This window comes from Bacillota bacterium (genome assembly GCA_013314855.1).
Taxonomy (GTDB): Bacteria; Bacillota; Clostridia; order Acetivibrionales; family DUMC01; genus Ch48.
The window spans coordinates 1-43,357 of the sequence record JABUEW010000024.1 but is presented as its reverse complement, the minus strand read 5'-3'; the positions used below and the strand labels follow the sequence as shown (position 1 = coordinate 43,357).

Annotated in this window: 58 protein-coding genes, 3 other RNA genes and 1 pseudogene; 58 read left to right on the top strand and 4 right to left on the bottom strand. The window is 42.2% G+C overall.

What is annotated here, in order from left to right; genetic code table 11:
- Positions 1 to 513 precede the first annotated feature (513 nt).
- Positions 514 to 1,713, bottom strand: coding sequence for a helix-turn-helix domain-containing protein (locus HPY74_06170; GenBank protein NSW90252.1), 1,200 nt, complete (start codon positions 1,711 to 1,713; stop codon positions 514 to 516).
- Positions 1,714 to 1,889: 176 nt separating this feature from the next.
- Between HPY74_06170 and HPY74_06165 the strand changes: the two genes are divergently transcribed.
- The 22 genes from HPY74_06165 to HPY74_06060 all read left to right on the top strand — a co-directional run bounded on the left by HPY74_06165 (position 1,890) and on the right by HPY74_06060 (position 14,536).
- Positions 1,890 to 2,126 carry a helix-turn-helix transcriptional regulator gene (locus HPY74_06165; GenBank protein ID NSW90251.1) on the top strand — a complete coding sequence of 79 codons (237 nt, stop codon included), beginning with the start codon at positions 1,890 to 1,892 and terminating at the stop codon, positions 2,124 to 2,126.
- 77 nt (positions 2,127 to 2,203) lie between these two features.
- Positions 2,204 to 2,268, top strand: an RNA gene (locus HPY74_06160) — hammerhead ribozyme type II.
- Between the two features lie 14 nt (positions 2,269 to 2,282).
- Positions 2,283 to 2,969, top strand: coding sequence for an ORF6N domain-containing protein (locus HPY74_06155; protein ID NSW90250.1), 687 nt, complete (start codon positions 2,283 to 2,285; stop codon positions 2,967 to 2,969).
- A gap of 2 nt (positions 2,970 to 2,971) precedes the next feature.
- Positions 2,972 to 3,035, top strand: an RNA gene (locus tag HPY74_06150) — hammerhead ribozyme type II.
- Positions 3,036 to 3,071: 36 nt separating this feature from the next.
- Positions 3,072 to 3,401: a hypothetical protein gene (locus HPY74_06145; GenBank protein ID NSW90249.1), complete on the top strand. Its 330-nt coding sequence runs from the start codon at positions 3,072 to 3,074 to the stop codon at positions 3,399 to 3,401.
- A 238-nt stretch (positions 3,402 to 3,639) separates the two neighbouring features.
- Positions 3,640 to 3,707: hammerhead ribozyme type II (locus tag HPY74_06140), an RNA gene on the top strand.
- Between the two features lie 24 nt (positions 3,708 to 3,731).
- Entirely contained in the window at positions 3,732 to 4,031 is a 300-nt protein-coding gene (locus HPY74_06135) for a hypothetical protein (GenBank protein ID NSW90248.1), read from the top strand.
- A 40-nt stretch (positions 4,032 to 4,071) separates the two neighbouring features.
- A complete protein-coding gene (locus HPY74_06130; protein ID NSW90247.1) occupies positions 4,072 to 6,057 on the top strand; it encodes a Mu transposase C-terminal domain-containing protein in 1,986 nt (661 codons plus the stop codon).
- Positions 6,058 to 6,091: 34 nt separating this feature from the next.
- The gene (locus tag HPY74_06125) at positions 6,092 to 7,063 is read left to right on the top strand and encodes an AAA family ATPase (GenBank protein ID NSW90246.1); all 972 of its coding nucleotides are present in this window, start codon (positions 6,092 to 6,094) and stop codon (positions 7,061 to 7,063) included.
- A 78-nt stretch (positions 7,064 to 7,141) separates the two neighbouring features.
- Positions 7,142 to 7,453 (top strand): hypothetical protein, encoded by a 312-nt coding sequence (locus HPY74_06120; protein NSW90245.1) that lies wholly within the window; start codon positions 7,142 to 7,144, stop codon positions 7,451 to 7,453.
- A gap of 13 nt (positions 7,454 to 7,466) precedes the next feature.
- On the top strand, positions 7,467 to 7,781 hold the full coding sequence (locus HPY74_06115; GenBank protein NSW90244.1) for an AbrB/MazE/SpoVT family DNA-binding domain-containing protein: 315 nt from the start codon (positions 7,467 to 7,469) through the stop codon (positions 7,779 to 7,781).
- Entirely contained in the window at positions 7,774 to 8,445 is a 672-nt protein-coding gene (locus HPY74_06110) for a hypothetical protein (protein ID NSW90243.1), read from the top strand. Before HPY74_06115 ends, HPY74_06110 begins: the two co-directional genes overlap by 8 nt.
- 35 nt (positions 8,446 to 8,480) lie before the next feature.
- Complete coding sequence (locus HPY74_06105; protein NSW90242.1) at positions 8,481 to 8,975, top strand: regulatory protein GemA; 495 nt, start codon at positions 8,481 to 8,483, stop codon at positions 8,973 to 8,975.
- Between the two features lie 165 nt (positions 8,976 to 9,140).
- On the top strand, positions 9,141 to 9,689 hold the full coding sequence (locus tag HPY74_06100) for a hypothetical protein (protein ID NSW90241.1): 549 nt from the start codon (positions 9,141 to 9,143) through the stop codon (positions 9,687 to 9,689).
- Between the two features lie 51 nt (positions 9,690 to 9,740).
- Positions 9,741 to 10,100 (top strand): hypothetical protein, encoded by a 360-nt coding sequence (locus HPY74_06095; GenBank protein NSW90240.1) that lies wholly within the window; start codon positions 9,741 to 9,743, stop codon positions 10,098 to 10,100.
- Between the two features lie 59 nt (positions 10,101 to 10,159).
- Positions 10,160 to 10,483 carry a DNA-binding protein gene (locus HPY74_06090; protein ID NSW90239.1) on the top strand — a complete coding sequence of 108 codons (324 nt, stop codon included), beginning with the start codon at positions 10,160 to 10,162 and terminating at the stop codon, positions 10,481 to 10,483.
- 120 nt (positions 10,484 to 10,603) lie between these two features.
- Positions 10,604 to 10,933, top strand: coding sequence for a hypothetical protein (locus tag HPY74_06085; GenBank protein ID NSW90238.1), 330 nt, complete (start codon positions 10,604 to 10,606; stop codon positions 10,931 to 10,933).
- Positions 10,930 to 11,265: a hypothetical protein gene (locus tag HPY74_06080; protein ID NSW90237.1), complete on the top strand. Its 336-nt coding sequence runs from the start codon at positions 10,930 to 10,932 to the stop codon at positions 11,263 to 11,265. Before HPY74_06085 ends, HPY74_06080 begins: the two co-directional genes overlap by 4 nt.
- A 12-nt stretch (positions 11,266 to 11,277) precedes the next feature.
- On the top strand, positions 11,278 to 11,838 hold the full coding sequence (locus HPY74_06075) for a DUF3486 family protein (protein ID NSW90236.1): 561 nt from the start codon (positions 11,278 to 11,280) through the stop codon (positions 11,836 to 11,838).
- 26 nt (positions 11,839 to 11,864) lie between these two features.
- On the top strand, positions 11,865 to 12,371 hold the full coding sequence (gene loaP, locus HPY74_06070; GenBank protein NSW90235.1) for an antiterminator LoaP: 507 nt from the start codon (positions 11,865 to 11,867) through the stop codon (positions 12,369 to 12,371).
- A 260-nt stretch (positions 12,372 to 12,631) separates the two neighbouring features.
- The gene (locus HPY74_06065) at positions 12,632 to 14,308 is read left to right on the top strand and encodes a phage terminase large subunit family protein (GenBank protein ID NSW90234.1); all 1,677 of its coding nucleotides are present in this window, start codon (positions 12,632 to 12,634) and stop codon (positions 14,306 to 14,308) included.
- Positions 14,309 to 14,329: 21 nt separating this feature from the next.
- Complete coding sequence (locus HPY74_06060; protein ID NSW90233.1) at positions 14,330 to 14,536, top strand: hypothetical protein; 207 nt, start codon at positions 14,330 to 14,332, stop codon at positions 14,534 to 14,536.
- On the opposite strand, the gene HPY74_06055 is transcribed toward HPY74_06060, so the two are convergent.
- Positions 14,533 to 14,991: a hypothetical protein gene (locus HPY74_06055; GenBank protein NSW90232.1), complete on the bottom strand. Its 459-nt coding sequence runs from the start codon at positions 14,989 to 14,991 to the stop codon at positions 14,533 to 14,535. The genes HPY74_06060 and HPY74_06055 overlap by 4 nt on opposite strands.
- A gap of 286 nt (positions 14,992 to 15,277) precedes the next feature.
- On the opposite strand from HPY74_06055, the gene HPY74_06050 reads away from it, so the two are divergent.
- On the top strand, positions 15,278 to 15,871 hold the full coding sequence (locus HPY74_06050) for a hypothetical protein (GenBank protein ID NSW90231.1): 594 nt from the start codon (positions 15,278 to 15,280) through the stop codon (positions 15,869 to 15,871).
- Here the strand turns inward: HPY74_06050 and HPY74_06045 are convergent.
- Positions 15,843 to 16,088, bottom strand: a complete 246-nt coding sequence (locus tag HPY74_06045; GenBank protein ID NSW90230.1) for a hypothetical protein — start codon at positions 16,086 to 16,088, stop codon at positions 15,843 to 15,845. The two genes, HPY74_06050 and HPY74_06045, sit on opposite strands and share 29 nt — an antisense overlap.
- Before the next feature lie 95 nt (positions 16,089 to 16,183).
- Between HPY74_06045 and HPY74_06040 the strand changes: the two genes are divergently transcribed.
- Entirely contained in the window at positions 16,184 to 16,357 is a 174-nt protein-coding gene (locus HPY74_06040; GenBank protein ID NSW90229.1) for a hypothetical protein, read from the top strand.
- A 221-nt stretch (positions 16,358 to 16,578) separates the two neighbouring features.
- Complete coding sequence (locus HPY74_06035) at positions 16,579 to 16,905, top strand: hypothetical protein (GenBank protein NSW90228.1); 327 nt, start codon at positions 16,579 to 16,581, stop codon at positions 16,903 to 16,905.
- On the opposite strand, the gene HPY74_06030 is transcribed toward HPY74_06035, so the two are convergent.
- Positions 16,864 to 17,037: a hypothetical protein gene (locus HPY74_06030; GenBank protein ID NSW90227.1), complete on the bottom strand. Its 174-nt coding sequence runs from the start codon at positions 17,035 to 17,037 to the stop codon at positions 16,864 to 16,866. The genes HPY74_06035 and HPY74_06030 overlap by 42 nt on opposite strands.
- Before the next feature lie 149 nt (positions 17,038 to 17,186).
- Here HPY74_06030 and HPY74_06025 point away from each other — a divergent pair, with 149 nt between their 5' ends.
- From HPY74_06025 to HPY74_05865, 33 genes and pseudogenes are all read left to right on the top strand, one after another.
- Positions 17,187 to 18,638, top strand: a complete 1,452-nt coding sequence (locus HPY74_06025) for a phage portal protein (protein ID NSW90226.1) — start codon at positions 17,187 to 17,189, stop codon at positions 18,636 to 18,638.
- Between the two features lie 3 nt (positions 18,639 to 18,641).
- Positions 18,642 to 20,231 (top strand): hypothetical protein, encoded by a 1,590-nt coding sequence (locus HPY74_06020; GenBank protein NSW90225.1) that lies wholly within the window; start codon positions 18,642 to 18,644, stop codon positions 20,229 to 20,231.
- Positions 20,228 to 20,425, top strand: a complete 198-nt coding sequence (locus tag HPY74_06015; GenBank protein ID NSW90224.1) for a hypothetical protein — start codon at positions 20,228 to 20,230, stop codon at positions 20,423 to 20,425. The genes HPY74_06020 and HPY74_06015 overlap by 4 nt, the downstream gene beginning before the upstream one ends.
- Before the next feature lie 22 nt (positions 20,426 to 20,447).
- Complete coding sequence (locus HPY74_06010) at positions 20,448 to 20,699, top strand: hypothetical protein (GenBank protein NSW90223.1); 252 nt, start codon at positions 20,448 to 20,450, stop codon at positions 20,697 to 20,699.
- A 221-nt stretch (positions 20,700 to 20,920) separates the two neighbouring features.
- On the top strand, positions 20,921 to 22,012 hold the full coding sequence (locus HPY74_06005; protein NSW90222.1) for a transcriptional regulator: 1,092 nt from the start codon (positions 20,921 to 20,923) through the stop codon (positions 22,010 to 22,012).
- Positions 22,009 to 22,197, top strand: coding sequence for a hypothetical protein (locus HPY74_06000; protein NSW90221.1), 189 nt, complete (start codon positions 22,009 to 22,011; stop codon positions 22,195 to 22,197). The genes HPY74_06005 and HPY74_06000 overlap by 4 nt, the downstream gene beginning before the upstream one ends.
- A gap of 13 nt (positions 22,198 to 22,210) precedes the next feature.
- On the top strand, positions 22,211 to 22,591 hold the full coding sequence (locus HPY74_05995; GenBank protein NSW90220.1) for a DUF2190 family protein: 381 nt from the start codon (positions 22,211 to 22,213) through the stop codon (positions 22,589 to 22,591).
- 17 nt (positions 22,592 to 22,608) lie between these two features.
- Complete coding sequence (locus tag HPY74_05990) at positions 22,609 to 23,652, top strand: hypothetical protein (protein ID NSW90219.1); 1,044 nt, start codon at positions 22,609 to 22,611, stop codon at positions 23,650 to 23,652.
- 177 nt (positions 23,653 to 23,829) lie between these two features.
- A complete protein-coding gene (locus HPY74_05985) occupies positions 23,830 to 24,174 on the top strand; it encodes a hypothetical protein (protein ID NSW90218.1) in 345 nt (114 codons plus the stop codon).
- Position 24,175: 1 nt separating this feature from the next.
- A complete protein-coding gene (locus HPY74_05980; protein ID NSW90217.1) occupies positions 24,176 to 24,559 on the top strand; it encodes a hypothetical protein in 384 nt (127 codons plus the stop codon).
- Positions 24,559 to 24,966 (top strand): hypothetical protein, encoded by a 408-nt coding sequence (locus HPY74_05975; protein NSW90216.1) that lies wholly within the window; start codon positions 24,559 to 24,561, stop codon positions 24,964 to 24,966. The genes HPY74_05980 and HPY74_05975 overlap by 1 nt, the downstream gene beginning before the upstream one ends.
- Positions 24,967 to 24,968: 2 nt before the next feature.
- Positions 24,969 to 25,787: a hypothetical protein gene (locus HPY74_05970; GenBank protein ID NSW90215.1), complete on the top strand. Its 819-nt coding sequence runs from the start codon at positions 24,969 to 24,971 to the stop codon at positions 25,785 to 25,787.
- A gap of 16 nt (positions 25,788 to 25,803) precedes the next feature.
- A complete protein-coding gene (locus HPY74_05965) occupies positions 25,804 to 26,001 on the top strand; it encodes an oligoribonuclease (GenBank protein ID NSW90214.1) in 198 nt (65 codons plus the stop codon).
- 3 nt (positions 26,002 to 26,004) lie between these two features.
- On the top strand, positions 26,005 to 27,426 hold the full coding sequence (locus HPY74_05960) for a phage tail sheath subtilisin-like domain-containing protein (GenBank protein NSW90213.1): 1,422 nt from the start codon (positions 26,005 to 26,007) through the stop codon (positions 27,424 to 27,426).
- A 16-nt stretch (positions 27,427 to 27,442) separates the two neighbouring features.
- On the top strand, positions 27,443 to 27,895 hold the full coding sequence (locus tag HPY74_05955; protein ID NSW90212.1) for a hypothetical protein: 453 nt from the start codon (positions 27,443 to 27,445) through the stop codon (positions 27,893 to 27,895).
- Positions 27,896 to 27,918: 23 nt separating this feature from the next.
- Positions 27,919 to 28,398 (top strand): hypothetical protein, encoded by a 480-nt coding sequence (locus HPY74_05950; protein NSW90211.1) that lies wholly within the window; start codon positions 27,919 to 27,921, stop codon positions 28,396 to 28,398.
- Between the two features lie 23 nt (positions 28,399 to 28,421).
- Positions 28,422 to 28,571, top strand: a complete 150-nt coding sequence (locus tag HPY74_05945; GenBank protein ID NSW90210.1) for a hypothetical protein — start codon at positions 28,422 to 28,424, stop codon at positions 28,569 to 28,571.
- Positions 28,571 to 31,981: a tape measure protein gene (locus tag HPY74_05940; protein NSW90209.1), complete on the top strand. Its 3,411-nt coding sequence runs from the start codon at positions 28,571 to 28,573 to the stop codon at positions 31,979 to 31,981. The genes HPY74_05945 and HPY74_05940 overlap by 1 nt, the downstream gene beginning before the upstream one ends.
- An 11-nt stretch (positions 31,982 to 31,992) precedes the next feature.
- Positions 31,993 to 32,640: a LysM peptidoglycan-binding domain-containing protein gene (locus tag HPY74_05935; protein NSW90208.1), complete on the top strand. Its 648-nt coding sequence runs from the start codon at positions 31,993 to 31,995 to the stop codon at positions 32,638 to 32,640.
- Between the two features lie 12 nt (positions 32,641 to 32,652).
- Positions 32,653 to 33,645 (top strand): hypothetical protein, encoded by a 993-nt coding sequence (locus tag HPY74_05930; GenBank protein NSW90207.1) that lies wholly within the window; start codon positions 32,653 to 32,655, stop codon positions 33,643 to 33,645.
- Positions 33,645 to 34,076 carry a hypothetical protein gene (locus tag HPY74_05925; GenBank protein ID NSW90206.1) on the top strand — a complete coding sequence of 144 codons (432 nt, stop codon included), beginning with the start codon at positions 33,645 to 33,647 and terminating at the stop codon, positions 34,074 to 34,076. The genes HPY74_05930 and HPY74_05925 overlap by 1 nt, the downstream gene beginning before the upstream one ends.
- Before the next feature lie 10 nt (positions 34,077 to 34,086).
- Positions 34,087 to 34,539, top strand: a complete 453-nt coding sequence (locus HPY74_05920; GenBank protein ID NSW90205.1) for a DUF2634 domain-containing protein — start codon at positions 34,087 to 34,089, stop codon at positions 34,537 to 34,539.
- A gap of 13 nt (positions 34,540 to 34,552) precedes the next feature.
- Positions 34,553 to 35,668 carry a baseplate J/gp47 family protein gene (locus HPY74_05915; GenBank protein ID NSW90204.1) on the top strand — a complete coding sequence of 372 codons (1,116 nt, stop codon included), beginning with the start codon at positions 34,553 to 34,555 and terminating at the stop codon, positions 35,666 to 35,668.
- The gene (locus HPY74_05910; protein ID NSW90203.1) at positions 35,661 to 36,461 is read left to right on the top strand and encodes a YmfQ family protein; all 801 of its coding nucleotides are present in this window, start codon (positions 35,661 to 35,663) and stop codon (positions 36,459 to 36,461) included. The genes HPY74_05915 and HPY74_05910 overlap by 8 nt, the downstream gene beginning before the upstream one ends.
- Positions 36,458 to 36,751 (top strand): hypothetical protein, encoded by a 294-nt coding sequence (locus tag HPY74_05905; protein ID NSW90202.1) that lies wholly within the window; start codon positions 36,458 to 36,460, stop codon positions 36,749 to 36,751. The genes HPY74_05910 and HPY74_05905 overlap by 4 nt, the downstream gene beginning before the upstream one ends.
- Positions 36,752 to 36,754: 3 nt before the next feature.
- A complete protein-coding gene (locus HPY74_05900; protein ID NSW90201.1) occupies positions 36,755 to 37,183 on the top strand; it encodes a hypothetical protein in 429 nt (142 codons plus the stop codon).
- Entirely contained in the window at positions 37,183 to 37,506 is a 324-nt protein-coding gene (locus tag HPY74_05895) for a hypothetical protein (protein NSW90200.1), read from the top strand. Before HPY74_05900 ends, HPY74_05895 begins: the two co-directional genes overlap by 1 nt.
- 4 nt (positions 37,507 to 37,510) lie before the next feature.
- The gene (locus HPY74_05890; GenBank protein NSW90199.1) at positions 37,511 to 38,620 is read left to right on the top strand and encodes an SUMF1/EgtB/PvdO family nonheme iron enzyme; all 1,110 of its coding nucleotides are present in this window, start codon (positions 37,511 to 37,513) and stop codon (positions 38,618 to 38,620) included.
- Between the two features lie 78 nt (positions 38,621 to 38,698).
- On the top strand, positions 38,699 to 39,037 hold the full coding sequence (avd, locus tag HPY74_05885; GenBank protein ID NSW90198.1) for a diversity-generating retroelement protein Avd: 339 nt from the start codon (positions 38,699 to 38,701) through the stop codon (positions 39,035 to 39,037).
- Positions 39,038 to 39,359: 322 nt separating this feature from the next.
- Positions 39,360 to 40,490: an RNA-dependent DNA polymerase gene (locus HPY74_05880; protein ID NSW90197.1), complete on the top strand. Its 1,131-nt coding sequence runs from the start codon at positions 39,360 to 39,362 to the stop codon at positions 40,488 to 40,490.
- The gene (locus HPY74_05875; protein NSW90196.1) at positions 40,490 to 41,119 is read left to right on the top strand and encodes an N-acetylmuramoyl-L-alanine amidase; all 630 of its coding nucleotides are present in this window, start codon (positions 40,490 to 40,492) and stop codon (positions 41,117 to 41,119) included. Before HPY74_05880 ends, HPY74_05875 begins: the two co-directional genes overlap by 1 nt.
- A gap of 1 nt (position 41,120) precedes the next feature.
- On the top strand, positions 41,121 to 41,519 hold the full coding sequence (locus HPY74_05870) for a hypothetical protein (protein NSW90195.1): 399 nt from the start codon (positions 41,121 to 41,123) through the stop codon (positions 41,517 to 41,519).
- A 315-nt stretch (positions 41,520 to 41,834) separates the two neighbouring features.
- Positions 41,835 to 43,357, top strand: a pseudogene (locus HPY74_05865) (IS1634 family transposase).

Here is a 43,357-nt window from a genome sequence, read left to right as displayed (position 1 = left end):
GGTTATAGTGTTATCCGATGACTTAAACGTATGGTTAAATTTATGTAATATTATTATATAATTGGATAAAATTACTAACGCAGCCACTATTAATGGATAAGAATAAAATTTTCATGCTTCAGCTCTGCAAAATAACACCTCTCCTTTACATTTTTCTATAAAGTAGATTATAATAATTTCTTATTTATGTCAAGTTTATTATTAAATTTGTTTTAAAGTGTAAATTAAACATAAAAGATCTCAAAGGGGTCTTATAGGCAGAGTATTATAAAGCAACTTTTTAGACTGGGCGTTTAATCCACTAAGGATTTAAACGACTAATTAAAAAATATACGCTGCACCTGCCAGTCAAGATCATCTATTAGAGATTTGGCCAACATTAAATAACCGGATTCAATGATGAGCGTCAAACCTTTTGGACTGCTGTAATCACGAATTTCGTCCTTTGAATTTCAGTCCGTGTTAGAATGAAAGAAAATAGGTACGTACCTTATTAATTATTATATGTAATAATTAATAAGGTTTTATCACATCAACGACTTTACCGATGATATTGATATTATCTTGTGCAGTATAAAACATAGGCGCATAGTTTGAATTGGCTGAACGTAACTCATAACCACTATTAGTTTTATAAAAATACTTTATTGTGGCTTCTCCATCCACATTTACCAAGGCTATTTCTCCATTTTCAACTGTTGGCTGAGGGCGGATGACAGCAAAATCACCATCGTTTATATCGGCTTCAATCATGCTATCACCACGGACGCGAATAATAAACGAGTTATAGCGAGCATGTTTCTTGTCGATCATAAGAGTACCTTGGTCATATTCAAATATTTCTATAGGTTTTCCGGCTGCGGCTTCACCTTTTATGGATGCCGGGATGAGTTCATCAGTGGAAATATGTCTGTTAATTCTTCCGACACTTTGTTTAATGTCATCTAGCATTCTCATGTTTAAAACAGGTATATAAATTGGCTCATCTTCCTTAACTGCTGAAATTGGCGGTTCTGCAAGTTCGGAATAAATGTCATTAAATAATTCGGCAAACCTTCTTGAATTTTTCGTATGAAGCTTAAATAGCTCCCAAAAGTTCTTTAATAGCCTTTTTTGATGTTCTGAAAGCGAGTTAATATAATTATCCTTATCAAAAGGCTCTGCTGAATGCTCAGCAAGCAAAATATCATCTAGAAGCATATTATAAGTACATAAATTAGAAATGATCTCATGAATATACTTGTTAAATCCACTTTGAAGCTCCATATCTGGTTTGTAGGAGGATAATAATTCAAAAAACAGCTTTAATGAAAGCACCAGTATTCCTATATCCACATTACTTAAGGTTTTAGCCTTGTTTGTCAATTTCTCAAGGCTTTCATTCAATACTGAGCCATAGAGTTTAAATTGATCAATATCAAATCTATTTTTCAATTCATGACTAAACTGTTCAAATGTGGAGACTAAATTATTAGCAGCTTTTTCAGTAATCCTGGAGGATGCATCTTTCATGTTTCCAATTCCATCCCGAAGCCACTGCTCATTAATGTCAAATTCCATGCATATAACCTTAATTAAACTGTCTGATGGATTGTCTTTATTCGATTCTATTTTGGATATATGAGCATCAGATACTCCTATTCTTTCACCAAACTGTTTTTGTGTAAGTTTAGCTTCTTTTCTAATTAATTTAATTCTGTCTGCTATCATCATAACATCTCCTAAGAACTTAATATTCCCAACTAAAAATTTAATAATATTAGATTTAACCCTTGACATCTAATAATCCCAAGTTTATAATCTAAGTAAGTTAATATTGTTTACATTTAGTATATCGCAATCGAAGAAGCTGTCAAGGTATTTCCATTTTTGAAAGGAGGTTAGGGGCAATGGCAAGGATGAATGACTCGGTAAGAAGTCTACTTGGAGCAGAGATTAAGAAAGCCCTTTTTATTGCAAACAAAAGGCAGGGGGACTTTGCTAGAGAAGCTGGTATAACTAAAACACATCTCTCACTCATTATTAATGGAAAAAGGCTTCCCGGAAAGAAAATAACTCCTGCAATTGCGAATTTATTAGGTGTTAGCGAAGATGAAGTACGGCAAATGGCTTTAAAAATAGCTTAATTATATGAGGATTATTTTGAATTAAATCAGCCCGACGAATTTCGTCGAGCTGGTTTTGAAAGACCATAAGTGAGAAAAGCTGAAACGGGCACAGGCCCGTCTGCCGGAGATGGCCTACCGGCACTGAAGATAGCAGGCCGGAAAGGAGAGTATAAAATGCTAGCAGTAAGGATTAATGATGATGTAATAGATATTAAGGAATACAACGGGCAAAGGGTTATTACTTTTGCGGACATTGACAGGGTTCACAAGAGACCAGAAGGAACAGCAGGACGAAACTTCAGAGAAAACAGAAACCGTTTTATCCAAAATGAAGATTTTTTTTGTATCAAACTAACTAACGACGAAATTCGTCGGCAGTTCGGAACAGGCAAGAATGCAAGTGAAGTTATTCTTATCACTGAGTCCGGCTATCTTATGTTAGCTAAGTCTTTAACAGACGATCTTGCCTGGCAGGTGCAGCGGCAATTGGTCAAAGTATATTTCAGGGCAAAAGAATTAAATAGCCGGCAACATGAATTAAAGGAGCTTGTTGATAGTGTCAGGGAGCTTGAGCGGAATTTCGCTTTTATAGTGCAAAAAATTTCTGCCATGGTAGATAGCTCGGTGACCGGAACAAAGGTAATTTATTTGCCGAAAAGAACTAACCATTTTAAGGCTGGAAACGAAGCTATGGAGGTTTTCTTTGATATGGTCCGCCAGAATACGGGTCAGAAGATTTCGGTTATTATTCGTAACTGGAAGCAGATAGCTGCAGCAAACGGATGGCAAATACCACATGACAGCAGTTTGTATCGAGCACTGAAATGGGCACGTAACGACCAAAAACTATTAGCAGATTAGATATCCGAAACGGGCACAGGCCCGTCTGCCGGGGATGGCCTACCGGCACTGATGAGGCAGGCCATGATCCTTGAAAAAATAATATAGAAAGGGTGTATGTTTATGAATAAAAAAATGACCTCCAATAATGAGCAGGTCAAAGAAAAAGAAGCAGCTATGATCAACTCAAAGGCTTTTAACAAGCGCTGTGTGGTAGTTAAGGACGACTGCACCAATTTTGCAGAAGTTGACATTGGTATAATGACCGAAAGTACCAATGCAGTATATTCAAAATCTGCCAATGTCAATACCTTTTTAGTATACGGAGGAGCTCCAGAAGACGTTAAAAGCACAATTGCTGCGTTAAGAAATGAAAAAGCTAAGCGTCAATGTCTCCAATATCAATGCCCTGTTCAAGAAGAATTTTGCGAAGTTCTTGATGGTAGGACATGATGGATCCTATAACAACATTAGCGACAAAATCTGTCCCTAAGTCAGTTTGAAGGATTTTTTTAGATTTTAGAGCTTCAAGACCTCTTACACCTGATTTAAGGGCCATAGTATTAGCAAACTTAAATCCATCGTTAATTATATCAGTAAGACTTATAGACATGAATTTACCTCCTTCCTGGTTTGAATTTTGGTTTTTGGATAATTCCATTTTACACCAGAATGGAGGAAATAACAATAAGGTCGAAACGGGGATTAAGTTCCCCGTCTGCCGGGGATGGCCTCCCGGCACCGATGAGACAGGCCAGAGATAATACAAAGGGGTGAAGTATTATGTATGCAGGTCAAGGACTTGTGTTCGTTATCGATGCTGATATATTGAAAATTGTAGATGAAGTGATAATAGCATCTGTAATTAAAATTAAAAGCCTCAAATGCTTTGAGGAAGTCAACCGAATGTTTCACGATTTATTATTTCCCTTTGAAGAAATACAAGAATATGTAAAAAAGCATGAAAATATAGAACTGACATATTACGATGTGGCATTTTACGAGGCTTATCTTGAAATTATAGAAGGCAAAGAATATAGAAAAAGAAAAATCAGAAAAGAGCTAAATATTTCGCCTGCTTAAGGCACTTATAGATAAAATATTTAGGAAATGGAGTGATTAAATGGGCCAGTTAAACTCTTGGGAACAGGAACAATATTTAACAACTAAAGAATTTGCAAAGCTAAAAGGGAAACATGAGAGCACTATCAGAAGAATGATTCAGAGCGGCAAGATTGTTGCTGTTCGGATTAAAAACGAGAGCGGCGGAGGTAAGGATGGTTTTTTCTACCTTATTCCATTTGATTCCCTCACGGAAAAGGAAAAACGTAAGTACCTTAAAAATAAAAGGATAACATTATTGCCAAGTACGCAAGTTCCTGAAGATGCTCGTACACCCAAGCGCATTGACGAGTATAGCCAAGACGAACGCAAGGTAATACAGCAGTGGATTGATGCGATACAAGATTGGCAGAGGTACCGCACAAATTATCGTGGACAGTTATCTGATGCCGATGAGATGTGGGTAAAGACAAATATCAGTAAGTATAAGGATATAAACCTATCCGTACCAAACCTTTATCGCAAATGGAAAGCATTGCGTGAAAACGATTATGACGGTTTAATCGACAAGCGCGGCAAGTGGGCCAAAGGCATAAGTAAAATCCCTGATGTCATGTGGGAACTGTTCAAATATTATTACCTTGACGAAGCACGGCATCCTATAACACAGTGTTATAACTTAGTTAAGTGGTACCTGGAAAAGGAAATGCCGGAGCTGCTGCCGGAGCTCCCGGCCTATGACAGCTTTTATAGAGCAGTTAAAACAATTCCATTTGCAGTGGTAAAGCTTTTCCGCGAAGGCAATAAAGCTTTTGAAGACCAGGCATCGCCATATATCACCCGCATGTATGAGGAATTGGAGGTTAATGAGGTATGGGTGGCTGACGCGCATACTTTTGATGTTATGACTATTGAGATCGGAACCGAAAAAGTTCATCGCCTCACTGTTGTTGCCTTCGCAGACGTAAGAAGCAGACTGATCGTCGGATGGCACATCACCAATAACACTTCCAGCGAAGCGGTTCTTATGGCTCTTCGTAAAGGCATTAAGGAATTCGGAATTCCTAAATACATATATGTGGACAACGGTACTGAATTTCTGTGTTTTGATATTGGCGGCAGAGGTCACAGGAGCAGGAAAAAGGATGAAGGGGACCATATTCCTCCTGGAGTATTCGCCAGGCTCGGTATAAAGATGTGGAACGCCCAGGTGCGAAATGCGAAAGCCAAGGTTATCGAGCGCATCTTCCGGGAATTTAAGGAAAACTTTAGCCGTCTGGTCTTGGGTTTCTGCGGAGGCAATCCTCTGGAAAAGCCCGAAAAGCTTAAAAAGATATTAAAAACACGAAAAGGGATGATCCTGGACAGCAGTTTCAAAGATGCCTTTGGTACATATATAAAAGGTATGTATAATGAAACTCCCAGCAATGGCCTTGGAATGTATGGGCGATGCCCTATTGAAGTCTATGAACAGGAATTGGTAGAAAAGAGAGTGGCGAAGGCAGATGACCTGAACCTGATGTTGATGCGTTCAACCAGGATGCAGAAAGTTGGGCGGAAAGGTGTATATATCGAAATTTGCGGAGAAAAATTGTACTACTGGACGCCTGAATTTGTATTTAATTACTCTGGCCGAAAGGAAGTTTATGTGCGTTATGACCCTGACGATCTATCAGAAGTGCGTGTCTATAATGAGCATGATGAATACATGTGTAATCTTCCCGTGGATAGAGCACAATTACCGTATGGTGCCTCCAAGGAAGATGTAAAAGCCGCAATACATGAAACCCGCAAAGTCAAGAAACTTGCCAAAGAATATATGGAAAACAGCCTCATAGATAAATTATCAAAATTTAGCGATATGGACATCATGCTCTGGAAAGCTCGCAAGAATATTGAAGAACGTCAAAACAAGAAAGTGCCCGAAGCCAAGGTGCTGAAAGTGGTCAGGGCAAACGAACCGATATCGTCAGATATTGAGAAAAAGCAAGAAGTAGAGATTGATCTTCAGAGGATGATACAAAATTCGATAAGGAATGTAATGTAGAGGGAATCCTTCCCTCCTGTAATGCGGCCCGGCAATGCCGGAAGCGTTCCAAGCCGCTATAACGCAGAGGACAGGAGGTAATATTATGAACACAAATATTAAGGACAGGATTCTACAATACATCAAGGAAAGTGGAAAAAGTCAGAGTAAGACCGCACAGGAAATTGGAGTATCAGCTCCAATGTTAAACCAATATTTAAGCGGTAAATATCCAAATCCGGAGGCCGTTGAAAGTAAAGCCGAAGAATTCTTTACCCTATTAAAGAAAGCGTCTGCATTCGCAAAGGCGCCTAGTTATGTTGATACATCCATTTCAACGGAAATATACAACATGATTTCGTATTGTCATGTAAACAGGTACATGGGAATCGTTATCGGGCATGCAGGGGTTGGGAAGTCAAAGGGCGGACTGAAATACGCTTCCGATTTCAGCGAAGCTATTTTCATAACTGCCACAAAAGCATGCAAAAGCCAAAAGATCATATACAAGATGATAGCAAGAAAGCTCCGCATCAGCGAAAACCATAATATTGCGGATCTTGAAATGGATATTCGAGAAAAACTGGATGGGTCCAACAAAATCTTAATTATTGACGAGGCGCAACATCTTCCGGTATCCGCCATCGATGGCATACGCTGCCTGAATGATGAAAATCCGGAAAGCGATCTTCCACCGATCGGGATCGTTCTTATGGGGAACTTCGATTTATGGTTCAAGATGAACGGGAAATTTGAGCAGCAGTATGACCAGGTGCGGAATCGCTTTAGAATTAAAAGATTTTTTACTACAGGCGATGTGAAAATGGAGGACATTGAGAAGCTTTTTCCGATTTACGTGGAACGGGGCATGAAGAAAGAACTAGAATTTCTCCATGGAGTGGCCCAGAGCAGATGGGCCATAAGAGGAGCAATGACGGTATTTGTCAACGCATCCAACAACGGCGACATCACGCTCAAGGGCCTTGAGTCCATGGCACACTATTTGGGCATCGGCCTCGACAGTTGACGCCCAAATAAATTATAACGCAATTTAAATTGGATTTAAAGAGCATTTAAAAATATAAAGAAAGGAGGTCTAGTGAAAATGGCAGTTATATTTAGTGATATTGTAAGTATTGCAATTAACAGTGTGATGGAAGGTGTTATCGACAAGAAAGAAGCAGTTTCCATGATTATCGAAGCGTCATGCAAGCGGTGCGAAGACTGTAGGGATGAAACCGGAAAAGATTTAAAACTTGCAATGATGACACTTGAAAGGGCTATTGTTGAGGAAGCTATGAATAGTAATGACGAAATGACTCTTGGGGATGCGGAAATAATACATTCTATAGGTGGTATGGCGCTTCTTTGCGAAGATGGCCGTATAAAAAACATTTACAAAGATTCTCAAATATAAAGGAGGGTTTGAAATGTACGAAGTGAAGCATAAGGTAATATCAAAGAATGGTAGTCTGACAATACCTGCCGCCATAAGAAGGGAGTATAACAACTACCTTGGAGGCGAAGCCGTAGACATTAAAGTTGAGGACGGGAATTTGGTAATAACTCCACATACGCCAAGATGCGTATTTTGCGGTAAGACAGGCGATACAAAGCATGAGGGGAAATACATATGCAAAATATGCATCTCAACCTTGTTTAAAAAACAATATAACATTATGCTCGTTACCAGTGAAGGCTATGCGGGAAAGCAAAGATTGAAAGAAGGTGAATCTCGTGGATAATGCAGCTGTTATAAAGAATAAGGTTGACGAATTGGCAAAATGGTCCAAGCTTTATTCCGACTGCAAAGCGGAGATAGAAAAATTGAAAGGCGAACTTGGGCAAGTTGGCCTTGATGAAATGCGCAACAAGAAAATCAAACAAGTAGAGTTTTGGGGCAATGACAAAGCGAAAGCGGTTGTAACCCAAAGCGAGATGCTAAATGTCCAGTTCCCAGAGATATTGAAGCACACATTGGGGGATATAATAAAAGATCACATGAGCGAAGAGATAAGATATAAGTACTCTAAACCCTTTGAAAGGATTTTAATATCCGTATTTCAGGAAGCATATGTAAGGCAGACATTGGACAGCGTGATAAAAGAAATTACGGATGATGCCAAGATCCGGGCGGCTCTTGGCAAAAAACTCAAGGGCAATTGGAAAAAGGACGTTGAGACGTTAAAGAACATTGCCGGTTTAAGCCAAACGAATGCAGAATATTATGCCTATTTTGTTCAGGATGCAATAAATTACGAGAAAATAGTACAATTGCTTAAAGCGGCAGGATATAACCCTGATACCCAATCATTTGAGGAAGCGCTGCAGGCCATTGGCAGAGCTATTGTTGTTGAGGAAGGCATCAAGGTTGGCATTGAATACAGTGATGGAGACGGCAGCAATTAAATATTGCTGCCGTCTTAGGAAAGGAGGTACTGCAATTGTCAAAAATGACAAACGAGCAAAGACGGACAATATATGGCATGGCTACGCAGCTTGGAATATACGAGAAGAACAATCCAAATGATAATCTGCACGCTCTGGTATATGGATTAACCGGAAAAGAATCCATAAGCGAGCTTACCATATCCGATGCAGGGACTGTAATTTCCGAACTTATAAGGTTAAAAGAGGGACAAAACCTTCCAAGAAAATCAAAAGCAACAAGCAACCAGGCACACAGACCGGGCATGATAACACCGGACCAGGTCAAGAAGGTATGGTATTTTATGTATAGACTTGCGGAACTGGATGTGGAACCTTCAAAGGCAAGACTTTCAAAAAGGTTGTGCGGCATAATCGAAAAAAACCTTCATATATCAGCATTTGAAAAGGATCCGTTCAGGTTTGTTACTTTTGACCAGGGCATTAAACTGATAGAGATAGTTAAAAAGCTGGTGCAAAATGAAAAGCGGAAAAGGAAGATTTCTATATGAGGGACAAATAGGCTCTGCTAAAAAGGGTTGAAGTATAGCCGGTAATTGGTAGGTGCAAGGTGGTCGTAAACGCCAATGTAATTTTCCCGGGGCCGCGATAAGGGGGCGGGGTATCGCCAGAGCCAAGTTCATTATTTGGACTTTAAAGGAGGAGGAAGATGGTTTATGAATGGAGATGCGTTGGATTATTGGTCTATCGACAAAGAACTTACAAAAATCATGGAGTATCAGTGGAATTATAGGGGCGGTAGCCAATACTATGATTTTTACGAAGAGCAAATCAATGAAATGGCGAATATTGCTGGTGATATGTACAATGAGTTAATGGAGGCTATACGCCAGCTCGACAGGAATTTGCCTTGGAAGGACGTAGATTTTTACGTTGATGATGAATATAGAAAATCAGGGGTTGCTTGGTTTAACACTGCTTTAGCTCTCATAGATGACATTGATATGGTGATGTTACTTGCAAATGAAGGTGTTTGGTCTGATGAGATTAAGGAAAAAGAAAAGCGACTAAAAGTAATCGATAAGCTCACAAAACTTCAGATAAAAATATTGCTCGGCATAACATTTAACTATTTGCACCGCTTTCTTAAGCTTAAGTCCGCTTTTGATACTATCGTCGCGGTAATCAATGAGCTGGACTATCATCAATCGATATTGCAGGGTAAGGGTATTGATATTATATTTCATGATGCGGCTTATTTGTGATGCTCATTCATAACGATATTATGCAATAGAAATGTAAAGGAGATGTTAAATATGTTTGAAGTTCAAGAAGTTACTGATATGGACTTAGTTTTAGGTGGAAAATTGTCAGAATTATTGCCGCCAATGCAATCTATACCTAATGAATTCGGTATTGGGAAAAGAAATAAATGGAGTAAACTCATTAGTGATTGGTTCTTTTATGGTATTGAAATATTAAGATGGGCCCCAAAAGAAGGCATAGATCCATATAAAGCACTAAGGCATATTAAGGCAATAATGTCCTCATTTGAACTAGGGCATGAATATAAGGAAGCCGCGTGCGCTTATCTTTTAAGCATTTGGTTTAATGATATCCAATATGAGGTTTCAGCGCATGATCATATGGTTATAGGGCATACTCAGCGGCGTTAGCAAAGCTCTGCGTATGATTGACAAAACACGGGTTTTGATGTATAAAGGTGGTGAAGTTAATGAGGCAGGAGAAATTAAATGATATTAGCAAAAATAAAGTTTCAAGGACGTTCGCACAGATTATCGATGAAATAGGCATGGAAAATGCTAAAAAGATCGCCAGAATAGCAGGCGGGGATAATCTGTATATCCCAATGGTTGCAACAATAGAGCGGCCTTTGGTGATAAATAAAATTCGAGAGGAATTTACCGGGTATAATTTTCGGGAACTTGCTTCGAAATATAATAAAAGCGTATCCACCATACGTTATATATGCAAGGATATTATAAAAGAAAAGCGTAAGCAACCCATGAATGGACAAATAAATTTATTCGGAAATTAAGTTCAGAAAATCGACGTAAAAATACAAGTGTCATTAAATCCTATATCAAGCTAAAATCCAAGTATAACAGATGCTTGGATTTTTATTTTTGCAACTTTTCGGCGGAGAGTAGGTGTAAAGATGAACTTATGGATACTGCTGCCAACTGCAGTCGGAATTATAACCGGAATAATAGGTTACCTCACAAAACGTTCTATAGACGCTATTGACCAGAAGATTGTTACTGCTAATAAGAGGATAGATGATTTGAACGAAAAACTCGACAGCTCAAACAAAATGTTCAACAAAGCGATTGATAGTTTAAAAAGCGAGTTTTATGAATTTAAAGAAAAAGTCGGAGACGAATTTGTTAGGAAATCTGATTTTGTTATGACTACTAGCGAAATCAGCAAGAAGCTGGATAAAGTCTATGATATTTTGTTGGACTTTAAAGGGAGGTTACGTGCATGAATATTAACAAAAAGAAAATCATTGATGAGATTGCCGCAAAAGACTTTTCAGAACTCAATGGAGCTCTAGTGAGAACAATTGGCACAGTATTCAATTCGAGATGGTTCAGAATTTCGGACTTGATGGTAGCATTCAAGGATAAGGATGAAACCGATATCTATTTCTCGCTGGACTACCTGCAACAGGGAGGTTTTATTGCTGTCAGAAGCATTGAATCAAAGGATATGGTTGAAATATACGATTTTGACCTTGATGAAGTGGAAGCACGGCTTACCAATGATGGTCTAAAGCTGCTTATGTTCCGGAAGAGGGATGAACTTATAGAAATTTAAGGGGCTGATGACATGGGTAAACGCACACGTATAAGGTGTAAAATAGGTAGTCTACCTCCTGAACTTAGGTCATCGGTTGAGCAAATGATTATGACGCCACAGGAATATACATACCAGGATATAAACGAATTTTTGAAGGAGCATGGATATGAAGTGTCAGTAAGCGCAGTTTACAGATATGCCAGACGCCTTAATGCAGACCTTCAAATGGCAGTAATGAACCAGGAGAATTTGCGCAGGATTACTGAAGCAATGAACAGGTACCCTGAGCTTGATTATGTTGAAGTTCTTATGGTTATAGCTGCTCAAAAACTTCTCGACAGAATCATAGCAACTCCTGAAGATCAATGGGATGCTATGGAAATCGAAGATGTGGTTAAAGGAATTATCAGCCTGGCAAGAACAAAAACCTACAAGAGACGTACGGACAATGTTATTAAAAGCAAAGAAGAAAGTGGTATGCAGGCAGCCATGGACAAATTGTTCGATGCCCTTGGCAGAGAACATCCGGATCTATATAACAGGATCTATGATGTAGTAAAAAAACAGCCTGATGTTGTTGAGGAAAGCTAAATCCTGCAATACCCCGGAGGTGCTAAATGAACTGGTATGTAGCACAAGTAATGACAGGCAAGGAAGATGGCATCAGAAAGTTTATCCAGGAACAAGGCATAAAATGCATTGTTCCAATGAAGCGCATGAGGGAATTAAAACAAGGAAAGTGGCAAGATGTTTTAAGGATTATATTCCCGGGCTATGTCTTTGTAATAACTGAAACTGAAATGGATGCAAATATATATTACCGGATAAGGCCGATACCAGGGGTAATAAAGCTCCTGGGTGACGATAAGGGTCCTATCCCAATCATGGAAAATGAAGTAAACCTCATATTGAGATTGACACAAGACGGTGATCCTCTTGGATTATCAGAAGTGTTTGTAGAAGGCAGTAAAATTATAGTGGTGTCCGGACCTCTACAGGGGCTTGAAGGTAGGATTGTTAAATTGGACGCCAGAAGGTTTAGAGCAAAGGTTGATATTAGTTTTATGGGTGAACCAAGATGTGTGGACCTTCCGATAAACGTTATTAAAAAATCCGAAGTCTGACATACTGACTCGTCGTGTGTCAGGTTTAGGAGGTTATACGGAGAAGTGACAAGCCGAATTTAAAAAAATCCGGACGGCGAAGCTTACCTATTTTTCAGATACCATTTAAAACCCATTTAATTTCATTTAATAACCATTTAAAAACTGAAAGTAATATCTGGATACGTCCAAAAATTTAAAACGGATTTAAGGGCATTTACGGGCAAATTATGAAAATATGATTTTTAAATTTTCGTTCCCCCGGTAAGGAGGAATTTTTTATGTTAAAAGATCAAAACAAAAAAGTCAAAAGCATCCTTGAAATAAAAAAAGCCATAGATGAAATAGAAAGACAGAAAATAAAGACAGCAGACTTTATTCAATACAGCCGGCAAAATTTCATATTAGACAATAAGCAGGCTTACGATCCTATAGAAAGGCCGTTTATGGAGGAAATCGTCAGCATATATAACAGCCATCCGCATATAACAATAGAGAAAGGCGCACAGACCGGATTCTCAACGTTGGCGATAGCACACGTCCTTTATATGGTAGATGTGCTAAAACGGAATGTAATATATTACCTTCCTACGGACAGAATGGCCGAAAGATTTGGCAAGACAAGGTTTGATCCATATATTAACCGAAGCCAGTATCTTAAGGGAAGGTTAAATGGAACCGACCAGCCAGGCCTTAAGGAAATAGATTCATACTTCCTGTATATACTCGGCCTGGTATCCAAGACCGGTGCCATATCCATTCCGGCAGATGAGATTGTTTTTGATGAAGTGGCCTTAATCAACCAGGAAAACATGGACCTTGCACAGGACCGTATATCCGCACCCGGCTCACTGGGATGGCAGAAATATTTCTCCGTTGCACTTTATGAAGAAGACGGCATCGACGACCTTTTCCAGTTGAGCGACATGAGGAAATGGCTTATCAAGTGCTCCGGCTGTGGGCATTATTCGACGGTTGAGGATGAATTTCCCGAGTGTTTTGTAAAGAAGGGAGGCGAAGTTAGCCTTGTTTGTATAAAGTGTGGGAAAAAACTTGATGTAACTGCAGGAAAATGGGTTCCTGAGCATCCGGACAGGAGCAAAGACCGGCTTGGGTATAGAGTACCACAGTTAATTGTTCCGGGAGCAAACTTGCAGCTCATATGGAACCGCTGGGGCCGGGTCCAGGATAAACCGAGCAAAAGAGCACAATTCCGAAGAAGTGTTCTGGCTCTTCCGGACAGTGGCAACATGCAGCCGGTATCCAGTGAGGTTTTAAAACGTGTGGAAGCTGCCAGTGACTATTTCTTTACTGATTATAGCGCAAGACAGACCGGTGTAGGGATTGATATGGGTGATAATGCTCATGTTGCGGTAGCTGAACCGTATGAGGACGGTATAAGGCTCCTGCACTTCTGGGAGATAGATGTAGAAGATCTTGGATCTTTAGTTGAACAAATTGAAAAGAAATTCAACGTCGGCTGCCTTATTATTGATGCAATGCCATATAAGACCGAAAGCAAAAAGGTTGTGCGCAGCCTTAGAAAGGCTACCGGATATATTCAATACTTCAGCGGGTCCGAAATGAAAGAAGGAACTGAGGGAAAGGACGAAAAGGAAGTCAGGAAAATAACGGTCGATAGAGATGAGTCCTTGGATGAAACAACAGACCTTTTTGCCTGTACCCCTCCCCTTGCCTTATTGCCGAAACCAAGGAATACAGATGAGGAAAAGATTATCAGTACGGTCAAATCCCATCTCAAGAAACTTGTAAAGGAAGAGATCGGCGAAGGTGAAAGCAAGATAATACGGTACAAAAGGAATGTGCCGAACCATTTCGGCATGGCAATCAACTCCGCAAGGATGGCCGTCGAGTTTGTGACTAAGGGGGTTGGAAAGGGGGTTATATTTGACGAATGGCAATTGAAAGTTATTCGAAGCATGAAGGTATATCAATAAATGAAATTCGGAGGTGCAAAAATGAAAAATGGTTTATTGTTCCCTATAAAGTGTGAACTTCAGCAGAAAAAGAAAGGAAAAGAAGCAGGAAATATTAATGTGAAGGTAACCGTAGAAGCATGGTTAGATAACGGAGAAATACTTCCTGCTACAGATCATGAGATAGCTTGTATAGGAAATACGATAATCGATATGGTCGATAAGCTTAAAGAGTTATTCCGTTACTAAAAATAGGGTGTGCAAGATTTGTGATATTCATAGAGGAATTTCTTTAAGGCATCCTCTACAAGGCGTAACTCTTTACCGGATTTGAGAATGGTTTCAGCATCCAGGCTTCCTTCACCAATAAAATATGAATAAGCTTTTTTCACAACACCATTTTGGTTGCCTATGGCAAATCCAATCTGGGCATTAAGAGCACAGCCATTATCATAATTTGGTGAAATGCTATAAGTAATCAAAGCAATTTTACTGGATGCTCCGCTTTCAGCAGGTAATTTTTTATTAATTTGTGAATTAGGCAGTTTTTCCTTGATGATATTTAATTCATTCTCTATTGTTTTAAAATAGGAATCCATTTGCCTTATAAACGCTTCACGTTCGGATTCTAACGTGCTTTTTAATCGTTTATGGCGGTTGCCTAATCCAAGAATCTGCTGAATCTCTGTATTGTAATCTGACAAAATAAACACACCTCCCTCCTGTTGTGATTTTGGTTTGTTGGCACTTCCATTTTACAACATGAGGGAGGAATTTACAATAACCAAGGAATCCGGACGAGGAAAAAATCATCAGCACGATAAAGTCCCACCTGAAGAAACTGGTAAAAGAAGAAATCGGTGAAGGTGAGGACAAAAAGATAAGATACAAAAAGAATGTCCCGAACCACTTTGGCATGGCAATCAATTCCGCAAGGATGGCCGTCGAGTTTGTGACTAAGGGGGTTGGAAAGGGGGTTATATTTGACGAATGGCAATTGAAAGTTATTCGAAGCATGAAGGTATATCAATAAACGAAATGGAAGTGAACAGCATGGAGATGGAAAGACGCGAAAAGTACCAAACGTACCTGAGTGATAATTACGATAAGGATAACCTGGCTGAAGTACTTTCAAAGCAAATCGGAGAAAAATTTGACAATGAAAAGCCTGATACTTTGACAGACAAGGAATTGTACTGCATAGCCATGCATATCCAGGCATATGTAAAAAAACAGCAGGCAGAATTCATACTGGATGAAACACAGCCTGGCAGAGAAAATGAGTATTTCAATATAGGGCTTTGTAAGCTGAAGGATGTTCTTGAAAGTCAAAAAGTACCTGAAGGGCATTATATGCATGAGCCTATAAAAAGCGTTTGTATATCTGTCGGACGCGAGTTTTTCAGGGCGCAATATAAAATTGATCAGGACGCATTGCCCTGCATGTTTTGTAAATATGAGAGCAAATGCCATCCTCACCCATCCCGAGCAAATGAATATGTAATTAACTGGTGGGCCAAATTCAGAAAGCTTTCTGAAATCACAGGAGTAATTATTAGCCCTGGGATTGGTTGTCATAGATAATCTTTTCTGCACGCCGGTAAACAGGACAGCCGCTGGCTTTAGAACAATTGTGAAAATCATTTGATGAATCAAGTTCGCATTTAAATGAATTCGGTATTAAAAAAATCTTGGATGTGCCTGCTGCTGGGTATTGATTGCATTCGATGTGCAAAGTGACATAATCATCAATCTCAGAACAATAACTGGGATATGTATAAATGACATTAGGATATTTCAAGCAAAACACCTCCCTCCTGTCGATATTTTGGATTGTTGGCACTTCCATTTTACAACATGAGGGAGGAATTTACAATAAACGGGGGAGTGATTTAAGTGAAGGTGAGCTCGAAAGATTTGGCTGCCAGGTTGACAGAAGTAGAAAGGAAATTGGCTGAACTTGAAGCTAAAGTCCAGCCTGATGAGCTTGCAAAAGAGATCGCAGGGATTATTGCTGATCAGTTGGGTACTTGTTTTGAAGGTGTTGCATCTGCTCATAATACTCTTTAAGAGCTTTAACAGATACATCAATTGCAATATCAAGGAATACATTTGCAAGTTTGCCAACACCTGAATTGTTATCAACTTTACATTTACTTCGCAGATTTTTTTCTATCTCTTTAAAATCCATCATAAGACCTCCCTCCTCATGTAGATTTGGTTTTTGGACAATACCATTTTACACCGGGAGGGAGGAATTTACAATAAACAGGAACGGGAGGTATTTATAAATGGAAAACATAAAAAGGCATTTAGAAGAATTGAAAGGTGTTTCGGATCTGCCGGAGCTGAATATATCATCGGGCGATAAGGTTCAGGCAGAGCCCATTGTGCCGAGCAAGAGACGGAAAGCATATAAGCAGTATCTAAAAGATGATTGCGCCATGTCAGATTGGCAAGCAGAGACTATTCTTAATACGGTTGAAGATTTGATGAACGTATTGAAAAAAAGAAGCCTCAATCTATATCAAATTGAGGCTATCAAAGAGATTCTCGAATGTGAAATTATGGAGCAGTCACTTTTTGGTGGCCAAAAGCTTGATGGAGCAAATGATTGAGCCATCATCCTGTTTAACTGCCAATGCACATTCTTCTTTGCATGGAACTTTAGATGACTGCTTGTGTATTTGTGCAAGTTTTGGATTAATATTGCTTTTTTGAAAAGGGCAAATAAGAATATTGTCTTCCATATGTAATCACCTCCCTCCTCATGTAATTTTGGTTTTTGGACAATTCCATTTTACATCATGAGGGAGGTTTACACAATTCATACAAGAAAGCGGGTGATTCTGTGAACTGGTTGGAAAAAGCTATCGGTGAAATTTCAAAGCTAAGGAATATGTTCAGCTCCATATTCGGCATTAAAACCGGCACATACATGAATGCATACAAACTGGATTCCAGTCGAGTAGATTATGCTAAAGCCCGGGCGCTTTATGATAACACCGACGATAATTACAAATTGGGTGCAGGCTTTGCAAAGCCTGTCATAAATACTACAGTAGGATTTATGGGTGTCCCGCGTTTTAAGAGCAAAGATGAGGATGCGCAGGAAATCCTGGATGACTTTTTCAGCGATAATGTTTCAAAGATGCAGCGCACACATAGGAATGCTTTGAGGGATGGAGACTGTTTTGTATGGATAACCCGCGAGGAACATGAGGATGCAGCCCTGTATCCCGAATCTAAAGTAAGGCTCAAATTCAACATTATACCTCCGGAACAGGTAACACATATCATCAGAAATCCGTTAACGAACAATGTCAGGGAATATGTGCTGCAGTCTGCCCATACATGGCTTGATGAAAGTGAAAATCAGAAAAGAGCCACTGTGGTGCAGCGCATTACAGCTCAAAAAAGAATTATTCGGGTTATTGGTGATGTGCCTCCGGACATAACGGTCGGTGAGGAAGTGAATCCATGGGGCTTTATCCCCATAGTACACTTTAAGAATGAAGGTGATGAGACAAAAGAGTTCGGCCAGTCCGATCTGGAGCCGATAGAGCCTTTCATGAAGGCATACCACGATGTACTGCTCCACGCAATACAGGGCAGCAAGATGCACAGCACACCACGGCTTAAATTCAAGATAAAAAACCTGGCCGCATTCCTGGCAAACAACTTCGGTATAACCGACCCACAGAAATTTGCAGCTGAAGGTGGAACCATCAGCCTGGACGGACACGAGTTTTTCCTGTTCCAGGATGATGAAGATGCGAATTTTATTGAGGTTAAAAGCGCAACCGGGGATGCGGCTGCCCTTTTGAAGCTGCTTTTTTATTGCATCGTCGATACATCGGAAACACCTGAATTTGCTTTTGGAGTGCACACTCCCAGCTCGCTGAGCTCGGTCAAGGAACAGATGCCAATCCTGGTCAGAAGGATTGCAAGAAAAAGGGAGCACTTTACAGAAAGCTGGCAGCGCCTGGCGCGTATAGTTCTTGCGATGACGGCCCAGGCAGAGGCTAAAAAATTCAGCACCTATGCGACTGTGCTTGAATGGGATGAGGTTGATCCCAGGGATGAAAAAGATGTGGCCGAGGTTCTTGAAAGGGTAACAAAAGCACTTGACACCGCACTCCAGGGAGGCTTCATAAGCCTTGAGGCCGCTACAGAATTCCTGGCTCAGTATATTACAACAATGAATGATTATATAAGCGACGACCCGGAAATTCCCGGGGAGCGCGAGCGTATCATGAAGACCAGGCTGATGAGGATGCGCCTTGAGGACGGGCAGTTCCTTGAAAGCCAGAAAGAGGAAATCGACAAAGAGCTGGGGCAGGTGTCATAACAGATGAGTGATGAAATAGACAAGCTGAAGGATGCCGCCGGTGAATATAAAAAGTATGCTCTGGAGGCAAGAAAGAAGTTTATTAACATACGCCATGTTCAGGACATAGAAATCAAAAGCCTGTATATCAGGCTGGCCGAAAGGGTCGCTTCAAGGATAAAATCCCTCAATGCCGCCTCTTCCCCGCTCCGTAAAAGCCAGCTTGAACAGGTGGAGAAACTCCTGGTATACGAGGCAGGCAATCTTAATGAAAATTTGTCAAAATATATGAGAAAATATATCGACGCTGCCGTGGATGCCGGGACCGGATATTCAAAAGCTATAGCATTCAAAATGCTTGATGGTTCAGGGCTTGAAATGTCAAAAGTCAACCAGTCATTCTTCCGGATTAACAGGAATGCGGTAAAAGCATGCTGGAATGAGACAAAAGGCGGCTTAAAGCTTTCGGACAGGATATGGAAACAGGGAGAGACCGCCAGGAAGGCCATAACTGAAATTATCCAGGAATCGGTTGCCACGGGCATGGACGCGGTAAAAACAGCAAGGCTCCTTGAAAAGTATGTGAACGAAGATGCCAGGACGCTTGTAAAAGATTACCCGGAGCTGATGGACAGACTGCATGGCAAGGTACCCGGCAATTTATCTTATGAAGCGCTGCGCCTCGCAAGGACCGAAACAACAAAGGCTTTTGGAAAGGGAACAATTGAAGCCGCAAAAAACAGCCCGGGCTGCAAAGGGATAAAATGGGTCCTTAGCCCGTCGCACCCGGCAACCGATATATGTGATGCCCTTGCCCGAAATGATGAGGGATTAGGAGCAGGCGTTTACCAGCCTGATAATGTGCCGGAGTATCCGGCGCATCCGAATGAAATGTGCATCCTGGTTACAATTTACGAGAGCTCCGACGATTTCAAGAAAAGGTTAAAACGATGGAGGGATAACCCGGAAAGCGAACCCGGACTTGAAAAATGGTACCAGCGGACATATAACGGTATAACTGATGGCGCAATCCAGGGATTGAAAACGGTCAATCTCTCCCCCGGATATAATGACATGGCTGATATACAGGCCATTGTTACTGAACTCATGCTTATACCATATAAACATATACAGATGCTTAAGGAGAAAGGAGTTAAGATAAATACCGGTTGGAATAAAGTTTCAGGATTTTATGCAGACGATATGTCAATCCGGATACTAAAAGAACCTGAATACGGTGAAGTCATACATGAGGTAGGTCATGCTCTTTCATACATTCTTGACCTATACAACGATGATGAGTTCATAAAGGTGCTTAACGCAGGGATAGACTTAAAGCAAATCAGTCGTGACAATTTGATTATAAACCTGCAGCACAGTGAAGGGTTCATTATGCTGCAGCATGAAGGCATCAGCAAGTTTGTTTCAGACCTGCAGGCAAAAGTTTATCGGGGGGACTATTTCATTCCTTCAGAAAATGGTACAATATTTAATACAAAGCTTTTAAAAGAATATTTTGCCGAAGGGTACCGGGAATACTTCATTGACCCAGAGAACCTTAAATCCAGGGATATGATGCTATACCGGTTCATTGAGAGGATGGTGAAGGAATGATAAGTGAAAATGAGAAAAGGCGCATACTGGCAACAAAAAACCGTAGGGAATTAGATGAGGCACTAAAAAGTATTTTCGGAGATAAAAAAATTACAATGGCAGATGTCGGAGAAGAGGTTGTATCACATATGTATAAACTTAATGAGCAGGAGCTTGAAGACCGCGGAATAAGGTCCAAAAAACGTGTATATTGAAGTGAAAGCGAGGTGCATAAAGATGGGAGAAGCATATGTAAGATGCAACAGTAACGAACTCAGGTATGTAACTGTCACTCTTCCCTGCTGCGGCATAGGGCTTCGTATAGACTTGTCACAGCCTTTGATAAACCAGTTTAAATGGCAGGCATGTACTTGCGGTCAAATAATACCGCCAGCCATAAAGGATATTATCTTGCAGTATAAGAAAGCATATGATGCTATCAATTCGGGAAACTATGACGTAAGCTTCGAAATCAAGGTAGAAAAATAAACGCCGTTTTAAGCCTAATTTTATATTATGCATGGTTTATATATAGACTTATACATAAAAATCCATTGTACCCCCGTTGCAACGCGTTGTAACGCTATTTAAACCGATAGAATAAGAGTCCAAAAGGGCTTTTATTTTTTATGCCAAAAACAGGGTTGGATGTTGAAGGGAGGTGAAAAAACTTGGTCAAATATAAATGCATAAGGAATGCGACCGGAGAAATGAGCCAGATAGCCGGAGAAACGGTATCAATCAATGCCGTAATCACCGGCGAAATGAAACCGGAGGATATTCCCCTGGCACCAGGTGTCGATGTGAATGCGCTAAAGGCTGGAGACACTGAGCCAATGGAGGTGGTGGTCGAAGTCCCGACCGGAAAGTCAAAGCGCGGATGGAACTATCAGCCTGCAGCTCTGCAGAAAATTGTCGGCGAGGTAATGAGTCAAGGTCTGCCGGGATTCCTGGGGCATCAAAAAGCAGAGGACGTGGACCATCAGTTTCCTGATCCGGTTACACATTGGGTGGGGGCAATATGGAAGGATGGCAAGGCATATTTTAGAGGAGTTATAGATAAGTCCGCAGCTGACCTTAAAAGGTGGATCAAAGGAAAGGTTGTAAAAACAGTCAGCATATTTGGCATACCCAAGCTTCAGCAGATTGCAGGAGAAACAAATGTAGTGGATTATATGCCGCTTAGCATTGACTGGACTCCGCTGGGCCGGGCAGGGATGCCCACAAAAATCGTTTCCATTGGAGAGATGGAAGAAATAACAGGAGGTGCGAATACAGACATGACATGGAAGGAAATAATGGCAAAATTGAATGCTATGAGGATTAACAAGGAAGTCACAGTGGCACAGATCATGGGTGAAATGGGACTGACCGTGCAGCAGGTCGCCGGTGAAATGGATGCAAAATGGCTTAATGAAGTTACATGCTCTCTGGATACCCTGGGCAAGCTTAAGGAAGCTCTTAAGGTATCCGGCGAGATGGACATACTTGCCGTTGCCAAGGAAGCTGCAGCTGCATTGGAAGAAAAGCGTAAGGCCGGACATGCAAAACTCATCGATGATGTTGTGAAGGAAAGGGTTACCGGCGAAATGGCCCAAAGCCTTGTAAAGAAAATGCTCATCGTTCCCGAGAATGCGACAAAGGAACAGATTGCAGGAGAAATCGATAAGATTCTTGCCGATGAGACATTGAAGGATACTTTCAACAAGCTCCATATCGATAAGCCTGCAGGCATTGGAACATCAAATGCAGGTGACAAAAACAAAGGCGGCATGCTGAAAGCAAGGACGGTGTCCATATGAGTTCACTGGTCAGGTTTAATCCTCAGTCACAGTCTTTTGTGAGCAATGGCCAAGGCGGAAAGTTTGAAGCAAAGGCCATAACCCGGCAGGGCATTGTAAGCAATAAACTTTCAGAGCAGCCCGGGCCGAAGGTGTTAAGCCAGATTCCAACAACTACGGGCAAATCGGTAAAAATCTATTATTAAGGAGGCGTGACAAATGGGAAGAAAGGTTTCAGGAGCTGCATCGGTAAAGGTAACCGTACCGGTCAGCACAACAATTGAGCAGGGTAAGTTTTACCTGTTGGACGGATTTTTCGGCATGGCCGTCCAGTCGGTTACCACGGATGAAAGCACAACTGCCGAAGTAGTGCTTGAAATCGACCAGGCCGAGTATGAAACAAGCCAGATTACCGTAGATGATGCCTTTGACAAGGGTGATGCGGTATACTGGAATGATGCGACAAAACTTTTGACAACCCAGGCAAATCCGGATGCAAGCGGAAATCCTCAAAACAGGGCTGTCGGAAGGGTAACCGATGCAAAGGATGCCAATAATGTAATATGGTTCATACTCGGACCGCAAATACAGGCGCATTAATGGAGGTGCAGTAAATGTTGAAGATATATAGCGTTGAAACGCTTATAGCCGAGAGGCGTTCAAGGAACATTGAAGTGGCCGTTCCATACAGTGTAAACGGCGAAATAAGGACAGTGACAAAGAAGATTGTAAACGGAGAAATGGTAGTTTACGATCTCCGCAAACCGATTGGTGAGATGATAACCACACCTGCAGGGCTTGACGACCTGATTCGGAAATCGGTTATTGACCTTGAGCTTGGAAGAGAAGGGGTTCCCCTCCTCTATACTCCGATTTACAGGAAAGTGGAAGACGCAAACTTTTCCGAGCATGTGGACATCAGTCCGTTCACAAATGCCCAGGTGGTATTTTTGCAGCACATGGAGCTTGAGGGTGTGAAATTCGGTTCCAGGAAGGTCGGAGCAAAGGACACGGTGCCGATCATAACATATGCAGCAGGGCTTGAATGGACGGAAGATATGGTATTGTACGATAAGACCTGGGAAATGGCAGAGGCGAACAGATCAATGGGTGAAGCATACAATGCCCTCTTGAATCACATTCACCTCTACCCTATCATCAGCTACAACTATGCCGCCAAAAACAAAACTGCAGCAGACATCAGCGGCAGCACGCTCCTTGAGAAGATGAGAAACACAATCAAGGCTGCATTGATTCATGCATCCCAGGATAAAAACACCGACACAAAGGCTCCCAGGAAACCCAACATACTGCTTGCGCATTCAAGCAGAAGATGGGACATCGAGGAGTGCCTGCAGCGGATGCAGATCGGTGGAACCGTCTACCCGGCAATCAGCCAGATAGACACTCTCATATTCTATGACGGCTGGAGCATAGCGGTTGGTGAAAAAACATATGATTATCCCGGAGTCGATGCAAACAAGGCGTATCTGATTGAAGGCCAAAAGTATTTCAGAGAGCTTGTGAAGCATGACTTAAGGGTCGATGCGACCGGCGGCGATCTGAAGAGGCTGGTCGAAAACGCCGTTGTCGGAAGAGCAAGGCGCGGTGTGGTTGCTTCCCCTGCAAATGCCGTTGAAGAAATTACACTGCCCGCATAAGGTTGGTGAATTAGATGAATAAATGTATAAATTGTGCCTGGTATCCATGGAAACCAGGCACAGATTTATCACTGATGCTGGCAATGAAGTGTCATCCGGACATACCTGCGAGAAAATGGTCCAAGGAAATGGCCACAACCGAGCACGAATGTCAGAAGTTCAAGGCGGTGATGAAAGATGACCCCGACAACGGAGCTAAGAACAAGGCTAAGAAAGCTACTAAACGAAATAATTCCGGCAGGAGGAAGTGAAGCAGACACAAATTTCCTGGATTCCGAGATTGATGACCTTCTGAAGGAGAATTCCAATATTTACGAAGCTGCTTCAGCAGGCTGGACGATGAAAGCCGGGATGCTTCAGGAAAAAACCGAAAGCTACAGTATGGGCCAGGAAAAATATGATCTGACGTCACTGAAAGATCAGCTGGCTCACGCTTTGGCAATGGCCGAGCAATACGCCGGCATGGCCAAAGGAACCAGCAGCGGTCTAATCCTGAAGATTTCCAAACCGGAGGTGCTGTGACATGGATTATATCGCATGGCGCAGGAAGCAGATACAATGGAACATAGCGCAGAACCCTCTAGTCATAACAATTTCCCGCACGGAAAAAGTTGAAACAGAGGGCCACTTTGAGGAAGTAAAGACTCAGGCAGGCCCTTTTTCCGTGCGGATATTCCCAAAAGGACAAAGGTATCCGAAAGAGGTCAGCGATATTGCAGGTACCAAGCAGGTTGATGAAGGATGGGGCCTTCTGGCCAACTACCAGGCGGATATAAAAGCAGGCCCGAACGTCAGTGACGAATTTGATGTGACCGGGCTAGGGCATTTCAGGATAACAGCGGTTTATCCCCAGGTGGTCATGGGACAAATTGCCGGTTACCAGGCAGATATCGAGAAGGTGGTTTGATGGACATCAAAAGGGACGTGCAGGACTATATCAGGAGAAAAAAAGGCGAACTGCATATGCTTCTTGACCACTGGGCCGGAGAACTTAAGGGGTATGCAAAACTGAATGCTCCCTGGAAAGATAGGACATCTCAGGCAAGGCAGGGGCTTCATTCCGGAGTCGAGGATGAAGGCGACCGGTTTATACTGTACCTTTCCCATGGCAAGGAATACGGTACTTACCTGGAAACCGGTACTGGAATATATGGCCCAAAGAAAAAACCAATAAAACCGGTAAGAAACTTGGAGGGGCTTTCCCACCCTATCAAGCAGGTTAAAGGCATGAAACCGAGAGCTATTCTTCAGCCGACGATCGAAAGACATATTGCAGAAATCGAGAAGGATGTACGAGAAGTTTGGAGGGATTGATTATGCGATCGGAGATAAGGCAGAAGCTTATTGATGCAATTTCGGACATAGATGGCCGTGCTTATGAACCGCATGCTGCAGGCAAGGATACCGAAAAACCATACCTTGTGATATTTCAGGGTACGGAAAATTTAAGCGATACATGGGTTGGCGGAAATACTACCATCGAAATATTTCCATGTGTAAGCCGCACTACCTTCCAGAAGGTTGATGAGCTTGCAAAAAAGGTTATATCAGCACTAGACAGGCAGCTTATTGTTACGGCAGGCGGTGAAGCTTTCACCTGCATCTATACCGGCCCGTCCGGAGAAGATGACGTGGATGAGGACTGGGATATCATAACAAGAAGGCTTAAATTTGCCGTACTCACCTTCCCCAGTCAGATGACAATAGAGCCTGATCCGGTTGCTGCAGTACACAACTGGACAAACAATGTTTTCCCTGAGCTGCAGCTTGATCCGTCCACATGGGCACTTACCGATACGACACCGGCGGTTTACTGGAGGCTTGCAGACATACGTGTCCTTGAAAGATGGGCTGCAGTAATCTGGATGGAGGCTGTAATAATGGGGCATATACTTGCTCCGTCTTCTGCAAGCAGGTTTTTATGGGTAAAAAAGATTACTGAAAGGATAGCACTGGATGCAAGGACTTATTTAACCGACGGCTCTCCCTTATTCTTTCAGACGGTATCTGCCGACAGCCAGGCGGATCATTTAAAAAACGGCCAAATAAAACTTACCGTCAAGTACGGCATATTAGTATCAAAACCGGCAGCGGAACTTATTGAAAATATTTATACAAGCGGACCGCTGCCATAATGCGGAGGTGATTTGATTGAGAGGCAAATCGGAAAACAAGGAACAGCCTGCCAGCGTTTACAACAAGGATGAATTAATAGCGGCGGCAGAGATCGTATTCGGGGTTAAACCCGAGGTTGTGGCCGCAGCTGTAAAGATGGCAGGCAAGTCGGAAATGACAAAGGACGAGGCAAAAACTGCAATTGAAAAATTCATGAAAAAGGAGGTCAGGTAACAGATGGGAGCATTTTTTGCGGTCGGAGAACAAAAAATAAGGCCAGGAGCATATATCCGGTATGAAAACACCGGAAGAACACCCGAGGCGATATTGCAGCAAGGTATATGTGCCGCTGTGTTCAAAGCCGATTGGGGACCGCTCGGGGTTGTGTCAGATATAACAGCGGACAATAAGGATAGGCTCTATGGCTCAGCATTGACTACGGATATAATGACGGAAATATTAAACGGTGGAGCTTCAGCCATAAAAGGAGTAAGATTAGGGACCGGAGGGACCAAAGGAATATATACAATTCGGGATACTGCTGTCGAACCTGTGAGTGTTATTAGCATAACAGCCAAATATGAGGGCACAAAACCACTGAAACTTACGCTAAGGGACAGCCTTACGGATAGTTCAAAAAGGGAATTGTTGGTATATGACGGCGTTGTGTTCAGACAGAAATTCATGTTTGACAAAGGTGGTGCCGAAGTGGATGCGCTTATTGCGGCAATTACTGCTGACGGCAGCGATTGGATAACAGCATCAAAGCTGGCAAACGGGAATGGTATTTTGGAGGCGCTCAACCAGCAGCCTCTGACCGGTGGGGCAAATCCGACAATAACAAGCCAAGACTATTCGGAAGCTTTTGTTTTACTGGAGTCACAGCCATGGAACGTGCTTGCGGTCGATACGGAAGATACGGCAGTACATGCGCTGGTGCAAGGATACATAGACAGGATCCTGTCTGATGGTAAATTTGTGCTGGGCGTCATAGGCGAGCCAACCACGGTAGATTTCTCTACAAGGAAAGAAAACGCTGCGGCATTCAATGATTATGCCATCTTATACGTACTGAACGGATTCAAGGATGCGGATGGAAATTTCTATGAGGGATACAAGGCTGCGGCAAGGGTAGCCGGGATGGTTGCGTCGGCGGCAGTCACAAGCAGCCTAACGCATGCTATAGTCAAGAGAGCCAATGCACTTACGGAAACGCTCACCAACCCACAGATTGAACAGGCCATACAGTCCGGGGCCATCGTATTCACAACAAATAGCAAGGGGCAGGTACAGATAGAGTATGGCATAAATACTCTTGTTTCGCCGGATAGCAACCAGGATGCAGGATGGAAAAAAATACGAAGAGTAAGGACAAGGTTCAGCCTGATGGAAAGAGTGTCTGCAGCATGGGACGACCTGATCGGGAAAGTGGATAACGATCCAGATGGCAGAGCCACGCTTGTGAGCGCAGCCCAAGGTGTCGTAAATAAAATGATTTATGAAGGAGCGCTGCTCCCTGGAGGAATTGTATATGAAGATCCGGAAAATCCGCCTGTGGGAGACAGCGCATGGTTCAAATTGGCTGTTGACGATATAGACAGCGGGGAAAAACTATACCTTTCATGCGGGTTCAGGTTCGCCCCTGAAACTACAACTTGACGGAGGTGAATGATAAATGAAAGAGAAACTTGATCCACGGTATATATTGACGGGAAAAGATGGCGAACTGTATGCCGAGGACGGAACTTACCTTGCCCAGGTAAATACCTTCCAGGCTCAGGTTAATATAACCAATACGGACTATCAGCCTGCAGGTGAGCTTTTAAGCGTGGCAGTATTGGTATCATATACAGTCACCCTAACATTTACCGAGACCGTGATAAAGGATGTGGTTCTGCTTAAAAAATTGATGGATGGCCTTAAAAACAAAGTGCAACCGCAGTTTGGTTTCCAGGGCAAGATAAATGGCCACGATGGTACGGCAAGCCGCCAGATATTTAGAGCATGCGTGCCTGACGGCTCCATCGACCTTGCCAACATACAGCCAGGCGATATAATAACCAGGGCATGGTCGTTTAGGGTAAATGAGCCGCCGGATCTGCAAGAATTATTAGGAGGTGCCGTATAATGGATAATTTCGATGAAAAGGACATGACGCAGGATATACCGACAAAAGAAGAATATCTCGTGAACGAAAACGCATTGCTTGCAGCATTGTTGAAAGCAGCGGAAGGCAGACAGGATGAAAGCAATTTCGCAAGGGTCGATATTTCAAGGAAAGGTAATATCCTATTCAGCTTCAGGGTAAGGCCGTTAGGCGAGGATGAATATAACGCATGCAGAGACAAATATACTAGATATGTTCGAAATAAGGGCTTCGGGGGATTGAAGCTGCCCGAGGAAACCGACACAGTAAGATACCGTAGTGCATTAATATATACGGCGACTATCAAAGAGGACAGAGAAAAGATATGGGACAATAAAGATGCATGGAAGGAGCTTAGGGTGTTAAACGGCATAGACCTGATAGATAAAGTCCTGTTTGCCGGAGAGAAGGATAAAATTGTAGAGATTATTGATAAGATCTCCGGGTACGATTCCAGCATGGAGGAAGTCGCAAAAAACTCATAAAGGCCGGAGGTCAGGCTACAATATTGCATTATATATTCCAAAGGACCGGCAGGACACCGGATGAAATACTGTCCAAGCCACCCGGGATAATAGCCTTTTGCAAGGCTTCAATGGAAGTTACCATTGAAGCCGAAGTGGAGGCTTTGGAGAAAATGAAAGGAGTGAATGGCTGATGGCTGAACAGGTCTACAGGATTGAAATACCGATAAACGTATCCGACAATACGGAACCGGCACTCGGGCAGGCACAGGCAAAAGTCAGCAAATTTGAGCTCAGCATAGACCGCACGAAGAAGCAAATAAACAGCATGAACAAAACCAGGCTCCGGCTTGTAGCTTCAGCCATAGACAAAGCTTCTGCTGTTCTTGACTCTGTGGGCAGGAAAGCCTGGGGATTGGCCGGAAAGACATTCCGGTTCACTGTCCGCGTATTAGACCTTGCGACAAAACCGCTGCAGGCAGTATTCAGGCTAGCAACATCCGTTGTTGGATTGCTGACCGCCGGTGCGGGAGTATGGGGCGGTTTCGTCAAGCCGTTGGATATGTCCGGAGATTTTGAGCAGACACAAATCGCATTTGAGACTATGCTAAAGTCCGCAGAAAAGGCAACAAAGTTTCTGGCCGAAGCAGAGGATTTTGCGAACAGGACGCCGTTCGAGTTTCCGGAATTGGCCGATAGCGCAAAATTAATGCAGGCATTTGGGTTTAATATAGAAAAGGTACTCCCAATGCTTGAAACTATTGGCGATACATCTTCCGGACTAGGAGCAGGCAGTGAAGGAATAGAGAGGATTGTCCGGGCGTTGGGCCAGATGCAGGCCAAGGGCCGCGTAATGACCCAGGAAATGCTGCAGCTACAAGAGCTTGGAGTGCCGGCAGCTGAAATATTGATGCAGAAGCTCGGGCTTACCCAGGAACAAGTTGCGGATATCGGGCAGGAAGGGATCGAAGCAGGCAGAGCAATACAGGCATTGCTTGAAGGTATGGAAGAGCGATTCGGGGGCATGATGCAAAAGCAAAGCAGGACGTTAAAAGGTCTCTTGTCAACCATTAAGGATACCTTTAGCAATAAAATCATAAGGAGATGGGGTGATGGCCTCAGGGAAGGCATAACCCCGCTTTTAACGAAGCTTGTTGATTGGATCGATATTAACCAGGACAAAATTACAAAATGGGGAGAGGCTATTAAGTCAGCGGGCCGAAATATATCAGATTGGATAATTAGCAAGGTCGAGAAATGGAGAGAGTCTATTTTTGGTTTGGTAAATAGCGCAGAATGGAAGGCGGCAAAAACTTTCGGAGAAAAGGCAAAACTTGCCTGGGATATGGTGATTGTAGAACCATTCCAGGAATGGTGGAACGGTAAAGGGAAAACATGGCTTATGGGAAAAGCCGCTCAAGTAGGCCAAGGATTAGGTAATGCTTTGAAATCAGGAATACTTGGCTTATTGGGACTGAGTTTAAAAAGTTCGGCTATGGATGATGGCTTGAACATAGGTATGACTTTTGCTGAAGGGTTTATCAAAGGATTTGAGGGCAAAAAGGTCGGAAAAGCAATATTGAACGCATTAAAGGGAATATTTAAGGATGCGGCAACCTTGCTTCCTGGAGGAGAAAGCCCGTCAAAAACGGCATGGCTATCGACTTTGCTGATTGGTGGAGTGTTCGCAAAGCTTGGCGGATTTAAGGTATTAGGAGGTGCAACAAAACTTTTTTCAGGAATAGGCGGAGCAGCCGGTACTGCAGCAACAACCGGGGCAGGGACAGCCGCAGCAAGCGCTGGCACAGCTGCGGCAACCGCAGCCGGAAGCATAACCGCTGCAGGCTTGGCAACAACTGCTGGTTGGGCTGCCGGTGCATTGGGAGCTTTTTCAGCAATCAACGACCTTGCATATGCGGTAAATACTCGCAATGAAAAAGAAAGGCGGACTGCATATGCAAGTGGTGGTTCAAAGGCTGCCATGGTAGCATTAGGTGCCGCCATAGGCACTGCAATATTACCGGGACTGGGTACCGCTATTGGAGCGGGGATAGGTGGACTCGGAGCATTATTTTTTGGAGGAAAGCTTGGAAAAACGATTTCGGGATGGATCGACGGCAGTGGAAAAATTGAAAAAACAGCAAGGGATTTGAGATCTGCAGCCAATGAATACCAGAATATGGCCGATAAGGCATACAGCACAAAAAGGCTTTCCGATGAATACAACCGTCTTAACCAATTTATCATTGAGGGTAAAGGCACTACCGAAGAAATGGCGGAAGCCCAAAACAAGCTTCAGGCAGTAATAGAAAGCCTGGCAGGAATATATCCCGGCCTTATAACGCAGTACGACATTGAAAATGGGAAACTGAAGGAAAAACTAAATTTATTAAAGGACATAACCGAAGCAGACAGGCAATCGGCAAAACTGAAATTAGAGCAGGAAGTCGCTACAGGAGAGATGAACTTTGCAAAGATCGAAGACCGGTTCAGAGCTGCAAAAGATAGAATGAACAAGTTGCAAGAAGAAAAGGATGCCCTAGAGAAGGCCATATCTCAATTTAAAACCTACGAGCTTGAAATGATGAAATTATTCCAGGACAGGCATAAGGAAGGATATGATTGGGAAAAGGATTCGGAAAGAGTTCAGACTTTGCTTGATAAGATCAATGAAGTGGCACGGACGCTCGGATATGATTTCAGCGGCAGCGGATTGGCAGGATTTTCATTTGCAATGCAGGATAAAACTTTTGAAGAAGAAAGGTTGAAAGTTATTGATGCCCTGCTGAAAGAAGATGAACAGCTTGCACAGTTAAGAGACCAATACAGCAGCTTATATGAAGCTCAGAAAAAGCTTATAGAATTTGACCTTGGCGGTACACTTGAAGAGCAGGCACAAAAATATTACTTGTTAAGCGAAGCGGAACAGCAAAGGTTCCTTGAAGCCATTGGAAAAGTATCCGAGCTGGAACGCAAAATGAAAGAACTACCTACAGAGAAAAAGATTAATATTGACGTACTTGCCAGGTACATGAGTGAAAGCAATCCGGATAAAAGCATACAAAGCGGATATTATCCTGATACTAACAGCATATCGCCTCACGCAACCGGCGGTATACTACACCGACCGCATATCGGACTGGTTGCCGAGGCGGGGCCGGAAGCAATTATTCCCCTTTCCTCTTCCAGGCGCAGCCGGGGTATCGACCTTTGGAACCAAGTTGGCGGCATCTTTGGATTCAATTTGAGCAGAATGGCTTTTTCTAATGCAGATTATGCTGCAGATGAAATAGGGCCGTATGCCAATGTGGGCATCTTAGGAAACCTGAAAGATGCACTCAGGACATTTCCAGACACAAATGAAGAACCAACCAAAGTGGACTATGTGAATGCACCCGTCCCATATAAGGTACCCTTTGCAGGAAAACAGGGAATAACATTAAAAGTCCAGGTTCAAAGCAGCCCGACGTATGATATCAAGGCTGCAGCGAATGCAGATGAAATAATTGCAGTTATACGGGAAAATCAGGATGAGCTTGCAGATGAGCTGAGCAGTGAAATTGCAAGCAAATTGAGCGGTGTATTTCAGAATATGCCTGATTAGGGGTGGTTTTAATGGATTTTTATGTAACAGAACCTAAGACAAATACAAGAATACACTTTCCTATGAATCCGGAAATGGTAACGGTAAGTACAGGAGCCAACATGGTAACCTATGATATAATGCACCTTGGTGAAGTCAAGCTCCCGAAAGGAAACAAGCTTGATGTTGTCTCCTGGGAAGGGAAGCTTCCGGGAGAGCCACGCAAAAATATGTCGTTTGTGAAAACCTGGAGCAGCCCTATTGAAATACACAATCTGTTAAAAAAATACAAGGAGACAGGTACAAAACTGCAGCTCTTAATAACCGAAACCCCAATAAATATGGACGTATACATTGAAACGTTCGAGCCGGTATGGGGAAGTGGATTTGGAGACTGTGACTACAGGATCACGTTCACCCAGGCAGTAGAAATTAAAGTCTATACAGTGGATGAATGGCAAAATAAGCCGCAATCTTCAGAAAATACAAAGACAGTATCAAGACCGGCTCCGCCAAAACAGCCGACCTACATTGTCAAGCCGGGGGATTCCTTGTGGAAAATAGCGCAAAAGGAGCTTGGTAAAGGGTCAAGGTATCCTGAAATATTTGAATTAAACAAGCCGCCCCTAAAAGACCCGAACATTATTTACGCCGGTCAGGTTTTAAAGCTCCCGGTATGATGAGGTGGTGCCATGATAGACCTGAAGGATATAAGCTATGAATTTGTGCTACTTAATTCCCAGGGCAGAAAATATATGATGGCCGAACTGCAGCAGGCTCTCTCGTGGGAGGAAAATCCGGGAGAGCTTGCTGTAAGGATGCAGGCCACTCTACACAACATAGCGGTTGAAGGAACATATATAACACAGCTTGCGGCTCTGGGAAGCAAGGTTTTTATTACATCAAACTGGGGTACCGGAACCGAAGAAATATTCCAGGGTACCATTTTTAACTGGGATTATAGAAGTTCAGCAAAAAAAGACCTGAACATTACAGCATACGATAACCTGATTTACCTTCGGAAATCCGATGACAACAGGTACTATTCTGCAGGAACCAGCAGTAAAAGCATTATACTGGACATATTTGAGGATTGGGGTGTGCCAGTGGCAAAATATGAAGGGCCTGACATTGCAATGGCTAAAAAGGTATTCAAATCACAGACACTGGCTGCCATGGTTCTTGAGGTGCTGGACGATGCGAAGAAAAAAGGTGCGGGTAAGTTCATAGTCAGAAGCAGTAATGGAAAGGTTGAAATAATACCGAGAGGCTCCAACAGGCTTGTATACCATTTTGCAGCAGATAATAACACGATAGTTACAAGCGATCGGCAGGACATTGAAGACCTGGTTACAAGGGTCAAGATAGTAGGAGCCGAGGATAGCGAAGGACGATCTCCTGTTGAAGCAATTGTAGACGGCAGGACGGAATTTGGTGTACTGCAGAGAATATTTCACCGTGAACAGGATGATACGCTTGCATCCGCAAAATCATCTGCAAAAGATATCCTTGATGAGCAAGGAAAGCCACGAAGAGCCACAAGTATACAGGCTCCCGATTTACCTTTCCTAAGGAAAGGCGACAAAATATATGTAAATGCCGGAAATCTTTACGGCTATTATTACATCACCGGTATTCAGCACGATGCTACTGCAAGGACTATGACAATGGAGGTGGAACCATAATGTCCCAGAGCAACAAAGGAGTAAACAAACTCGCAAGGGTTCTGTTGTCAAGGATGAAGCAAACAGGCAGCAAGCCTGATATATTGGAGCTTGGAACGATAAAGAGCGACTATAGCCTGCTTACGGACAGGTTTCCAATAGCAATACCCAAAGGAGAATATCTTGTCTGCAGGAGCCTTACGCTTAATGCAGAGCAGCCGTTAACTATCACGGCAGAAAATCAGGGCCAGCATCCACATGGACCAAGCGGTGGTCACTCACAATATTCCGGGGACGGTGTTCATAGCCATCCTGATACCGAAGGACAGCACATCCACGATGTAGTACTTCCGGATTTAATGAAGCCTTTAAAACCTGGTGATAGAGTCCTTGTGGCATGGGTCAATGACGGAACCGACCCGGTAGTAATAGATATAGTGGTTCCGGGTTAGGAGGGATACTATGGCAGATAAAAACCTGTTCCCTGTTTTTGAGATGCCTTTGGTTATGCCTGAAGAGCAAAAAACCAGCACAATAAAATATGGGCGGTCATGGAAGTTTGATTTTGAGCTTGGCGACTTTGTTATGGATGGAGGCAACAAGGTTAAAGAGGCGGATGGGCATACTGCATGGGCACAGTGGTGTATGAAAACACTCCTGACGGAAAGGGGATCATGCCTGGCTTATTCAGATGCCATAGGCATTGAAAGTGATGAGGTAAGAAAGCAGCCGTCCAGGAAGGCAGCTGAGTCGGTTTTGGAAAGGACGGTTACTGAAGCTCTACTGGCTGATCCACGGACAGATTCGGTACGCGATTTTAAATTTACCTGGACTGGCGACAATGTATATGCAAGTTTTACAGTTTATCCGAAAATAGGTGCGCCTGAGAAGATGGGTGTGACTATCAAGCTATGAAAGGGGTGGACATATGGGTACTGAATATGTGGCTCCGGACTTTTTGCAGAACCAAGATGTTGAAACAATTCACAATAACATGAAAGCAAATGTGCCTTTAGACCTTGACACTTCCGAGGCTCAGTTTTTTCATGACGCAACAATGCCTGTAGCAATTGAAAAGGCGGAAATGGTGGAGTTTAAGCTTAATGAAACCATAAAGGTGTGCTTCCCTCAATGGGCATACGGAATATATCTTGACATGCATGCGGAAATGGCCGGATTAAGCAGAAAAGCTGCTGTAAGTGCAACCGGCACGCAACGGTTTTACGGCTTGGAAGGCGTATTCATTCCTGAAGGTTTTATTATTGCGACTCCTGCTGTCGGTGATCAGCCGTCCACAGAGTTCAAGACATTATCTTCAGCCAATATCAATGTTTCAGGATATGTAGACATACCTATTGAGGCGGTTTTGGCAGGCACATCCGGAAATGTGGCAAGCAATACCATAACCTTGATGCAGCAGCCACAGGCAGGTATAACTTCAACAATAAACCTGGGGCCGACATCCGGTGGAACCGAGGAGGAAGATGACGAATCCCTGCGCTCAAGAATCCTGGAAGCAAAACGGAATATACCAATGTCCGGTTCCATTTCGGATTACAAATTGTGGGCGAAGGAAGTTGACGGTGTTGGAGAAATTTATGTGGTTCCTGAATGGAATGGGGCCGGAACCGTGAAGATAATAGTCATAGACTCTAACGGCCAGCCTGCAAACCAGGCATTAATTGATGCAGTTCAGGAACATATAGCTCCAGGTGGAAAAAACGTTGGCGGCCTTGCACCGATAGGCGCACTTGTTACAGTAGTGGCTCCTGTGCAGTATGTGCTGAATATAGAATTTACATGGACGATTGAAGAAGGAGCTGATCCGGTCACAACCCTCGATGCTGTTAAACAAGCGTTTGATGAATACTATATCAGGGTTGGTGTTGGTGGACTTGTAAGGATATCGGAAATAGGCGCATGCATAATAAATACCCAGGGGGTCGTCGATTATACAGGGCTTACCGTCAATGGAGCTGGCACAAACCTACAGTTGGCTGGTGATGAATTCCCGGTGACAGGGACGGTGACAGCCAATGAGTGACATCTTGACAAGTGAAAGCGGCATAAGGATGCTTGGCTATGTCTCCCCTATCTACTTTCAAAGCAGGATTATGCTTGCAATATTTCAAGTCAACGGACTTCAGGTTGATGATCTTCAAAGCTGGACAGCCGGAATCCGTGACCAGTTATTCCCCCAGACAGCAACCTGGGGATTGAAGTATTGGGAAAGCCTGCTTGGATTATTGGTCAACGAATCAATAAGTATTGAGACAAGACGACAAAAAGTATTAAGCAGGTTAGTTACCAGGACACCTATTACACCAGAAAAAATGAAATTCATCGTAGAGCAGACCACTTCAGTTCCGGCAGAAATTGAGGAAAATATCGCAGATTATACCTTCAGGGTAGTGATATATCCTGATGGCCAGACAAGCATTATTCTGAAGGATGTTATAGAAGCTGTTAATGCCGCAAAGCCTGCACACTTAAGTTATGAAATAGGATTAAAGTATGCTTCAACAATATCACTTAAAGGAGAGATGCTGGTCAATGTCCCGTCGGAGCTTGTTTTCTGCGGTGAGATCATATGTGGCGCTTATCCGGAAGAAAACGCAGCGACAGAGTATGCTGCAGAGATAAGGCTTGCAGCGCTCTATTCCACAGCAGAGCAGGCGTATAAACTGTGTGGAGCATTTATGTCTGGCGATGACACGGAATTCTCAAATGATGCTGCGAGCTATTCAAGCAATATCAATATAACGGCAAGCTATTCTACAACATTGAAAAATTATTTAATTTGTGGCGAAATAATATGCGGGGAGGCGATAATATGATAACCTCAACAGGTATAGAAAAAGTTGCTGAATACATAAAAGCATTGGTCAGTAAAGGCACCTATACTATAAGCGGAGTAACAAAGGACGTTTCAATTCTCAAGACGGAACTGACGGGCGGTATCCTGACGATTTACTTGTATCTTGATAATACCGATTCCGGCAACATCTCTAATATTAAGCTTATAGATATAGCAGGTTCGGTATTTGCAGATAAACCTGACAATATAACCAAGACCAATACAAAAGGCCTTTTAATAGCCTTTAAATTCACAATAAGCGAGGTGTAAGACATGTATCAGAAGACGGACTGGGTTGATATTATAAGGGACAGCCAGGGTAATGTGATACAGGAGGGTACAGTGGTTGCCGCCAATGTCATGAACAATTCTGAAAAGGGTATCTTCGAGGCGTTCATATTGAATGATGTCCTTATGCAAGAAATGCAGCAGCGGAAAAGAGAACTTGAAAACAATATTCCTGAGATTGGACAGATAGTATTAACCAACGCTCAGCAATACCCGTTTAATAATTCGAAAGTTACAGTTAATCTTGTGAAAGCAAGAAACACATTAAATTACACTGTAACTGTAGAATACAATGGAAATAATGTTGGCGATGTAATAGTAAGCGACAAGCAGCTTAATGGCTTTAAACTTGAATACACCGGGAGCGCAGCGTCTGTTACAGTCAAGTATTATGTGAGAGGAGGAATATATTAATGATAGTTGTTGAAAAAAATGAGGGCACCAAAATTGAATACACAATTACAGATACCATACTCAACCTGAATGAAGAAATCATGATGGATGTGAGCAAATTTGAAAGAGACTTCCCTGTCCACATTGACATCTGTAGGAATCAATTCGATATGCTCACCTTCGGGCTGAGCGAAAGGTATGTGGCCCAAATTGACATTCCGGCCAGGGAATATGAAATGGTAGAAAATGGCACTGATGAGGAAGGTAATCCAAAATATGATAAGGTTGCGGTACCTTTCGATATTGGCAAGGTAATATTAACATTATGGAGTATGGAGGGATAAGGAAATGGCAAACTTTGATGATTTGAAATTAAGCGCTGAAGCTCTTTCTGGAGGCAAAAATACAGTGCTACTGGATGACCTGGGAATGCCTTCAATAATGGTAAGAATACCGAAGTTTTACTTGGATGAAGTGATTGATGGAGCTCCACATACTCCCCACCCTGCTTTTATTGTAAATGGGGTTGAGAAGGATGAAATATATATTTCAAAATACCAGAACGTAGTGGTAAATGATAGGGCTTATAGCCTCCCATATAAGGACCCGAAGGTTTATATAACTTTTGATCAGGCCTTGCTATATTGCTATAATAAGGGAAATGGCTGGCACTTAATGAGCAATGCAGAATGGGCAGCATTAGCCCTTTCGTGCAAAAAGAAGGGATTTATGCCGAGAGGAAACAATAGCTATGGAAAAGATTATTCGGCTACATATGAGAGAGGTGTAGTAACTTATAGGTATGAAAGCGGAGGCATCTGGTATGATGGAAGAGTAGCTACCGGTTCTGGTCCGGTTAGTTGGGCACATGACAATACAAATGAAGGCATATTTGACCTAAACGGAAACGTTTGGGAATGGGTGTCTGGATTGAGGCTTAATAATGGTGAAATACAGATTATTGAAAATAATAATGCAGCCATTCTCAACACTGACCATTCTGCAGGAAGCGTAGCCTGGAGAGCAATTCTACAGGACGGTACCTTAATGGCTCCTGGGACTGCAGACACCTTAAAAATAGACAACACGACCGCCGGTGATTCTACTGCCACATCTCATGATATAGGCGGCGATTTGAGGATCAATACATTAGTAGAAAATCCAATGTATGTTCCCGGCGGGCAGGTTGACTATGGTTATTCAACATCCACGCTTGAAACAATTGCGGCTGCAACCGGGGTAACAATTCCGACTTTATTAAAAGCATTGGGATTGTTCCCTCTTGATGCCTCGCATGGTGGTGATGCTGTCTATGCGAGAAATTACGGAGAACGGCTCCCGCTTCGTGGCGGCTGCTGGAGCAACACGTGCGACGCTGGAGTGTTCGCCCTGCACTTGGACTACGCTCGGTCGCGCTCGTACTTCAACTTCGGGTTCCGCTGCGCTTATGTTGCGTAATCTGAAATCTGAATACCTGAAAATCTGACATGGGCGGACGGTAGTCCGCCCATAATCTTTTTACGAAAGAGGGTTATAATGGAGGATTTAAAGATTTTGCAAAAGGTATATGACATGATTCTGTACGGCAACCAGTGCCTATCTCAATTTCCAAGGTCGGAACGGTATGCGCTGGCTGCAGACATAAAACAGTCGATGTATAGGCTTCTCCGTCTGATAATAGAGGCAAACAAGCGGTACTATAAAAAGACTACTCTCCAGGAAATTGATGTTGAACTTGATATATTGCGGACTTATATACGACTGGCAGCAGACCCGAACACGAAATACCTTCCATTAAGGAAATATGAAAATTGGAGCAAAATGTTGAACGAAATCGGCAAAATGCTCGGTGGTTGGATAAAAGCATTTAAGTAAGAAGAATATGGGGGGATGAGTCGCATCGGCTCCCGCTTCGTGGCGGCAACTGGAACAACACGTCCAACGCTGGAGTGTTCGCCCTGAACTTGAACAACGCTCGGTCGAACTCGAACAACAACATCGGGTTCCGCTGCGCTCTACTCTCATTGTCAGAAGCCATAACCCTAAGGGGCTACGGACAGCACAGAGAGAATAAAGGGATTCATCTCCCTGCCGAACGGGAAACCGGGAGGCAAAAAACTAAATTTCTGTGGAAGCAGTGAGTAGCTGTAGCGAAAGATGCTACACACAGAGATATTACTACAAAGGAAGTGACGCCTTGAAATTATCTGGTCTATACGAAAAGATATATGACTTTGAAAACTTGTACCAGGCGTACAGGGAAGCAAGAAAAGCAAAAAGATTTAGGGATGATGTGCTTCAATTCAGCGGTAATCTCGAAGAAAACCTTATACAAATCCAGAATGAGCTTATATACAGGGAATATAAGGTCGGAAGGTATCGTGAATTCTTTGTATATGACCCTAAGAAGAGACTTATAATGGCCTTGCCTTTCAAGGACCGAGTAGTTCAATGGGCCATATACCGGCAGATTAATCCTATGCTGGATAAGCAATTTATATATGATTCATATGGCTGCCGGGTAGGGAAGGGTACCCATAAAGCAGCAGACCGTCTGCAATATTGGCTGCGGCAGGTATCCAGAAAGCCTCAGAAATATTATTATCTTAAGCTCGATATTGCAAAATATTTTTACCGCGTAGATCACCGGGTACTCATGGATATCCTCAGAAAGAAAATTGACGACAAGGATATTCTCTGGCTTTTGGATAAAATCATCAACAGTGAAGATACAAAGTTTGGGCTACCTATCGGAGTTGACCCTGACAAGTGTACCGATGAAGACCGGCTATCTGATGTCGGAATGCCCATTGGAAACCTTACTTCACAATTGTTTGCAAACCTGTATTTAAATGAATTGGACCAGTACGCAAAGCACGAATTGAGGCTGCATTACTACATCAGGTACATGGATGATATCGTGATCCTTCACCACGATAAAAAATATCTCCATTCTGTCAAGGATGACATTAATCTGTTCCTGAATGAAAAGCTCAACCTCCAGCTAAATAAGAAAACTACCATACGTCCGATTTCCTGCGGAATAGAATTTGTGGGTTTCAGAATATGGGCTACTCACAGAAAACTAAAGAAGAAATCTGCCAGGAAGATGAAGGCGCGTATTAAGTTTTTACAGAAAGCCTATGCTTCAGGAAAGATGAGTTTTCAGGAAGTGAACAATTCCATGCAGTCCTATTTTGGGATAATGAAGCATTTCAACAGTTATAAATTCAAGAGCAAACTCCTGAAGAATTTTGTTTTAAAGAAAGAAGGTGATAGCGATAATTATACACCAATAATCAATTATCTTAAGAAGGGGAGGATCTGATGTTACCTATACAGAAAAAATTGATAAAATATAATTTTTCGAGTGGCAATAACCCCAAATACATAGTTGTGCATGATACTGGCAATATGAGCAAAGGGGCTGACGCAGAAGCACATTTTAAGTATTTTAATAGCGGAGACAGGCAGGCTTCTGCCCATTATTTTGTAGATGATCACTCAATTGTGCAGACTATAGAAGATTATAACGCTTCTTGGCATTGCGGGGATGGCAAAGGGCAGTATGGCATCACAAATTATAATTCTATAGGAATTGAAATTTGCATAAACAGCGATGGCGATTATGATAAAGCCGTCGGAAATGCTATTGACCTGGTAAAATATCTAATACAGAAATACAGCATACCAATTGACAAAGTTGTAAGACACTATGACGCAAGCAAAAAAAACTGTCCAGGAACAATGAGTGCGAATAACTGGGCTAAATGGACATGGTTTAAGACTCAGCTTTCTAAAGATAGTTGGAAATTTGAAGGTATCAATGGCCTCGCAGATGCGGGATTGCTTTCCGACAGGGAAGGCTGGTGTAAGAAAATTGATGAACCTATGCCGGTGTGGGCGGTCACCCTTATCATGTATAGAATATTCAAGAATCTGAAAGGAGGTGCATGAGATGAGTGAATATGCAAACGCAATTATAACGGTTGTTGTTCTCCCTTTGCTTACAGTTGCTACAGGTTACCTGGTAGCTCTCATCAGAAAGAAAATTGCAGAGCTGGAGGAGAAAATTAACAGCCAAAAGGTTGATAAATATCTTAATATTGCTGAAGATGCAGTTTGTACAGCCGTTACCGCTGTGAGTCAAACATATGTAGAAGTCCTTAAAAACAACAGTCAGTTTGATAAAGCAGCACAACAGGAAGCCTTCAATATGGCTAAAAACAAAGCTCTTGCAATAATGGGTACTGCGGCGCAGCAAGCCTTAAGAGCTGCATATACCGACCTTGATGCTTGGCTTGATAATAAAATCGAATACTACGTGAACATTAACAAGACTTCAGCTTTACATTAATTTTCAACACTATGAAAATAACAGCACTGAGAATTAGACTTGGTGCTGTTATTTATTTAAGGAGTAAGCAGGTTTATAAGTATAATTTTATTTTTTATAAATAATGTTTAAACGATATTTATAAATATATTTATTTATTAAATATTTATTAAACAGGATGTTTGTGCCCTCCTTTTTGAGGGGTACGAATTTCGTACGGTTCGTTGTAAGGGAATACTATTGCATAAATATTCAATTAATTGTATATTTTTCTCATTTTACGTGCAAATTTTTCTCATTTTACGTGCAAAGCTACATAGAAAAGAGCATACAATAATCGTTGAAAAACTTGGAACTTATGATGAGCTTCTTAAAAAACTAAACGGGCAAGACCCCATTAAATGGGCAAAAAAATATATTGAGGAACTTAACAGGAAAGAAAAAGAAGAAAAACGTGAAGTACTTGTTAAGTATTCTCCATCAAAACTTATCCCTAAAGGTGAACAGCGTTCCTACAACGGCGGATATCTGTTCCTTCAAAAAATATATCATGAACTTGCATTACACAAAATTTGCAATCAAATCGCTAAAAAATATAAATTTGATTTTGACTTAGACTCAATCCTATCAAGGCTTGTTTACAGCAGAGTTATTTTTCCTGCTTCCAAGCTTGCAACCCATGAACTTTCTAAAAGATTTATCGAACAACCAAATTTTGATCTGCATCAAATATACCGGGCTCTTGAAGTTCTCGCTAAGGAAACAGACTTTATTCAGTCCTCATTGTATGAAAACAGTTTAAAAGTTTCTAAAAGAAATACAGGTGTTCTTTACTATGATTGTACCAATTACTTTTTTGAAATAGAACAGGAAGAGGGCATCAAACAGTATGGCCCATCTAAAGACCACAAGCCCAATCCAATTGTTCAAATGGGATTATTTATGGATGGAGACGGAATCCCTTTGGCTTTTAGCATTAACAGAGGGAATATGAATGAACAACTGACTTTAAAACCTTTAGAAAAGAAAATTATTTTCGACTTTGAGATTTCTAAATTTATCGTATGCACAGATGCAGGTCTTGCTTCCGAAGCTAATAGAAAGTTTAACAACAAAGATAATCGTGCATTCATTACCACACAATCTATCAAAAAATTAAAAGATCATCTTAAGAAATGGGCTCTTTCTACAGATGGATGGAAACTTCCCGGAAGCGAAAAAACCTATGACATTTCTAAACTTGATGAAATGATAGATAAAGCTGGTGCTGAAGATAAAATAAAAATACGTGAGAAAGTCTTTTACAAAGAACGCTGGATTAATGAAAATGGCCTTGAGCAAAGGCTTATTGTAACTTATTCGATTAAATATAGAGATTATCAGAGAAAAATTCGCAGTTCTCAAATACAGCGTGCACAAAGTCTTATTGATACAAACCCAACAAAAATCAAGAAATGCAACTCTAACGATTATAAAAGGTTTATTAAGAAAACAAGCTTTACTTCCGACGGTGAAGCCGCAGATAAAGAAATCTATAGTATTGATTCTTTGTTAATTCAAAAAGAAGAAGCCTTTGATGGTTTTTATGGAGTATGTACAAACCTTGAGGATGATGTATCTGAAATTATCAAGATAAATCTGAGAAGATGGGAGATTGAAGAATGTTTTAGGATTATGAAAAGCGAATTTAAAGCAAGACCAGTGTATTTAAGCAACGATGACAGGATTGAAGCACATTTCATCACTTGCTTTATATCACTAATTATTTATAGGCTGCTGGAGAAGCGTCTCAAAGAGGAATTCACCTGTCATGAGATTATTTCCGGACTGAGAAATATGGAATTCTTTGATGTTAAAGG

Coding starts and splice junctions, on each gene's coding strand:
- HPY74_06170 (NSW90252.1), bottom strand. CDS start 1,713: ATGATGATAGCAGACAGAATTAAATTAATTAGAAAAGAAGCTAAACTT.
- HPY74_06165 (NSW90251.1), top strand. CDS start 1,890: ATGGCAAGGATGAATGACTCGGTAAGAAGTCTACTTGGAGCAGAGATT.
- HPY74_06155 (NSW90250.1), top strand. CDS start 2,283: ATGCTAGCAGTAAGGATTAATGATGATGTAATAGATATTAAGGAATAC.
- HPY74_06145 (NSW90249.1), top strand. CDS start 3,072: ATGAATAAAAAAATGACCTCCAATAATGAGCAGGTCAAAGAAAAAGAA.
- HPY74_06135 (NSW90248.1), top strand. CDS start 3,732: ATGTATGCAGGTCAAGGACTTGTGTTCGTTATCGATGCTGATATATTG.
- HPY74_06130 (NSW90247.1), top strand. CDS start 4,072: ATGGGCCAGTTAAACTCTTGGGAACAGGAACAATATTTAACAACTAAA.
- HPY74_06125 (NSW90246.1), top strand. CDS start 6,092: ATGCCGGAAGCGTTCCAAGCCGCTATAACGCAGAGGACAGGAGGTAAT.
- HPY74_06120 (NSW90245.1), top strand. CDS start 7,142: ATGGCAGTTATATTTAGTGATATTGTAAGTATTGCAATTAACAGTGTG.
- HPY74_06115 (NSW90244.1), top strand. CDS start 7,467: ATGTACGAAGTGAAGCATAAGGTAATATCAAAGAATGGTAGTCTGACA.
- HPY74_06100 (NSW90241.1), top strand. CDS start 9,141: ATGAATGGAGATGCGTTGGATTATTGGTCTATCGACAAAGAACTTACA.
- HPY74_06095 (NSW90240.1), top strand. CDS start 9,741: ATGTTTGAAGTTCAAGAAGTTACTGATATGGACTTAGTTTTAGGTGGA.
- HPY74_06090 (NSW90239.1), top strand. CDS start 10,160: ATGAGGCAGGAGAAATTAAATGATATTAGCAAAAATAAAGTTTCAAGG.
- HPY74_06085 (NSW90238.1), top strand. CDS start 10,604: ATGAACTTATGGATACTGCTGCCAACTGCAGTCGGAATTATAACCGGA.
- HPY74_06080 (NSW90237.1), top strand. CDS start 10,930: ATGAATATTAACAAAAAGAAAATCATTGATGAGATTGCCGCAAAAGAC.
- HPY74_06075 (NSW90236.1), top strand. CDS start 11,278: ATGGGTAAACGCACACGTATAAGGTGTAAAATAGGTAGTCTACCTCCT.
- loaP (NSW90235.1), top strand. CDS start 11,865: ATGAACTGGTATGTAGCACAAGTAATGACAGGCAAGGAAGATGGCATC.
- HPY74_06065 (NSW90234.1), top strand. CDS start 12,632: ATGTTAAAAGATCAAAACAAAAAAGTCAAAAGCATCCTTGAAATAAAA.
- HPY74_06060 (NSW90233.1), top strand. CDS start 14,330: ATGAAAAATGGTTTATTGTTCCCTATAAAGTGTGAACTTCAGCAGAAA.
- HPY74_06050 (NSW90231.1), top strand. CDS start 15,278: ATGGCAATTGAAAGTTATTCGAAGCATGAAGGTATATCAATAAACGAA.
- HPY74_06035 (NSW90228.1), top strand. CDS start 16,579: ATGGAAAACATAAAAAGGCATTTAGAAGAATTGAAAGGTGTTTCGGAT.
- HPY74_06030 (NSW90227.1), bottom strand. CDS start 17,037: ATGGAAGACAATATTCTTATTTGCCCTTTTCAAAAAAGCAATATTAAT.
- HPY74_06025 (NSW90226.1), top strand. CDS start 17,187: ATGTTCAGCTCCATATTCGGCATTAAAACCGGCACATACATGAATGCA.
- HPY74_06020 (NSW90225.1), top strand. CDS start 18,642: ATGAGTGATGAAATAGACAAGCTGAAGGATGCCGCCGGTGAATATAAA.
- HPY74_06015 (NSW90224.1), top strand. CDS start 20,228: ATGATAAGTGAAAATGAGAAAAGGCGCATACTGGCAACAAAAAACCGT.
- HPY74_06010 (NSW90223.1), top strand. CDS start 20,448: ATGGGAGAAGCATATGTAAGATGCAACAGTAACGAACTCAGGTATGTA.
- HPY74_06005 (NSW90222.1), top strand. CDS start 20,921: ATGAGCCAGATAGCCGGAGAAACGGTATCAATCAATGCCGTAATCACC.
- HPY74_06000 (NSW90221.1), top strand. CDS start 22,009: ATGAGTTCACTGGTCAGGTTTAATCCTCAGTCACAGTCTTTTGTGAGC.
- HPY74_05995 (NSW90220.1), top strand. CDS start 22,211: ATGGGAAGAAAGGTTTCAGGAGCTGCATCGGTAAAGGTAACCGTACCG.
- HPY74_05985 (NSW90218.1), top strand. CDS start 23,830: ATGACCCCGACAACGGAGCTAAGAACAAGGCTAAGAAAGCTACTAAAC.
- HPY74_05980 (NSW90217.1), top strand. CDS start 24,176: ATGGATTATATCGCATGGCGCAGGAAGCAGATACAATGGAACATAGCG.
- HPY74_05975 (NSW90216.1), top strand. CDS start 24,559: ATGGACATCAAAAGGGACGTGCAGGACTATATCAGGAGAAAAAAAGGC.
- HPY74_05970 (NSW90215.1), top strand. CDS start 24,969: ATGCGATCGGAGATAAGGCAGAAGCTTATTGATGCAATTTCGGACATA.
- HPY74_05960 (NSW90213.1), top strand. CDS start 26,005: ATGGGAGCATTTTTTGCGGTCGGAGAACAAAAAATAAGGCCAGGAGCA.
- HPY74_05955 (NSW90212.1), top strand. CDS start 27,443: ATGAAAGAGAAACTTGATCCACGGTATATATTGACGGGAAAAGATGGC.
- HPY74_05950 (NSW90211.1), top strand. CDS start 27,919: ATGACGCAGGATATACCGACAAAAGAAGAATATCTCGTGAACGAAAAC.
- HPY74_05940 (NSW90209.1), top strand. CDS start 28,571: ATGGCTGAACAGGTCTACAGGATTGAAATACCGATAAACGTATCCGAC.
- HPY74_05935 (NSW90208.1), top strand. CDS start 31,993: ATGGATTTTTATGTAACAGAACCTAAGACAAATACAAGAATACACTTT.
- HPY74_05930 (NSW90207.1), top strand. CDS start 32,653: ATGATAGACCTGAAGGATATAAGCTATGAATTTGTGCTACTTAATTCC.
- HPY74_05925 (NSW90206.1), top strand. CDS start 33,645: ATGTCCCAGAGCAACAAAGGAGTAAACAAACTCGCAAGGGTTCTGTTG.
- HPY74_05920 (NSW90205.1), top strand. CDS start 34,087: ATGGCAGATAAAAACCTGTTCCCTGTTTTTGAGATGCCTTTGGTTATG.
- HPY74_05915 (NSW90204.1), top strand. CDS start 34,553: ATGGGTACTGAATATGTGGCTCCGGACTTTTTGCAGAACCAAGATGTT.
- HPY74_05910 (NSW90203.1), top strand. CDS start 35,661: ATGAGTGACATCTTGACAAGTGAAAGCGGCATAAGGATGCTTGGCTAT.
- HPY74_05905 (NSW90202.1), top strand. CDS start 36,458: ATGATAACCTCAACAGGTATAGAAAAAGTTGCTGAATACATAAAAGCA.
- HPY74_05900 (NSW90201.1), top strand. CDS start 36,755: ATGTATCAGAAGACGGACTGGGTTGATATTATAAGGGACAGCCAGGGT.
- HPY74_05895 (NSW90200.1), top strand. CDS start 37,183: ATGATAGTTGTTGAAAAAAATGAGGGCACCAAAATTGAATACACAATT.
- HPY74_05890 (NSW90199.1), top strand. CDS start 37,511: ATGGCAAACTTTGATGATTTGAAATTAAGCGCTGAAGCTCTTTCTGGA.
- avd (NSW90198.1), top strand. CDS start 38,699: ATGGAGGATTTAAAGATTTTGCAAAAGGTATATGACATGATTCTGTAC.
- HPY74_05875 (NSW90196.1), top strand. CDS start 40,490: ATGTTACCTATACAGAAAAAATTGATAAAATATAATTTTTCGAGTGGC.
- HPY74_05870 (NSW90195.1), top strand. CDS start 41,121: ATGAGTGAATATGCAAACGCAATTATAACGGTTGTTGTTCTCCCTTTG.